Origin of the sequence: Variovorax sp. OV700 (assembly GCF_900099805.1) — a bacterium.
GTDB lineage: Bacteria > Pseudomonadota > Gammaproteobacteria > Burkholderiales > Burkholderiaceae_C > Variovorax.
The window spans coordinates 1-57213 of the sequence record NZ_FNDR01000016.1 but is presented as its reverse complement, the minus strand read 5'-3'; the positions used below and the strand labels follow the sequence as shown (position 1 = coordinate 57213).

Here is a 57213-nt window from a genome sequence, read left to right as displayed (position 1 = left end):
GGGGGAGACGGTGACAGTCTTCCGAGTTCAAGGAGGAACGCCGCCCCTCGCAAGCCGTCAGTTGATTACCATTGACGAGAACGGTAACCCGCTGATTAACCGGACGACGCTGACTATCAGCATCGGTGACCCAGCCCATGCAGAGTACTTCCTGAGCAAGCGGCCGGGAGCGAACGTCACGTCGTTCGAGATTCCAAAATGGATGGGCGACTTCATCGGCGAAGAGGCCATTCCGCAGGCTGGATATAGAACCAATCCAGCCAACCAGGGCGGCTTGGCTCCAAAGGTGGTTGACCCCACGACGCCGGGTCGCTCCTATGAGTTGCCAGACATTTGGGGACAATGGCTCCAAGAAGTGGCCATACCTGGGTCAGGCAGAGTTACGAAAGGTGGCGGATGAGCAGCATGGATGTTGAAGTTGTTGTGGTCGCCGTTCGCTACGAGGGCCGCATTCGCTGGTTCCGGTGCGACCGGGACTGGTGGGTCATGGACGTGAACAAATGGCGTAACGAGTTCATCCAGAACGGATATGACGTGCCGGAATTCAACGATGCATATCGCTTCGGATTTAAGGTCGTAAACGAAAAGAATGCGGCTGAATTCTTGGCGTGCTTGAAAGATTACGAAGTCGCGCCGGACACGCTGGCAATGGAGCTTGCCAAGCGATACCAAACGGCCCGTTCTTGGTGGGATGTGGGTGACCTGTTCCCGATAATGTTTGTCGATTTCGACGGGCGGGAGGTCGGCGCCTTCTACTCGCAGGGCGCTGCGATGGAGCGGTATGTGCCGGATGGGTGGACTGGTCGGTTTATCGACTTCGTGACCGAATATCCCGAAGAAGCGTTCCCCACGTCGAGCAAGTTCTGGGTGAAAGGCGGCGTTGATTTGCTCGCGCTGCTGAACAAGCGCGGCGCCGAGGGCGGCTGAGGATGGCGTTAGCAGTTAAAAGGTAAAAAGCCCTCACCATCCTAGTCGTTGGCTGAGGTTTGTTAGGGCTTCATCTTCTCAAGAGTTGAAGCCTCCACAAAACCCGGAGCGATTCAAGGCCGGCCGCTGAGCGCGAATGGTGAGATGTCCCTTGCGCCTACAAGCGCAATCCTGTTGATGCGGCGTAGGGCAACTCGATCGGTAGTGCTGCGCGTGCCATGTTCAGTTCTTTGCTCAGAACGAGGGAATGAATGTGGTGGGCTGTCGCCGTCACCTCGGTAATCTTGCGAATCCATTGCCGCACATAAAGCTCAACAGCCTCCTTGCTCAGGCCAATCTGAATGGCCCGATGCTCCAATGGCTGCAAATGCAAATCGCGCTCCGGATCCCATTGCACCCGCACCGGGCAGCGCTGCTTGAGCTCGGCGTAGGCATCCATCGACATGCCTGCTGGCGAGTGGCTCGGACAGCTATGGGCCAAAGCCCACTCGAAGCCCTCGCGCGTGATGTCGATCGCCAGAATGCGCTTCTGGCCTTCGTCCTTCAACCCCCAGCCGGCGCGGTACATCATCCAGAGGAAAGAAGGCTTGATCCACGTCATGCGCTCCAGCTTGAACGGTGGCGAGATGAAGCGGCCATGCGCCAGAGCAGAGTCGGCAATCGCATCGCTGTACGCCTGATAGACCCGAATGGTGTCGGCGTCGTACATGGCACGGATTTGTTGCTGGGGAATCACGTCGGTCTTCATGCGTGCATGCCTGTTCAGTAGCAGCTAAAAAAATATATGCCTCGCCCAACCCCTTGGCCGCCGAGTGCCGGGGTTCTGTGGTCGCAAGCTGCGACCACCCTGGGCGCGTCATCGGTGTGTCGTCTGTCAGCCCGTGCGCGCCTTGCCCTTGGTCGCCTTCTTCTCCTCGGGCGTCACGAACCCGATCGGCCGCTTCGGTGGATCGGGTGGCATCGTCAGTTCCCTGACCGCCTCGAAGAGCTGCCTCAGCTGATTGCGCGTGTTGCGGCTGAACGTGTCGTGGCTCAATTCCAGCCGCTCCGTCTTCTCCTCGATCTCGGCCAGCCGCTTGGCCAGGTCCTCATGCAGACTCGCCGCCTGGCGCAGCCGCACGAACGCGCGCACCACGTAGATGCCCATCTCGACGGCCTGGCTTGAGGCCAGGATATTGGCCAGCGCCACCGCCCCGAACTCCGTGAAAGCAAACGGCAGCGATCTGGAAAACTTCAGCTTCGAGAGGTGGTCACAGTTTGTGACCACCTCGGCCTTCTCGGCCGCGTCCAGCTGGAACATGAAGTCCGACGGAAAGCGCCCCGCGTTGCGCTTGACGGCCTGGTTCAGCGCCTTGGTCGGCACGCCATAGAGCTCTGCCAGATCGGCGTCGATCATCACCTTCAGGCCGCGCAGCAGCTGGATGCGCCCCTCGATGCGCGGCAGCAGCGCGCCGGCTGTTCTTGTCGTTGTTGTCGCCATGCGTTCCCTGGTCTTGTCTTCCGGTCTTTGTTCTTCAGTGGCTGGCCTGCGCCAGAACCGTCTCCAGCATCTGCGAGACGAACTGCTGCTTGGTCTTTGGCAGTTGCTCCACCGCATCGATTTGCTGGTGCAGCCGCGACACCGGCCCGCGCCTGGTGGTACCGCGCCGCGTGGTGCCGGCAGCGGCCGGCTGCGTGTTCTGGCCCATCAGTTTAGCCCGGCCCTAAGCATTTCACGCGAAGTGCGGATGCATTGACGGCGACCCTGAGCACCCAGCTGGTGGCCGCGCCGGAGCAAGACAGCCAGCGCTACTTCCAGATTGGCGGAGTCGCGCTTATGTCCAGACTCGACTGTCAAGAAATAAATTCCTTGATGCTTCACAGCTAGACACCCGTCATCTCGCCCGAGCAAGTTACTCGAAAAGCCGCCCTTGTACTTGCCCCTTGGCATACTCTGGCGAACACTCCGTCTCTCATTCATCCAAGGTAGGCACGATGCCGAACGCAAGAAAAATCGTCAATCTGGGCATCGCCACTCCGGCATACAACAACACGGTGCTAATGAGCTATGCGAACACGCTGTTCGGCATTCAGGCGGCGGCAATGAACGCGGGGATCGGGTGCCGGCTGCTGTGGTCGTCGAGTTCGAGTGTGATCGCGGTCGCGCGGAATTTGCTTGTCGACGAATTCTTGCGTGATGATCGCCTGTCTCATCTGTTGTTCATCGACGCGGATATGGCCTTTCCGCCGGAGGATTTGATGCGCATGTTGGCAGCCAGTGAGTCGCTGGAGCCTCACGACGTTGTTGCGGCCATCTGTCCCCGCAAGCGCTTGAACTGGGAGCGTGTGATGGCGGCAGCACGCATGCAGCCTCAACTGGCAAGTGAGGGTCTGGCCACGCTGGCCGGGTCGTTCGACGGCATGTTCAAGCCGCTATCGGGACGGATGGAGGATGTGTTCGAAGATCGTCCTGTGGAAGTCGAGGCGATCGGGACGGGCGCCATGCTGATAAGTCGCTCCGCTCTAGAACACCTGATGGCGCACGGGGTTCAGCGCGTCAGGATGGGATCGCAGCAAATCGAACTGAATGTGTTTTTTGAAGAGACCGTGGTCAACGGCTTCCATACCTCGGAAGACATCTCTTTTTGCCACAAGGTGCGCCGCGCGGGTGGGCGAGTGTGGGGCGTTCCATGGTTCCGCGTGACGCACGGCGGCAATTACGACCACATCGGGGATATCGGTGCCATCTCGCGAGCCCATATGGCGCTGTAACGGCGATGTCTTGCGGGCGGGAGGGCAGCACTCACGGCGAGCCGTGCAACTGCCGCGCGATCATGCAGGGACGACGAGCGGGATCGGTGGCTCACGTCGCATGTGGCGCTCCATCATCATCCGATACGCGGCTTCGATACCAGATCGGTACCGCTCCATATCGAACAATGGTGCATTCGTCCTTGCCTGGTGTAGATGCTCCCCTTGGCGCTGGAGCTCAATGGGATCTGCGGCCAACTCGATGGCCCTCGTCGCATACGCTTCGAGAGTGGGCATCACCATCTCCGGCAACCCGACGGCATGGAGCAGGCTGGCGGCAACTCGGCTGGCAAACGTTGTTCCGAGGCATGTGAGCAAGGGGAGGCCCGCCCAGAGCGCGTCGCTCCCCGTGGTGTGCGCATTGCAAGGAAACGTGTCCAGGAACAAATCCGCCAGCGCATGCCGGCTGAGGTGATCAGGCAGGGGTTGCCGTGGCGCAAAAACAAGGCGCTCAGGCGAAATGCCGAGATTCAACGCTTCCTGCCGCAGGCGAGGTTCTGTCCGGCTGTCCGGCCTGTACAGCCATAGAACGCTGTCGGGGACCGCATGGAGAACTCGCATCCAGACCGCAAAGACGGCTGGGGTGATCTTGTAGGTGTTGTTGAAGCAACAGAAGACGAATCCGTTTGCAGGAAGGCCGGCTGCATTTCTGGCACTTGCCTTGTCACCCTGCATGGGCGCGATCGAACGCAAGGCCGGGGCGTTCGGTTGATAGCAATGGGGCAGGGATACGAACTTCTCGGCATAGAAAGGCGCATGCTCCGGCGGCGTAACGATGGCATCGCCCACGATGTAGTCGATGGATGTGGTCCCCATGCTTGCGGGATAGCCCAAGTAGTTGACCTGCACGGGTGCGGCGCGCTCGGCGAATATGCGTGGGCGGCAGTTTTGTGTGTAGCCTTTCAAGTCGATCGCTATGTCGATTTCCAGCTTGCGGGACAACGCGCAAACAGCGCTATCCGACTCCTGGGAGACGTCGAGAAAATGATCTATCGACTGCGTCAGACGCTTGGTCATGTCATCTGGAGCGGACGGTCCGAAGGAAAAAAGAAACACCTCGAACTTCGAGTTGTCATGCTTTTCAAGAAGCTCGGCGATCAGCAACGTGGTCGCGTGCGCATGAAAGTCCGCAGAAAAATACCCCAGACGAATCCTTTCGTGGCGGCTGCGTTCGGGCAGCGGCGAAGGCTCGGCATCTGGGAAAAAATGCGCCATGAACGTCGCTCCCGCCCGTCGGATCACTTCAAGGTCATCGCATCCAACCGCCATGACAAACGGGGATGCGGCTGGTTCTCCCCGCATGACCGCTTCGCAAAGACGAGCCTTGGCGCTGTCGAAGTCGTGCCAGCGCACCAATTGCGCCATCGCAAGGAAACGGTCTCCCGCGGCGTAGGCTGGCACCGGATCGCAGTCAAGGGCCTTTTCAAGATGAAGGAGCGCTTCATCATGCCGATTCCCTACGATGAGCGAGCGCGCGGCAAGAAAGTGGTCTTCCCCGCAACTTCGCGGCGATTGCGCGCCGAGGGCGATCACGCGTTCAAACGCTTGCGCGGCCTCTAACGAGTTCCCCATCCCAAGAAGCACGTGGCCGTGCGCTCTCCAGGCGTCCACCGATGATGCGTGACGAGCGATTGCCTTGTTGCTTTCGGCCAAGGCATCCTGATGCAAATGCAAGCCGCATAGCGCGTAAATGCGCCTGCACTGGGCATCGGGATCATCGCTCGACCTTGCCAGCACGGCATCAAAATCGATCAGCGCTTCGGCATGCTTTCCTTTCTCGAACAGCGCCACACCTCGGTTGTAATGCGTGTCGATGGAAGTCGGGCAAATTGCCAATGCGCGGTCATAGCACTGCATTGCCCGCTCGAAGTGGCCCTGCCGATTGAGAGCATTCGCGAGATTTGTAAGAACGTCATGCGCGCCAGGGTCCAGCCGCAGCGCCACTTGATAAGCCTCTATCGCTTCTTCATGGCGCTTCAGTCCGTGCAAGGCATTGCCGCGGGTTGCATGCGTGTTTGAAATTCGCGGTTCGATGGCAATCGCGAGATCGGCGTATCGCAACGCGTCGTCGAGATGACTTCGCTGAATGCCCAAGATGCCGAGCATCCCAAGGCTCTGGTGATGGCGCGGTGCGCGGCGCAGGATTTCCTGATAGCCGGCTTCCGCTTGATCCAGCATGCCCTCCTGGTGAATGCGCAACATCGCGTCGAATTCACGATCGATTTCTTTGGTCGCACTCTCCATCGAATCTCCCTGAATGGTTGCACGCGCCTAGAGCGGCGCTCACCCGATTCTCCCTCCCCTTTTGCGCCACTGAGACGGTGCACTTTTCCACAGATCGGGCCCATCAATTGTCAAATATCGTCGCGCCCGCTCTGAGGCAGAACGCCTCGCTCTATATTGCCGACGCAAACGTTCGATCGGTTCAATTGCATACATTGATGACGCCCTTATCGAGGGCCCGTCCCTGCACGCAAATTGTTCAGATCAAAGTCTGTGACGCATTCTGGGCTCCTTCGCACGGAGGTCCTTGGATATCCTACAAAAAACATCAACGGGGCTCCGATACAGGTTCCCCAAGGGAGAAAGTTTTGAATTTATCGCTTACCAAAATCGCGGCCGTGATCGCCTTTACGTGCGCGCTGCCGGGTGCTTGGGCCCAAGGTGCAGGCGCCGTCGTGGTCGACGGCGCTGGAACGGCGGTCTATGGTTCGACCGGTACGACATTGGACCCTTCGACCGGTAGCCCGGTGTTCGGCGCCATCGCCAGTTCTGCCACGGGGCTCTCGGCGCTCACGCTTACGCCCACGGCGGCGCAGACCGTCGTGACCGACGGCACGAACGCCTCGGCCGTGACGCAAACGCCGACGAGTTTCGACGCGACGGCGGCGGGTTCCGGCGTTTTTCTGGGGCCAGTCGGCGCCAGCCTGTTGCGCACCAATGCCACTTCGACCGTGAATTCCGGCTACGTCGCAGTCGACAACGCCGCTGCGGGTGGCACATTCGAAACCGGCACTGGCCGTCAATACAACGGAACCCGCACATTGTTTGGCCCGGGCCTGGACACGACGCAGACGGGTTCTTTCGATGCGAGCAGCAATCTGGCTACGGGGTTGCTGACCGATGGGATCGCCGGCACCAACACGCTACTGGGAAGCACCTCGACAAATGGCATCGTCAATGCAGGGAATATCGCGACGACGACACTGAACGTCAGCGGGGCCACTACCACCAACGGAATCGCGAACACGGGCCATATCGCAACGACGTCGTTGTCCGCAACTGGCGATGTGGCCGTGGGCGGTACGCTCACCGTGTCCGGCGCCAGTACCACCAACGGAATCGTGAACACGGGCCACATCGCAACGACGTCGTTGTCCACAAGTGGCAATGCCACCGTGGGCGGCACACTCGCGGTATCTGGCGCCGCGACGACCAACGGCATTGACAACAGCAACCAGAAAATCACTGGCGTTGCGCCTGGCACCGTCAGCAGTTCGAGCACGGACGCGGTCAATGGTAGCCAGCTTTACCAGGTGAGTTCCGCCCAGGCGACGGCGAACGCCAATCAGGCCGCGATCAACAACAATCAGGCGTCGATCAACGCCAATCAAGCCAACATCAACGCTGTGCAGTCACTGACGAACCAGCAGATGCAGACCCAGATGGCCAGCAACCGCAAGATTTCGAGCGGCGGCATCGCCTCGGCGACTGCTACAGCATCAATGCCCGCTCTTCAGCGCGAGCAAAAGTTCGGAATGGGAATGGGCGTGGGCAATTACGACGGCCAATCGGCCCTCGCCATCGGTGTGGCTGCGCGTGTCTCCGAACAGCTGCAGTTGAAATTCACTGTGGGCACGAGCGGCGGCGGCAAGACGACCGTAGGCGCGGGCGGTATGTACGCCTGGTAGGCGGTCAAGGGATTTCCTGCTCGCCCGAGGCGCGGAACCAAGGCATTCTTACGAGCGCATGGTTTCATGCAGTGGCGAACGCCCATTCGACAAATGGATCGTGCACTCTACATGCACTACTTCTGATCGGGCCATGATCGGCTTGCTCGCGATTCTCGGTCACCCCTCGCTCGCTCTCAGCCGCAGCGCATTGGTGATGACGGACGCCGAACTCAGGCTCATCGCCAGGGCCGCGATCATCGGCGACAGCAGCCATCCCGTGAATGGGTACAGCACGCCGGCGGCAAGGGGGACGCCGAGTGCGTTGTAGATGAACGCGAAGCCCAGGTTCTGCTTCATGTTGGCAATGGTCTGCTCGGAGACGATACGTGCCTGCGCGATGCCGCGCAGGTCGCCCTTGACCAGCGTGACCTGCGCGCTGGTCATGGCCACGTCGGTGCCGGTGCCCATTGCCACGCCCACGTCGGCCTTGGCGAGCGCGGGTGCGTCGTTGATGCCGTCTCCGGCCATGGCGACGATGCGTCCTTCGCGCTGCAGCTTGTCCACCAACGCCAGCTTGTCGGCTGGCTTGACTTCGCCGTGCACCTCGTCGATGCCCAGCCGGGCGGCAACAGCGCGGGCTGTGGTCAGTCCGTCGCCGGTGGCCATGATCACGCGCATGCCCGAAGCTTTCAGCGCCTGCAGTGCTTCCATGGTGGTGGACTTGACCGGATCGGACACGGCGAGCAGGCCCGCCAGCCGGCCATCCGCAGCGAGGAACATCACGCTGGCCCCTTCGGCGCGCAGGGCTTCGGCCTGCGGCTTGAGATCGCCGACCGCGATGCCCAGCTGATCCATGAGCGCGGTGTTGCCCAGTGCCAGCTTCCTGCCGCCGACGCTGCCGCTCACGCCGATGCCGCTGGCTGATTCGAACTCCTCCGCGGCAGCCAGCGCAAGGTTGCGCTCGCGCGCCGCCTGGACGATGGCATGGGCCAGCGGATGCTCGCTTCCCTGGTCCAGGCTTGCCGCGAGGCGCAGCACTTCGTCCTCGGTGAAGCCGGGCAGGGCCGCCGCGCGTTCGAAGCGCGGCTTGCCCTCGGTCAGCGTACCGGTCTTGTCGACGATGAGCGCGTCGACCTTGCGGAAGTTCTCGATGGCGGCCGCATCACGAAACAGAACGCCCTGCGTGGCCGCCTTGCCGGTGGCGACCATGATGGACATCGGCGTGGCCAGGCCCAGGGCACAGGGGCAGGCGATGATGAGCACCGCCACGGCATTGATGAGCCCGTGGGTCCAGCTCGGAGCCGGCCCGAAGAAGCCCCATGCAAAGAAGGTCAGGAGCGCGATGCCGATAACGGTCATGACGAAGTAGCCGGCCACCCGGTCGGCCATGCGCTGCATCGGCGCCCTGGAGCGCTGAGCCTGCACCACCATCTGCACGATGCTTGCGAGCACCGTTTGCGAGCCGACCTTCTCCGACTGCATCACCAGCGACCCGCTGGCGTTCAGCGTCGCACCGATGAGCTTGTCGCCGACCCGCTTGGTGACCGGCAGCGGTTCGCCCGTGAGCATGGATTCGTCGACGGAGCTGGCGCCCTCGACCACCACGCCGTCCACCGGCACCTTCTCGCCGGGCCTGACGCGCAGTCTGTCGCCGACATGCACATGCGCGATGGGAACGTCTTCTTCGGCGCCGTCGGCACCGATGCGCCGTGCCGTCTTTGGGGCCAGCCCCAGCAGCGACTTGATGGCCGCCGAGGTTTGCGAACGCGCCTTGAGTTCGAGAATCTGGCCGAGCAGAGTGAGCGAGATGATCACCGCGGCGGCCTCGAAGTACACCGCCACGCGGCCCATCGACATGAACGACTCGGGAAACACGCGCGGCGCCGCGGTGGCCGCCACGCTGTAGAGGAAGGCGGCGGCGGTGCCCAGGCCGATAAGCGTCCACATGTTCGGACTGCGGTTCACCGCGGATTGCACCGCGCGCTCGAAGAAGGGCCACCCGGCCCACAGCACCACGGGAACGGCCAGAACCAGTTCGATCCAGCTCTGCGTCGCCATCTCGAACCATTGCAGGCGGTGTCCCGCCATGGCGAGCACGGTGACCGCGATGGTGAGCGGCAGGGTCCAGATGAAGCGCCGCTTGAAGTCGCGCAGTTCGGGGTCCTCGCCCTCCTCGAGCGTCGGCATCACGGGTTCCAGCGTCATGCCGCACTTGGGGCAGTTGCCGGGGTGGTCCTGCCGGATTTCCGGATGCATCGGGCAGGTGTAGATGGTGCCAGGCGATCCAGCTGTCTCGGCCGGCGCTCCACTCGTCGCGGCATGCCGGTGCAAGGCGTGATGGCCTTGATGATTCATGGAGACTCCTTCCTTCGATGAAGTGAGTTCCAGTGTCGGGCTTGACACGGTGGCAAGGTCAAGCGGCGCGCGGCTGTTGCCGTCGCCTCGGTGTGTCTTCTCAGACGGCGGAAGTGGCCGCGGCGCTCGAAGCGCTGCCCAGCAAGCCCGGCGGCGCGGTGACGATGGATGTGAGCGCGGGCTCGGCCACGCGCAAGGCCGCCAGGTCGGGCCGCGGGCGACGCAGCTCCGCGCTGGTGGCAAAGGCGCCTTCCATCGCATGCGCCGCGCCCAGCACCTGGTGGTCGGTCCGGAAGCCGCCGACGATCTGCAGCCCGAAGGGCATGCCCGCATGGTCGACGCCGCAGGGCAGCGCCAGCGCCGGATGCGTGGTCAGGGTGACGACATACGTCAGCGCGAGCCAGCGGTAGTAGTTGGCCTGCTTCTCGCCGTTGATGGTGTCCGCGTAGAGCTGCGTCCACGGGAACGGCGACACCGGCGTGGTTGGCGAAAGAATCAGGTCGTAGTCGGCAAAGGTGGCTTGAAAGCGCTTGATGAGCCGGGTCTGTTCGGCTTGCGCCCAGGCGCTGTCGAGCAGGCTCATCTGCGCGCCCATCTCGTAGTTGGCGCGCGAGTTGGGCCCCAGGCTGGCGGGGTCTTTCTCGTAGGCCGCATGCATACCGGCCACGAAGGCTTCGGCACGCAACACATCGAAGCAGCGGTGCGCTTCACCCAGGTCCAGCTCGATCTTGTCGCAGCGCTTGAAGAGGTGCCGCATGGTGTCGATCTTGCGGCGCATCGTGGCGCGGATGCCGTCGTCCACGGCGCAGACGCCGAAGTCTTCGGTCCACGCCACCCTAAGCCTGCTCAGGTCGACGTCGGCCGGTTTCAGGAAAGACAGCGGGTCCAGCGGATAGCTCAGCGGATCGCCGGCGTGCATGCCCGCGGAGGCCGCCATCTGCAGGCAGGCGTCTTCCACGGTGCGCCCCATGGGGCCGACGACGGAGATGGGTGTCCAGCCGAGAAGCTTTCGCACGCTGGGTACGATGCCCGGCGAAGGCCGAAAGCCCACCACACCGCATTTGGCGGCCGGAATCCGCAGCGAACCGCCGGTGTCGGAGCCGGTGCACACGGGCAGCATGTCGCACGCCAGCGCCGCCGCGGAGCCGCCGGAGGAGCCGCCGGCATTCAGGTTCGGGTTGAACGGGTTGCCGGTGGCGCCCCACACGTCGTTGCGCGAGTTGGCGCCGGCGCCCATTTCGGGAACGTTGGTCTTGCCCGCCACGATGGCGCCGGCCCTGCGAAGACGGGCCACCAGTTCGATGTCTTCCTGCGGCACGTGGTCGCGGAAGATCGCGGAGCCCCAGGTGGTGAGCAGGCCTTCTGTGGGCTCCAGGTCTTTCACGCCGAGCGGGAGACCGTGCAGCAGGCCCAGCCTATCGCCGCGCATAACGGCCGCTTCGGCCGCCTTGGCTTCGGTCCTGGCGCGGTCGAAGCAGGTCGCGGTCACCGCATTGACGAAGGGGTTCACCCGCTCGATTTGCGCGATGCAGGCCTGCAGCAGATCGACCGGCGACACTGCCTTGCTGCCGATGAGGCGCCGCAGTTCGACCGCGGATTTTTCGACCAATTCGTTGTGAGTGCTCATGTCGGTTGTTGTTTCATCAGGCCCAGTCCAGTGCCCCCGCGGAACGGGCTTTGCCCGGCCGCCGGGTGCGCCCCCCAGTGGGGGGGAGGCGCCGAAGGCGCTTCGGAGGGCGTCCACATCTAGTCGGAGGTGATGTTGGCGCGTGCGGCAATGGCGCGCATCAAGGGCAGTTCCTTGCTGATCAGTTCACTCACGGCCGCTCCATTGCTGTAGGCCGGCTCCAGGCCCTGCGCGGTCAGCTTGGCCCGGGTGTCGGCGTCGGCGATGGTTGCGGCCAGCGCCTTCTCGAGCTTGGCCTTCACATCGGCAGGCAGGCCTTTTGGCGCAGACACCACCAGCCAGCTGTCCATGTTGATGTCGGGGTAGCCGCTTTCGGCCAAGGTGGGCACGTCGGGCAACAGGGTGGAGCGCTTGGCCGTGGTCACCGCAATGGCCTTGATCTTGCCGCTCTTGAGCTGGGGAATGGCGGCGCTCACCGTGTCGATGCTGAACGGAACCTGGCCGCCCATCAGGTCCGTCATGGCCGGGGCGCTGCCCTTGTAGGGAACGTGCGTCATCTTGAGGCCGGCGGTGTGGAGGATGGTTTCTCCCGCGAACTGGGACGTGGTGCCGGTGCCGTACGAGGCGTACGAATATTTGCCGGGCGATGCCTTCACGTAGTCGACGAACTCCTTGACCGTCTTCACCGGCACCTCGCTGTTCGCGAGCAGGATCAGGCCGACGCGTCCGACCAGGCCGATCTGGTCGAAGCCCTTCACCGGATCGTAGGGAAGATTCGATCGGATGGCCGGGTTAACGGTGAACGTGGTGCCCGAGCTGACCAGCAGCGTGTAGCCGTCCGGCGCGGCCTTGGAAACGTAGCTCGCCCCGATCACCGTGCCGGCGCCGGCGCGGTTCTCGATGATCACGGGCTGCCCCAGTTCCTTGCCCAGGCGCTGTGCGATCACGCGCCCGTTCACGTCCGTGGCGCCGCCGGGCGGAAAGGGAATCACCAGGGTGACCGGACGCGAGGGAAATGCGGTTTCCGCGGCGACCGCTGCCAGGGACGACAGTGCCAGGCAGGACATCAGCACCATGCGGGCAAAAGCGGGAAAGCGTTTCATGAAGAGTTCTCCTGAGGGGGCGGGACGCTGCAATAAAAGGCGGGACTGCGAAAGCGCGAAGCGGGGAGCAGTCTCATCCTAGGAGGCGCAAGGCGCTGCCACAAGCGCAATGTTTAGAATTGTGGATTGCTGTTTCGGCAATCGACGCGCTGCGGTTTTCAGCAACGATCGCGAAGGAGCTTCCATGTCGCTTCACGCCCTTCAGGAGACTGCGGTCCGGTACTTTCTGGAAGTCGTGCGAACCGGCTCGGTGAAAGAGGCTGCGACCAAGCTCAACGTGGCTCCGTCCGCGGTGAGCCGGCAGGTGGCGCGCCTGGAGCGCGAGCTCGACACTTTGCTGTTCGACCGGCACGCTCGGGGCATGGTGCCCAACGCGGCCGGCGAGCTGCTGGCCGCGCATGCCAAGCGGGTGCAGCAGGACATCGAGCGGGTCGCGAGCGACATCGAGGGCTTGCGCGGCCTGCGCAGCGGGCGTGTGCGGGTGGCCAGCACCGAGGGCTTCGCGTTCGACTTCCTGCCCACGCTGATCTCGCGCTTTCGCAGCAAGCACGAGGGCATCCGTTTCCATCTGGAAGTCTGCTCGCCGAGCGAGATTCCAGGCCGCATTCGCGACGGCGACGCGGACGTCGGCATCACTTTGAGCGCGCTGCCCGAGCCGGGCATCAAGATCGAGCTGCGCCACCCGAGCCCGATCCTCGCGGTGATGGCCAACGACCACCCACTTGCGGCGCAGCGCCAGCTCTCCCTGCGCCAAGTGGTGGGCTACCCGCTAGGCCTGCCGCCGCAGGACAGCTCCATCCGCCAACTGCTCGACATCAGCTGCAGCCGGCAAGGGTTGCGCTACATGCAGGCCATGTCCAGCAACCATGCGAATGCACTGGTGAGTTTTGCCGCGGCGGGGCGCGGCATCATCGCGTTCTACGGTGAGCTGTCGATCCGAACGCAGCTGAAGTCCAAGGCGCTGGTCGCCATTCCGCTGAAAGACCGCGAGATGAACGAGCGTCACCTCGAAGTCGAGACACTGGCGGGCCGTTCGCTGCCCGATGCGGGAAAAGCCTTCGTGCGATACCTGACGGATGCCATCAAGGAAGCGGCCTGAAAACACCCGGGAAAGCGGTCTTTGCGGGACCGCAAAAGCGCTTGCGATCTTTGGAGGCACGCCGCGTGCGCTACACTCCGCGCCGCTTGCAGACGGCCTCAGCCGCTGCGCCGTCATTGGCAACATGACGAGAACAATCCAAAGGAAATTTTCAAGTGAACCGTATCGAACTGGTCGAAAAGATCGCCACCGCCCACACCGTCAGCAAGGCTGAAGCCGCACGCATCCTGGAAACCGTCACCGGCTCCATCATTGCCGCAGTGAAGAAGGGCGACCCCGTGCAGCTCATCGGCTTTGGCACCTTCAAGCAAGTGGCCCGTGCCGCGCGCACCGGCTTCAACCCCCAAGCCGGCGCGAAGATCAAGATCGCCGCGCAGAAGGTGCCCAAGTTCGTGCCGGGCGCAGCGTTCAAGGCCGCCATCGACCCCAAGGCTGCAAAGCGCAAGGCCGACAAGGCAGCAGCCAAGCCTGCCGCCAAGAAGGCAGCGCCGGCAAAGAAGGCCGCCGCTCCCGCCAAGAAGGCCAAGAAGTAAATCGCGCAACGCGCAAATTCGCGGCGGCTGCAAGGCGGCTGCGGAGATGACGGCCCTTCGGGGCCGTTTTCTTTTTCAGGACTTCAACTGAGAGTGCCCAGCCGCGCAAGGATCAGGTCGTGCAGCGTCTGGGCCGCCACCGACAGGCTCCCTTCCCGCCGCTGCACCAGGTAGATGGACCGCGTCAGGCCGGGCAGCGGCAGCGGCCGCGTCACCAAGGTGTCGCGCCGGAAGTGAAAAAGCGTGAGCTCCGGCACCACGCTGATGCCGATGCCCGCCTCCACCAGGCCCATCACCGTGGCCAGGTGCTCGACCTCGAACACCGCGTTCAGCCTGAGCGGGTGCAGGGCCGCATCGAGCGACTGGCGCACGCTGCTGTTGCGTGCCATCTGGACGAAGGGCCAGGGCGCGAGCTGCTTTGCCGTGAGCCTGCGTGCGCTGGCCAGCGGATGGTCTTTGCGGCACACAAGGTGAAAGCGGTCGTCGCAGAGCTTGCGCCCGCGCAGGTCGCTGGCCGCGGCCGCGCCGGCGCCCGTGGCCGCCAGCGCGAAGTCCGCCTGGTGGCTGCGAAGCTGGGCAATGCAGGCGTCCGACAGCGCGTCGTGCAGCTCGACCGTGATGCCGGGCCACCGGTGCATGAATTCCGCGAGGATGGCCGGCAGCCAACCGGCCGCGAGCGAGGGCAGCGCCGCCACGCTCACGCGGCCCTTGCGCCGCTGGGCGTGGTCGGCAAGGTCGCCGATCGCGCCTTGCATGTCGTCCAGCAAGCGCCGCGCCGAAGGCTCGAACAGCCGCCCTTCGGGCGTGAGCTGCACGCTGCGGGTGTCGCGGTCGAACAGGCGGGCGCCAAGCGTCTCTTCCAGCGTGCGGATCAGGGCGCTGAACGCGGGTTGCGACAGATGGCAGGTCTGTGCCGCGCGCGTGAAATTGCGCTGCTCGGCCAAGGCGGTGAACGCGCGCAACTGGCGGCTGGAAAGGTCGGGCGCTGGCATCGGTCTGAAATCTGTATGAAATGGTCCGCAGTTCCGGAATTTCGGCTCCCGGGCCCCGCGGATGGTAGTCCTGTGCCCTGCACGCAACGCGCTCTCGCGAACATCGACGGGCGGGATGCTGGAATCGTGGTCTTTTGTAAAAAAATTGTGACTTAAGGCGCAATTCGGCATCATGATCCGGGCCATGAAGTCCGGCGAAGCATCTTCTGCTGCTTGGCAACGCGTCGTGTGGATGACGCAGGTTGCCGCTCTTTTTCTGGCTTTCGCAGCGACAAACAGCGAGGCCCAGCAGGCCGCGTCCGCCCAAAGGCTGCGGATCGTGGGCGGCTTGGCGAGTGTGAGCCAGTACACGCTTCAGGAAGAGCCCTTCTGGAGCAAGGATCTGGCGCGATTGAGCGGCGGTAAATACAGCGCGAGCATTGTTCCGTTCAACCAGGCCGGCGTCCCCGGCCCGGAAATGCTCAATCTCATGCGGCTGGGTGTCATTCCTTTCGGGACGGCGCTGCTGACCCAGATCAGCAATGAGTACCCCGAACTGGGTACCCCGGACATCGCGGGCCTGAACCCCGACATGCCGACGTTGCGCCGGGTGATCGCCGCTTTCAGGCCTTATCTGGAAAAAACGCTGCGCGAGCGCCATGGCGTCGAGGTTCTTGCGGTGTACGTCTATCCGGCCCAGGTGATCTTCTGCAAGCAGCCCGTGAAGCAGCTCTCGGACATGGCGGGGCGGCGCATTCGCGTATCAGGCAGCACGCAGGCCGACTTCGTCCGGGCGTTGAAGGGGGTCCCGGTGTTCACCGAATTTTCCGAACTCATGGCCAACATGAGCTCGGAAAACACCGAATGCGCAATCACCGGAGCCATGTCCGGCAACACGCTGGGCCTGCACAAGATCACCAGTTCTCTCTACACAATGCCCATCAGCTGGGGCATCGCCGTGTTCGGCGCCAACACCGATGCATGGAACGCGCTTCCACCGGACTTGAAGCTCCTGTTGAAAAGCGAACTTCCGAAGCTCGAGTCCGCGGTTTGGGCCGAATCGGAGCGCGACACCGGCAACGGCATTGCATGCAATACAGGTGCTTCGACATGCGTAAAAGGCACCAAGGGCGCCATGGTGGAGGCACGCCCTTCGGCGGATGACGAGCGCCGCAGGCGCGACATCTTCGCCACGAGCGTATTGACGCGATGGGTGCAGCGGTGCGGGGCGGTGTGCGCGGAGGTCTGGAACCAGACCGCGGGCCCCGTGGTGGGCATCAAGGCACCCGTCGGACAGTGAACAAGCCGCTGCCCCGCCGCATCACCGCCTTCGTCTATGGGGTTGCGGCGCTGTTTCTCGGCGCCGTTCTGTCGATTGCCGCCCTGACGATGTGGCAGACCTACCAGAAGGCGATTGCCGAAAGCGAAATCGAGGCCAAGCGGTTCGTCGGCGCGTCGGAAGCCGCGCTCAACCGAAGCCTTCTGGCCGTGGACATGCTGCTCGCGGGCATGGGGCAGTTTCTGCGCAAATCCACTGAAGCCAACGTTGCGGCGGATATTGCGCAACCCGAGACCGCGCAATTGGTCGAGACCGTCGTACGCCAGAGCCTGCTGGTGCGGTACCTTGCATTCCTGAAGCCGGACGGTGCGGTCGTCGGGTCTTCCGATCGCCGGGGAGCCGGGCTGGCCGTACAGCTGCCCGACGGATTCCTGAAAGAGCTACTGAACAGGCCGGGTTCCCTGTTGGCGATCAGCGCGCCTTCGGTCAGCCTGGCGACATCGCAGCAGGTGCTGTACTTTGGGCGCGTGCTCCGGCTTGCCGATGGCAGCCGGCTGGTGGCTGTGGCCGAAGTGCAGGTGTCGATGCTCACCACCATTCTTGCGCAGGGCGCGAGTATCAAGGGGCTCGAGGTCACGCTGGAGCGCGAAGCGGGGCCGCTGCTGGCCAGCATGCCGCCGCGCGACGACCTTGCCGGCCGGTCCATCAGCCCCGCGGTGACGGACCAGATCAGCGACGGGAGTCCGCGGCGGATGCTTGCGCGGCTCAGCGGCACTCCCGCCATCGTCGTGGCTCGCCCCACGCTGCAACGGAACCTGCTGATCGTCGCGGGCATCCCGCTCACTTTTGCGCTGGAGGATTGGCGCAGGGAGCGCGATCTGATCCTGGGTACGGCGCTGGCCTTCACGCTGATGATTCTTGCCGTCAGCTACTTCGCCCATCTGCAGCTGCGCCGGCAATGGCGTGCCCGGGCCGACCTGCTTCGCTCCAAGGCCACGCTGGACCAGGCCCTCGAATCCATGGCGGACGGCTTCGTGCTGCTTGACCCCGATGGCCGCATCCTCACGTGGAACCGCCGCTTCGTGGACTATTTTCCCTGGACCGAGACATTGCTTTTGCCGCGGGCGACGTTCCAGGAGATCGACGACCAGAATGTGCGCCACTTGCAGGCACAAAACGAGCAGGAACTCGTCTTGCCGAATGGCCAGGTGATTCTTGCTGTGAAAAGTCCCACGCCGGACGGCGGACTGGTGTGCGTCTACCGCGACATCACCGAGAAGAGGCGCCATCTCGCGGACATCCTCGAAGGCAAGGCGCAGTTGCAGGCCACGCTCGACGCGTTGCCCGACGTGCTGCTCGAAGCCGGCATCGATGGCCGGTGCTACCACTTCCATTCGCCGCGCCGCCCGAGGTCCTCCATCAAGGTGCGAGAGCCGGTCGGCAAGCTGATGTCCGAACTGTTGCCGGCCAATGCCGCCGCCGAAGTGATGGTGGCGTTGCGCGACGCTTTCGAGTTCGGATTCTCGTCCGGCAGGCAATTCGAAAGCAGGGGCCCCAAAGGCGCGCTCTGGTTCGAGATTTCCGTTTCGCGCAAGCTGATCGGCGAAGGCATCGATGCGCGGTTCATCGTCATCCTGCGCAACATCACCGACAGCAAGCTGGCGGCGCGCGAGATCGAGCATCTCGCCTTCTACGACATCCTCACGGGCCTGCCCAATCGCCGGCTGCTGCTCCATCGGCTGCAAGCCAGCATCGACTCCAACACCCGGCGGTCGCGGCACGGGGCATTGCTGTTTCTCGACCTGGACGACTTCAAGACGCTCAACGATGCACTCGGGCACACCATCGGCGATGAGCTGCTGAAGCAGGTCGCCGTCCGGCTTCAGGGCTGCCTGGGCGAAGGCAGCACCGTTGCGCGGCTCGGCGGCGACGAATTCGTGGTGCTGCTCGAGAACCTCAGCGAAGACCCGGCCGTTGCCGCGATGCAGACCAATGCCAGCGGCGAGGCCATTCTCACGGGGCTGAACCAGTCGTTCCAGCTCGAGAACCACCAGTATCACAGCACGTGCAGCATCGGTGCCGTGGTCTTCAACGCCACGCATCAATCGCTGGAAGACCTGCTGAAGCAGGCGGACATCGCCATGTACTACGCCAAGTCGGCGGGCGGCGACGCGCTGCGGTTCTTCGAGGCCGCCATGCAGACGGCCATCACGGCCCGCGCGACGCTGGAGAGCGAACTGCATGCGGCGCTGGAAGGCAAGCAGTTCTTGCTGCACTACCAAAGCCAGGTCACGTCGGAAGGCCACATCGTGGCCGCCGAGGTGCTCATCCGCTGGCAGCATCCAGTGAAGGGATTGGTGAATCCCGGAGGCTTCATCGAGCTGGCCGAGGAAACCGGCCTGATCGTGCCGATCGGCATGTGGGTGCTCGAAACAGCGTGTGTGCAGCTCGAGCGCTGGAGCCATGACCCCAGGCGGCGGGACCTGCAGCTTGCCGTCAACGTCAGCGCGCGCCAGTTCCGAAGCGACGATTTCGTGGATCGAGTCTGCGAGGTGATCCGAAGAACCGGCGCCGACCCAACGAGGCTGAAGCTGGAGCTCACCGAAAGCCTGCTGCAGGACAAGGTGACCGAAACCATCGGCAAGATGCAGTCCCTCGCGGCCATGGGCATCCACTTTTCGATGGACGACTTCGGCACTGGGTATTCGTCGCTTTCCTACATGACGCAACTGCCGTTGAACCAGATCAAGGTCGACAAGTTCTTCGTGCAGAGCATCGGGGTCGATCCGAAGGTCGAACTGATCATCCAGGCCATCATCGGGATGGCACGCAACCTGGACCTCCAGATCGTGGCGGAGGGCGTCGAAACGCATCAGCAGTTCGAGTTTCTTCAGGCGCACGGGGCCATGCTGTGCCAGGGCTACCTGTTCAGCAGGCCGGTGCCGATCGAACAATTCGAAGCACAGCTGGACCTCGCGATGGCCGACTGAACGCATGCCGCGCTGAGCGAGTTCACACGATGCGCCTTCCTCTCAGCCTCCCACGCTCCAGCCAGTCGCATTTCAGCCTGCGCGCCCGTCTGTCCGCGGGCGTGGTTGCGATTGTTTTCCTGACGACCTTCGGGGTGACCACGGCTGCGCTTTACTTCATCAAGCGCAACATGCAGGCCGCCATTGCCGACGAGCAGCTCGAACGCATTTCGGCCATTGCCGACGCGGTGGACCAGAAGTTCCTGAGCCGCCGTACCTTGCTCAAGACCTTCGGCGACAGCGTCGAGAGCCACGACTTCACCAGCGCCGAGGGACTGCAGGACCTCGTCATGCAGCACAAGTCGCTGAAAGAGGCCTTCGACAACGTCGCCTTCGTGGACACCGACGGCAAGCTGGTCGCCAACCTGAACGGCGCGCACCAGATCGGCCGGGTCAACATCAAGGACCGCGAGTACTTCCAGCGCACGATGGCAGCCAAGGCAGGCGTGATCTCCGCGCCCTACCGCAATCGGCTCAACGGCCTGGCGCAGATCGCCATGACCGAACCGGTGCTGGACCGGCAGGGCGACGTGGCCTATGTCATCGCTGCCTCGATCAACCTGAAGGAGCAGAACTTCCTCGGTGAACTTGCCGACGTGAAATTCGGCAAGACGGGGTACATGTTCATCACCAACACGGATGGCATCGTCGTCGACCATCCTGACAAGTCCAGGCTGCTCCAGCACGTGAACGCGGATGGCAGGAGCAATGCCGTCGCGGAGCGCGCCATTGCCGGCTACGAGGGCACGATAGATGCCGTGAACCGCAAGGGCGTGCGCGGGCTCTACGCCTTCAAACCGATCCGCCAGACCAACTGGGTGCTGGGGGCGATGTATCCGCGCGATGAAGCCTTTGCCCGGATCGAGCAGATCGAGCGCTTCGCATGGGCCGGCGTATTGCTGCTGACGCTCGTGGCCGGCGCCATCGCCTTCGTGACCGCGCGGTCGCAGCTCGCGCCCTTGTCCCGGCTGCGCGAGCACATGCAGGTCTCGCGCGCGGCCGCGGCCTATGCGCCCATGAAGGACGCCCCTCCCGGGGACGAGGTCGGCGACCTGTCGAACACCTTCGATTCGCTGATGCAGGAGCGCCAGGCGTCCCAGGAACGGGTGCAAGCCAGCGAAAGATTCCTGCGCGACGTGACCGACAACCTGCCGGCGGTGGTCGCCTACTTCGACAGCGAGCAGCGCTGCCTGTTCGCCAACAAGGCGGGGCTCGGCATGCGCGGCAGGACGCGGGCCGACATCGGGCGCATGACCATTCAGGAGTCGCTGCCCGATCCGGTCTACCAGCAGCTCGTTCCGCACATTGCCAAGGTGCTCGCGGGAACGCCCACGCGCGCGGAAGGCACCTACGACCGCAACGGCAAGGAAGGGTTCTTCGAGTGCCATCTTGCGCCGGACATTCGCGACGATGGCGTGCTGGCCGGCTTCTACGTGATGACCTTCGACATCACGCGCCAGAAGGTGGCCGAGCGCGAGCGGGCAGCCGGCGAGGCCCGGGTGCGCACCATCACCGACAACCTTCCGGCGCTGGTGTCTCACGTGGATGCGTCGCTGCGCTTCACTTTCGTGAACGCGCATCTGCGAACCTTGTTCGACGGCATCGAACTGGTGGGAAAGCTGCTGCCCGACGTGCGCGGCGTCGAGGATTTCGAGGTGGTCGAGCCCTACGTCCGCCGGGTGCTCGCGGGAGAAGCGGTCACCTTCGAGAAGAAGGGCGACCCCGCGCGCGGCATCGGCCAAAAATGGTACCAGTCGCACTACGTACCCGACCGCAACATCGACGGCACCGTTCGCGGCTTCTATGGCATGACCTTCGACATCACCGAGCGCAAGCAGGCCGAAATGCGAAGCGCCGAGAGCGAGCGCCGCCTGCGTGGCCTGACCGACAACGTGCCGGCGCTCCTGACCGAACTGGACCGCGAGGAGCGGGTGGTCTTTAGCAACGGCCGATACCAGACCTGGCTCGGCATATCGCCGGATGCGATGATGAACCGGCCCATCCGGGAGGTCATCGGCGATGCGCACTATGAAATGCGCAAGCCCCTGCTGGCGCGCGCCTTTGCGGGCGAGGTGGTGTCCTTCGAGCAGACCGCCCGGCTGCTGATCGGCGAGCGGACCCTGCAGACAACCTATCTGCCCCAGAAGAATGCCGAGGGCGAGGTCGTCGGCCTGTACGTGCTGGCGAACGATGTCAGCGACCTGAAGCAAAAGCAGCTGCAGCTGGACGTTCTTGCGCGCGAAGACGCGCTCACGGGCTTGCCCAACCGCCGTTCGTTCGAGGAGCATGTGCGCGACGCCATGGCCAGGTCGCGGCGAAACGGGCTGTCGGTGTGCCTGCTGTTCCTGGACATCGACTATTTCAAGACCATCAACGATTCGCTGGGGCATGCGGCGGGCGATGCGGTGCTGAAGGAATTCGGCCGCCGGCTCCGGCAGAGCGTGCGCGACACCGACATGGCTGCGCGCTACGCCGGCGACGAATTCGTGATCCTCCTCGAAGGGGTGTCAGGTGCCGCCGAAGCGCAGGTGGTCGCGGGCAAGGTGCTGGCCGCCATGCGGCCGACCTTCATCCTGCCCGGCCGCACCCTGCACGCGACGACCAGCATCGGCGTCGCGCTGTCGGAAGAAGACGAGGACTTTGCTTCCTTGTTCGTGCGTGCCGACACGGCGCTGTACGCTGCCAAGAAAGAGGGCAAGAACCGCTTCATGATGGCCGCGCCCAGGGCCGACGCCGAGGTCGGCGCCTCGTGGCCGCGGCCGGAGCCTTACAGCGCTTAGGCTGCGGCGCCCGTCGGGCGGGCACCGCCCGCGATCTCGGCCTTGTCCTACGCGGAAGGTATCTGCTGCTGCCCAGAATTGGCGGCGGTACTTTCACGGGCAGTACTTTCACGGGCAAAAAGCAATGGCAGAACACGGCGGTGGGGGTGCACCACTCAACCAACGCACTCTGACCGACGCCGACTACCGGCTGATGGTCGAGACAGTCACCGACTACGCCATCACCGTTCTGGATCCCGGCGGCATCCTCATCAGCTGGAACGACGGAGCGAGAAAGCTCAACGGGTACGAGCCGCCGGAAGTGCTGGGGCGCCACTTCTCGCTGCTCTATCCGAGCGAACTGCTCGACCAGAACCTGCCGGAGACGGAGCTGGCAATAGCGCGTGACACAGGCCATCTGGAGGCAGAGGGCTGGCGCATGCGCAAGGACGGCACGCGGTTCTGGGCCAGCGTCGTCATCACCCCGATGACCGGTCAGGATGGCGAAATCCGCGGCTACTCCGTGATCACCCGGGATCTCAGCGAGCGGCGCCGACAGGACGAGATGCTGCGCCTGAGCGAGGAGCGGTTCCGGCTCCTGGTCGAAGGGGTGAAGGACTACGCGATCTTCATGCTCGACCCCGGCGGCCACATCGTGAGCTGGAATCTCGGCGCGCAGAAGAACAAGGGCTACGAGGCGTCGGAGATCATCGGGCAGCACTTTTCCAAGTTCTACCCGGCCGAACTGGCCGCCAGCGGCTGGCCGGAACAGGAGTTGCGCTACGCGCTTCGGGACGGGCGGTTCGAGGACGAAGGCTGGCGCATCCGCAAGGACGGCAGCCGGTTCTGGGCCAGCGTGGTGATCACCGCGCTGCACGACGCCAGCGGCAAGCACCGCGGGTTCGCCAAGGTCACGCGCGACCTGACGGAGCGGCGCCGCGTCACGGCGCTCGAGGACGAAGGGCGCCGCGTGACGAACTTTCTTGCCATGCTGGGGCATGAACTGCGCAATCCGCTGGCGCCGATCTCGAATGCGCTCGAGCTCCTCAAGCGCGAAAAGACGGATTCAGCGGTGGTTGCGCACACCCGCGACATCATCGGCCGGCAGCTCAGGCAGATGACGAGGCTGGTCGACGATCTCCTCGACGTGGGCCGCATCACGAGTGGCAAGGTCCACCTCGAAAACAAGCCGGTGCGGTTGCGCGACGCCATTGCCCAGGCCATCGAGGCAGCGCGCCCGCTGATCGAAGGCAAGTCGCAGGCCCTGCATCTGGAGATGCGGGACGCGGATCCGTGGATTGCCGGAGACAGCGCGCGGGTCATCCAGATCGTGAGCAACCTGATCCACAACGCTGCCAAATTCACGCAGGACGGCGGCAACATCCATGTGTCGCTCTCGCAGAGCGGCACCGATGCCGACATCAGCGTGCGCGACGACGGACCCGGCATCCAGCCCAAGGACCTGCACCGGATCTTCGACCTGTTCGTGCAGGGCGAGCAGAACATGGCAAGGTCCCAGGGCGGGCTGGGTCTGGGGCTCAGTCTCGTGCAGCAGCTGACGACGCTGCATGGAGGCCGGGTGAGCGCCTTCAGCACCGGGAGAACGGGCGAGGGCAGCGAGTTCGTGGTGCAGTTCCCCGCCGCCCAGGCGCCGATTGCCACGCTCGAGGCGCAGCCCCGGCCCTTGGGAGAGCAGCGCGTGCTGGTGGTGGACGACAACGCGGACGCGGCCGAGACCATGGCGCTGCTGCTGGAGGCACTCGGCTACAAGTCCAGCATTGCGCATGGAGGGCTCGCCGCCATCGAAGCCGTCAAGGCGCACGATCCGGACATCGTGCTGCTGGACATCGGGCTGCCCGACCTGAGCGGCCATGAGGTCGCCAGGCGCTTGCGCGCGGAGTTGATCAACCCGCCGCCGCTGATCGCCGTGACTGGCTACGGCCAGGCCAGCGACCGGGAAACCAGCCTCGAAGCCGGCTTTCGCGCCCATCTGACGAAACCGGTCGACGTCGACAAGCTCGCGGCATTGCTCGAACGCCTGCTGGAACCGCCGCTTCGGTCGAAGGCGGCGTAGCAAGTTCTTGGGGACTAGAAATCCACCAGGCTCAGGCCGATGCTGAGCACCGTGCGCTTGCGGTTGTAGTCGACCAGCGTGTCGCCGTAGCCATGGAAAAGCTGCGTGTGGAAGCGCAGGTTGCTCATGGTCGAGTCGCCGATGGACTTGAGCCATTCGAGTCGGACCGAGCCGCGGCCGCTGTCGCGCAGGTTGTTGCGCACCGTGATGCCCAGGGTGTTGTCGCGGTTGAAGTTCCAGCGGCCCGTGACTTCGGCGCGCCCGATGTAGTTGGAGATGTCAGGGTTGTCGTCCTTTGCCGCTTCTTCCGACAGCCGCTGCCAGACGCGTCCGGTGATGCTGAAGCGGTCGTCGAGTTCGGCGCCGCCCATCAGGTACACGCGGTTCCAGCTGCGCGACAGCGGCAGGCTCTGGCCGTTCGACTGGTGCACCAGGCCCACGCCCGCATAGCGCCAGCGCCAGCCGCCGGGCAGGTTGAAGTCGAGCGGATAGACATACATCAGCTCGGGCTCGTGGTCGGTGGTGCGGAACGGCCGCGAGATCGAGCCGTTGAACAGCTGCCAGGTCGATTGCTGCGAGTACGCGAACCACAGCGAGTCCTTCTTGGCCGGCTCGTTCTGCGTCAGCAGGCCCTGCGCGATCTTGGTCCGCACCGAGAGGCCGATGCGCATTTCGTTGGCCTGATAGGCCACGGGGTTTGCCGTGTGCCCTTCGGCCGGGGACGTGGGCGTCTCGGGCTTGCTGGTGGCGGCCGAAGCCGACACGTTCAGCGGCCGATAGCCGCGGAACACGAAAGCGCCGCAGTCGGTGCCGTTCTCAAGCTCCCAGAAGCGCGACAGGATCGAGTACTGCCGGTCGCGGCAGCCTTCGCTGGTGGCGACCGAGATCACGCGAGTGGCCGGTATCGAGGCGTCCACCGGCGGTGCCGGCTGGGTGCTGGCCAGCACCGGCGGCGCCACCGGCACCGAGACCGAAGGCAGCGTCTGCTGCTGGGTCCAGCGGTCGAAGCAGGCCAGGCGGGCTTCGTTGTTGTTGCCGAGCGCGGCGCATTGCTGCCAGGTCAGCTGGGCATCGGCCAGCGGGCTGCGCGGCCTGTCGACCGCCTGTGCCTGCGCCGGCGTTGCAAAAAGGCCCGGAGCCAGCAGCAGGCCTGCAGCCAGCGTGGTGCGTAGATGGATGGCGTTCATTTCTCTCGGGTCCGTTCCGTCTTTTTCAGAGTGAAGGGATGTGTGCTGTCGTCGGCGGCATTACGCCATGTGCCCTTGAACTCGCGGCCGCACGAGTCCGGCTGCAGCGAGCCCGACCACACGCCGCTGATGCTCCGGCCGTCGAGCGATTCGTCGATGGCGAGTTCGCCTTCGTCGTCGACGTCGCCCGCGAGCTGGGCCACGGAGGTGCGCGCCGAAGGGGCTGCTGTCGTGCGCGTGATGGTGCCGCGCACACCCGCGTACTCGGGGTGCTTGCCGAGCCGCACCAGGGCCGCATCGGGCAGGCCGTCGAAACGCGCCTGCCAGTCGCCGTAGAGCGCCTCGATGGGCAGGTCTTGCGCCGTGGCTGGGCATCCGGCCTGTGCCGTGTGCGGGCCCGCGGGGCCGGCGCATGCCGTGCAGAGCGCCGCCAGAAGAACAAGAGCGAGCGGTGCCTTCATGGTGCGGCGGCGGCTGCTGCTGCGGCGGCCGCGCTGTCCTGGGCCTTGCGCGCGAATTCGGCGCGCAGTGCCTTGAGTTTTTCGCGTGGGTCTTCCCGCGTGGTGGTCTTGTCCAGCCCCATCTCGGCAATGAATCGGCTCGGCACGCAAGGCACCATCTCGCGGCCCTGCTTGCGCTTCTTGGTCCAGCTCACCGCCAGGCTGCGCTGCGCGCGCGTGATGCCCACGTACATGAGGCGGCGTTCTTCCTGCAGCCGCTGCAGCGTCTCGTCGCTCACCTTGAGTTGTCGGCCGTTGTCGTCCTCGAGCTTGAAGGGCAGCAGGCCCTCGGTGACGCCGATCAGCATCACGTGCGGCCATTCCAGGCCCTTGGAGGCATGCAGCGTGGAGAGCGTGACCACGTTCTGGTCCTGCTCGCGCTCGCTGATGGTGGAGAGCAGCGAGATGGTCTGAGCCACCTCGAGAAGGCTCTTGCGCTCGCCTTCGATGTTGTCGTTGGCGCCCGAGGCGTCGTCGAGGCCGCCGCCTGCGCGCTGCGACATCCAGTCGACGAACTCCAGCACGTTGGTCCAGCGCGCAGCCGCGGCCTGCTCGCTGTCCTCGCCGTCGTACAGATGTTTCTCGTAGTCGATCTCCTTCAGCCAGTCGAGCATGAAAGTGCGCGAGTCTTCGGCGCCCATGGTGCGGCGCGCGCGGTATTCCAGATCGTTGATGTAGCGGCCGAACTCATGGATGCCCTCCAGCGTGCGCTTGGGCATGACGCTCGGCAGCGACGGGCTGAACAGCGCCTCGAACAGGCTCAGCTTGTACTGGCTGGCAAAGGTGCCGAGGCTCGCGAGCGTGGTGTGGCCGATGCCGCGCTTGGGCGTGGTGATGGCGCGCAGGAACGCGGGGTCGTCGTCGTTGTTGACCCACAGGCGGAACCAGCCGCACAGGTCCTTGATTTCGGCGCGGTCGAAGAAGCTCTGGCCGCCCGACACCTTGTAGGGGATCTGCGCCTTGCGCAACGCCTGCTCGAACACGCGCGCCTGGTGGTTGGCGCGGTAAAGAATGGCGAAGTCGCGGAATTCCTTGTACTGCTTGCCTTGCGTGATGGCATCGCCCGCGCGCAGGCTGACGATGCGCGCCACCGCGCGCTCGGCCTCGTGCGCTTCCGAGTCGGCATCGACGATGCGCACCGGTTCGCCTTCGCCGAGCTCGGAGAACAGCGTCTTCGGAAACAGCTTGGGGTTGGGTCCGATCACGTTGTTGGCCGCACGAAGAATTGCGCTGGTCGAGCGGTAGTTCTGTTCGAGCTTGATGACCTTCAGGGTCGGGAAGTCGACCGGCAGCTTGCGCAAATTGTCCAGCGTGGCACCGCGCCAGCCGTAGATCGACTGGTCGTCGTCACCCACCGCGGTGAAGCGGCCGCGCTCGCCGGTCAGCGCCTTCAGCACTTCATATTGGGTGGCGTTGGTGTCCTGGTATTCGTCCACCAGGATGTGGCCCAGCGCGGCCTGCCACTTGGCGCGCACCTCGTCGAAGTCGCGCAACAGCTTGAGGGGCATGCCGATGAGGTCGTCGAAGTCGACGCTCTGGTAGGCGGTGAGCCGCTCTTCGTAGCGCGCCATGATGCGCGCGGTGATGCGCTCGTTGTCGTCCGCCGCGGCCGCTTCGGCGTCTGCGGCATTGAGGCCCATGTTCTTCCACTTGCTGATGGTCCACTGCCAGATGCGCGCGGTGGCCGTATCGGTCGTGCCGCCGGCATCCTTCAGGATCTTGGTGACGTCGTCGCTGTCGAGAATGCTGAAGGCGGGCTTCAGGCCCAGCACGGCGCCGTCTTCTCGCATCATGCGCACGCCCAGCGCATGAAAGGTGCAGATCACCACGTGCTTCGCGTCGCGCCCGATCAGCCCCTTGGCGCGTTCGCGCATTTCGCTGGCGGCCTTGTTGGTGAAGGTGATGGCCGCAATGCGTTTGGGCTCGAGCCCGGCCTGGATGAGCCGGCCGATCTTGTGCGTGATGACGCGCGTCTTGCCCGAACCCGCTCCCGCCAGCACGAGGCAGGGCCCGTGCAGGTAATTGACCGCTTCTTGTTGCGCGAGGTTGAGACCGGAAGACATGGGGAGTGGGGACGGAAGGCCCGCGGGAGAACGGCGGGCGCAAAGCGCGCAATGATACGGGGCCCATGTATCTGGAAAGGCCGCCCGAGTTCACGATGCGAGACGCAACGACAATGAGGCCGTGCTCGCTGTATTTCTCGTAACTTTTCCTTTCTTCGCGTTGATCGCGGCCGGCTATGGCGCCGCGCGCGCCCGCGTCCTGCCGCTCGATGCAATTCCGGGTCTCAACACCTTCGTTCTGTACTTCGCGCTGCCTTGCATGTTGTTGCGATTTGGCGCCGGCACGCCGATCGGACAGCTGCTCGACGGCAGCGTCGCGCTGATCTGGGGCCTGAGCGCGCTGGCCGTGGTGGCGGGCGTGGTGGTCTTCACCCGCAATGCACGCATCGGCTGGAACGACGGCGCCTTCGGCGCGCTGGTGGCGGCCTTCCCGAACACCGGCTTCATGGGCGTGCCGCTCCTGGTGGCGCTGCTGGGCGCGCAGGCCGCGGGGCCGATCATCATCACCATCGCCTTCGACCTGGTCGTGACCTCGTCGCTGTGCATTGCGCTGTCGCGCCTCGACGGAGTCGGCGGCGGCGGCGCGGCGCAGCACGGCCCGCGGCAGGCGGCGCGCCAGGCCCTGCGCGGCGTGCTGGTCAATCCGATGCCGTGGTCGATTCTGCTGGGCGTGCTGTTGTCGGCCGCACGCTGGCGCCTGCCGGGGCCGGTGGAGCGCACCATCGCCATGCTGGCCGATGCGGCTTCGCCGGTGGCGCTCTTCACCATCGGCGCGGTGCTGGCGCGGTCGGCCTTGCTTGCGCGGGGGCACGGGGCCAGCGCGGCGGTGGCGGCGGCCATGGGCACCCGGTCGGACGTTCCGCCCAAGGCGCCGCTGGCCGACGTGCTGCCGGTGGTGCTGGTCAAGCTACTCGCGCATCCCTTGCTGGTCTGGGCGCTGGGGCAGGGCGCCATCGGGCTCGGCCTGCCGCTCTCGTCGTCGGCGCTGGTGGTGATCGTGCTGGTGGCGGCGCTGCCGAGCGCCAGCAACGTGTCGATGCTGGCCGAGCGCTTCGGGGCCGACAACGGCCGCATCGCGCGCACCATCCTGTGGACGACGGTGGCGACCTTCTTCAGTTTTCCGCTGGCGGTGGGGCTGCTGCGCTGAACGGGCGCCACGGCGCCGAGCCTCAGGGAGTCAGCACGCCGAGCTTGTACGGGTCGGCGTCCGGCAGGCGCTCGCACTTGGAGAAATCGCGGCCCTGGCTGCCGTCGCAATAGAACGCGTTGTAGATGCGCCCGAAGAGCGTGGGGCTGGCCGTGAAGAGCACGCCATGGTCGGGCTGCCAGTTGTCCCTGGCCGACCCGGATCCGGTGCTGGCCTCCGCCTCCTTGGCGGGGGCGGCCGCCGCAATGGGCGTGAATTCCGCTAGGGTCTTGTGGGCTTCGTCGCCGCGCCAGCGCGACGCCAGTTCGGCCGCTGAGGGCCTCGTTGCGACCGGCAGCAGCACGCCGTTTACCTGGAACCCGTAGCCGAAGCGGTGCGTCTTGCCGGCCAGAAAGGCGTAGGCGCATGCGGCCATGCACTGGCCGCGGACCTCGGTGTCCACGCCGCTCGAACGGATTGCGTCGGCGTAGGCGCCGGCGGCGTCGGCGGTGCCGCCGAACGAATCCTCGAACACCACGGTGCGCACGTTGCCCTTGGCGAGGTACTGGGTAAAGGTTTTGATGGCGCTGCCGTCGAGCATGCCCGACACCACCAGCCGGCTGCCCTGCAGTTCGAGTTCGGCCGCGGGGCATGCGAGGCATGCGAACAAAAGAGCCGAACCGAGAAATAAAGGCAGTTTCACGACAACCCCTGCAAACCAGCGTGCTTGCTTGATGCGCGGAGCCGGAACGGGCTTCGCACCAGCGACAGCTTGCGCAGCGGGCGGGGGGCCAGTCAACTTCTTTTTCAGAATATTTCCCGCTTTGCGACCGGCCGTAAGACATACCTACTGGTATTACCGTTATTACTTCAGATGAATACTTGTGTTTTCATTGAGCCTGCTAGAGTGTCTGCAAATCAAAGTATGAATGGGTAGCACGATGACAATACTTGTTCGTGTCCTGTTGTGGCTGGCATGGATTGCTGGCGTGAGCTGGTTCTGGCACGCCGGGGAGCTCGGCACCGGGACTTCGCTGGCGCTCGGCGCCCTGAGCCTCATGGTGTTCGCATGGCCCGGCAGCATTGCGCGGCGCCGAAGCACCGAACTGCGCTATATCGACGTCGGCAAGGAACCCGCGGGCCTCCACCACTGACGCGCGGCGCGTACGGCTCAGATGCTGTGCGGATCGACGTCGACCAGCCAGCGGATCACGCCCTTGCCTTCGGGCGTACGCCGCAACGCATGCAAGAGCGGCTGCCACCCGGCCAGCAGGCGTTGCAGCGCCGCGCGCGAAGGGCTTTCGATCAGCATCTGCGCTCTTTCCACATTGGCCACGCGCTGGATGGCGAGCGGCACCGCCGGGTAGCGCACCACGCGGTCGGCGCCTTCGAGCGCGTCGGCGGCCGCGCTCGCGGCATTCAAAAAAGCCTGCGCGGCCTCCTGCGTGCGCGCATCGGCCCGCAGCAGGGCCTGGAATGCGAACGGCGGCATGCCGGCCGCGGCGCGCTCTTCCAGTTGCTGCCGGGCGAAGGCTGTGTAGTCGTGCCTGCGGAGCGCTCCAAAGAGCGGGTGCTGCGCATGGTGTGTCTGGATCCACATCTCGGCCGTGGCGCCTTGCGCCGCCAGGTAGGCCGCATCACGGCCGGCGCGGCCGGCCGATTGCATCAGCAGGCTAAACAGCCGCTCGGGCGCGCGAAAGTCGCTGGAGAACAGCGCGCCGTCGGGGTTCACCGCCGCCACCAGGGTGATGCGGCGGAAGTCATGCCCCTTGGCGATCATCTGCGTGCCCACCAGCACGTCGACCTCGCCCGCATGCACCGCTGCAAGCTGCGATTCGAGCGCGCCCTGCTTCTTGGTGCTGTCGGCGTCGATGCGCGCGATGCGCACCGCACTGCCGTCCGGCCGCTTCACCGCCGCGAACAGCTCGGCCAGGTGTTCTTCGAGCCGCTCGGTGCCGCGGCCGACGGGCGCGATGTCGGGGTTGCCGCAGGACGGACAGGCGCGCGGCACGCGCTCGGTAAAGCCGCAGTGGTGGCACCGCAGCGTGCGGTCGATCTTGTGGAACACGCGGTAGGCGCTGCAATGCGGGCATTCGCTCTTCCAGCCGCAATCGGCGCACGCCAGCACTGGCGCATAGCCGCGGCGGTTCAGGAACACCATGCTCTGCTCGCCGCGCGCAATGCGCTGGCCGATGGCGTCGAGCAGCGCGCCCGAGAGCACGGTCTTGGGCGGCTGCAGGTTCATGTCCACGAGCCGCACCGCGGGCAGCTCGCCAGCGCCAATACGCGATGGCATGGCCAGCCGCACATAGCGCCCGCCCGGGTCTTCGCCCTCGGCGGGGCGGCTCTGGTGCCAGCTTTCGAGCGAGGGCGTGGCCGAGCCCAGGATGACTTTTGCGCCCTCGCGCTGGCCGCGCCACACGGCAAGGTCGCGCGCCGAATAGCGTGCACCTTCCTGCTGCTTGTAGCTCGGGTCGTGCTCCTCGTCGACCACGATGAGCTTCAGCCCCGGTATCGACGCGAACACCGCCATGCGCGTCCCCAGCACGATGCGCGCGGCGCCGCTGTGCGCCGCGAGCCAGCTCGCGAGCCGCTGCGGGTTGGTCATGCCGCTGTGCAGCGAAACCACCGCCTCGTCGCCGAAACGCGCCTTGAAGCGTGCTTCGAGCTGCGGCGTCAGATTGATCTCGGGCACCATCACCAGCGCCTGCGCGCCGGCATCGCGGGCGAGCAGGTCGGCCACGCAGCGCAGGTAGACCTCGGTCTTGCCGCTGCCGGTGCTGCCGACCAGCAGGAAGGTGCCGCTCTCGGCCTCGATGCGGGCCAGGGCCGCCGTCTGCTCCGGGCTCAGCGTGATCAGGTTGGCGGATTCGTCAGTGGCGGCCACCGGGCCGGTCGTCGCCTTGCGTTTGAGGCGGCGCGCCAATTGGGTCGTCGTCAGGTCGCGCAGTTGCGGCGGCAGGGCGGCCAGTGCGATTTCGCCGATCGAGCGCTGGTAGTAGCGCGCGGCAAAGGCAACCAGGTCGCGCCAGGCTTCGCCGAGGGGGGGCAGCGCATCGAGAGCCGCGCCGACGGGCTTGAGCGCCATGTTGGGCGCGGCGCCGTCCAGCGAGCTTGCCTCGTTCCAGACCACGCCGAGCACCTCGCGCCGACCCAGCGGCACCCGCACCAGCGTGCCAGGCGCGAGCGGCATCGCGCCGGCGTAGCTCAACAGATCGCCGAGGGCGGCATGCGCGGGCGTCTGCACCGCGACGTCGAGCCGCCAAGCCATCGCCGCGGTCGCGCTGGCCGGCGTTGCTGTATCTGTTTCGGGGGCTTCGAGGGGGAAAGAAATGAGCGTCCTTGTTGGCCAGGTTTGTTAATGCGACTTTGAGCAATACCACTTAAGTTGTTGATTTTTCAGCAGTTTGACGGTCGTCCAGAGTTTCTGTGGATAACTTTGTTGACAACAGGGCTCGACACGCGCGCGAGCCTTGCAGATCAAGCCTCTGACTGGGTTGCCCTCAAAAAAAGCAAAATCCAAATCCTATATGAATCAACAACTTAGCGCTGCTATTGCTTTGGAAGCAAAGAGCAGGGCCCTTCAGATGTTCTTGCGCAGTGCAGCACATGTTTTGTGCATAAGTCGGGCCTCCTACGCCGTTTTTACGCTTGACAAACGGCTCGGAATTGATTTTCAACGCCGCAAGCGTCCTGGCGCAGCCCGCCCGCGTGGTTACACGTCTCAGCCGCGCAGGGCGCGCGATTGGGCGTGCACTGCCTGCACCAGCGCTGCCACGTGGTCCGGCGGCGTGAACTGGCTGATGCCATGGCCCAGGTTGAAGATATGGGTCGGCCCGGCCACGCTGGCATTGGCGTGCGGCTTGCCGAAAGCGTTCAGCACCTTGGCCACCTCGGCTTCGATCTGCGCGGGCGGCGCGAACAGCACGTTGGGATCGATGTTGCCTTGCAGGGCCTTGGCCTTGCCGTCTTCGCCGTCGCCCACCAGCCGGCGCGCCGCCGCGAGGTTCACGGTCCAGTCGACGCCGAGCACTTCGCAGTCGAGCGCGCGCATGGCCTCGAGCCACAGGCCGCCGCCCTTGGTGAACACGATGCGCGGCACGGGTTGCCCGTCGGCGCCGTTGCGCTTCAGGCCGGCCAGCACGCGCGCCGTGTAGGCGAGGCTGAATTCCTGGAACGCGCCGTCAGCCAGCACGCCGCCCCAGCTGTCGAACACCATCACGGCCTGCGCGCCGGCGTCGATCTGCGCATTGAGATAAGCGGCCACCGAATCGGCATTGACTGCGAGCAGGCGGTGCATCAGGTCGGGACGGCTGTAGAGCATGCTCTTTACGAGCCGGTAGTCGCTCGAGCCCGCACCTTCCACCATGTAGCAGGCGAGCGTCCACGGGCTGCCCGAGAAGCCGATGAGCGGCACCCGGCCATCGAGCGCTTTGCGGATCGATGCCACGGCGTCGAACACATAGCGCAGCTTGGCCATGTCGGGCACCTCGAGTGCCGCAACGGCCGCTTCGCCCTGCACCGGGCGCGCGAAGCGCGGGCCTTCGCCGGCCTCGAACGACAGGCCCAGGCCCATCGCGTCGGGCACGGTGAGGATGTCGGAAAACAGGATCGCCGCATCGAGCGGATAGCGCTCGAGCGGCTGCAGCGTGACCTCCGTCGCGTAGTCGACGTTGGTCGCGAGCCCCATGAAGCTGCCGGCCTTGGCACGGGTGGCCACGTATTCGGGCAGGTAGCGCCCGGCCTGGCGCATGAGCCAGACGGGCGTGTGGTCTGTGGCCTGGCGCCAGCAGGCCCGCAGGAAAGTGTCGTTTTGCAATGGGGCGAAAGGCATGTCCCGATTGTCGCAGGGGCCCGCGCCTGGCTCCTGCGACGACCCTGCGGCAGGCCTGAAAAAACTCAGACCACCGGCACGCGCCGCGAATCGGCCGGGCTCACGTTGCGCCGGTAGAGCATCAGCGTCGCGAAAAGCCCGCAGACGGCGGCCGCGGTCATCCACAGGCCCGGCGCGCCCTTGTCGCCCGTCATCTCGATGAGGCCGGTGGCAATGGCCGGCGTGAAGCCGCCGAACAGCGCCGTCGCGAGGCTGTAGGCCAGCGAGAAGCCGGCGGTGCGCACGTTGACCGGCATCACCTCGGTGAGCGCCACCACCATCGCGCCGTTGTAGCTGGCATAGAGGAACGACAGCCAGAGCTCGACCTCGAGCATGCGCCCGAAGCTCGGCGCGCCCACCAGCCATTTGAGCGACGGGTACGCGGTGAAGATGGTCAGGACCGTGAACAGGATCAACAGCGGCTTGCGGCCGACGCGGTCGGACAGCGAGCCCATCACCGGCAGCCAGATGAAGTTGGAGACGGCCACGCACAGCGTGACGATGAGCGCATCGGTCGTGCTCAGGTGCAGCACCGACTTGCCGAAGGTGGGCGTGTAGACCGTGATCAGGTAGAACGACACCGTGGTCATCGACACCAGCATCATTCCCGCCACCACGAGGCCCCAGTTGGCCACCATCGACTGGAATATCTCGCGTGCATCGGGCCGGTGTTTGCGCGCCATGAACTCCTCGGTCTCCTGCAGCGAACGCCGGATGATGAAGAGCACCGGCACGATCAGGCAGCCGACGAAGAACGGAATGCGCCAGTAGAAGTCGCCGATCTCCTGCGAGGTGAAGGTCACGTTGAGCCAATAGCCCAGTGCCGCCGCCACGATGATCGCCACCTGCTGGCTGGCCGACTGCCAGCTCACGTAGAAGCCCTTGCGCCCCGGCGTGGCCATCTCCGACAAGTAGACCGAGACGCCGCCCAGTTCCACGCCGGCCGAAAAACCCTGCAGCAGCCGACCGATGAGCACCAGGAGCGGCGCCGCGAAGCCGATGGTGGCGTAGGCCGGTACGCAGGCAATGAGCAGCGTGCCGAGCGCCATCAGTGCGAGCGTGACGATCAGGCCCTTGCGTCGCCCCACGCGGTCGACATACGCGCCGAGAAAGATCGCGCCCAGCGGCCGCATCAGGAAGCCCGCGCCAAAGGTCATGAAGGTCAGCATCAGCGAAGCGAACTCGTCGCCCGCCGGGAAGAAGGCCTTCGAGATCTGCGTGGCGTAGAAGCCGAACAGGAAGAAGTCGAACATCTCCATGAAATTGCCGCCCGTCACGCGCAGGACGGTGGCCAATTTCGAGGAGGAGCCGGTGCTGGAAGAAAGGGCGCGGGCGGCCGTGCCCGGTTGCGCGTCGGAGTGCGCAGGATTCATCTCGTTGTCCCCTTGGGCGATGTAATGCGCCAAGGGTAGGCCGGGGTTCCCGACCGCTGCCTGACCGCGCGAGTCAGCTAGCTGTCACTCGCGGGCTGTCCTGCTTCAGCTCTTGTATTTCACCGAGCAGCCGTAGGGCCGCGTCGAGGCCGCCGAGATCGGTTTGCCGCCGAAGGCTTCGCCCAGCGCCTGGTTCACATAGTTGGTCGCGGCCTTGATGTCGTCGGGCCGGGCCGACGCGATGCTGTCGATGCCGCCCGCATACACCAGCATGCCCTTGGGATCGATGATGAAGATGTGCGGCGTGGTGCGCGCGCCGTAGGCCTGGCCGATCACGCCGTCTTCGTCCATCAGCATCGCGGTGGGCGACGCCTTTTGCGACTTCATCCATGCGTCGAGCGCGGCGGGTTGCAGGTAGTCGCTGGCCGCGCGCTCGGTGGAGTTGACCGACAGCCAGACCACGCCCTGGGCCGTAGCGGCCTTTTGAGTGGCGGGCATGTTCCCGCTGTTGTAGTGCTTGCGCACGAAGGGGCAGCCCGGGTTGGTCCACTCGAGCACCACGAACTTGCCGGCGAAGTCGGAGAGCTTGTGCTTGGCGCCGCTGGTGTCCACGGCAACGAAGTCGGGCGCCTGCTGGCCCACGGCGGGCGCGGCGAAGGCGTGGTTGCCCATCAGGAAGGTGGCACCCAGGGCCACGGCGGCGGCCACGACAGCGCGGCGCGAGGCGCGGCTGAGAGCGGCGCGGGCATGGCGCGCGGCACGGAGAGAACGCGAGTCGGAAGATGGCGAAACTGACATGGCCAGCTAGAACTCCAAAATAAAAACGAACAACGGCGACAGCTTAGAGCGCTTTGCTCATGTGCATGTGACAACCCATGTCACACCGGGGTCAAAGCGAAGCCAGCGCCGCGCGCACCTCGTCCTTGCCCAGAATCTCGGTCAGCACGACCGGCGGCTTGCCGGGCGCCTGCAGCACGTACAGCGGCACGCCGCTGCGCCCGAGCGAGGTCAGCGCGGCCGTGATGGCGGGATCGCGGCGCGTCCAGTCGGCCCGCAGCATCGCAACCTTCTTGCTGTCGAAGTCGGCCAGTACGTCGGCGTCCGCCAGCGTGGCCTTCTTGTTGTACTGGCAGGTCACGCACCAGGCGGCCGTGAAGTCAATGAACACCGGCTGCCCCGCGCCCGTGAGCTCGGAGACGCGATCGGCCGACCAGGGCTGCCAGCGCTGGCTGGTGTTGGACGCGAGCTTGGCCGGCTCCACCGCCTGCAGCACGTTGCGGCCGATGGCGGCGGTGAGCACCGCCGTAAAGGCGACCAGCACCGAGGCAATGACCAGCCGCGTGCGGCCGCGCAGCGTCAGCGCCCACACGATGGCCGCCATGCACACCAGCAATGCGAGCAGCGTGCCGGCACCGTCGATGCCGCTTTGCTGGCCCAGCACCCAGACCAGCCATGCCACCGTGGCGAACATCGGGAAAGCCAGCAGCCGGCGCAGCGTGCCCATCCACGGTCCAGGCTTCGGCAGCAGCCGCGCAATGGCAGGAACGAAGCCCGCCACCAGGTAGGGCAGCGCCAGCCCCAGGCCCAACGCGGCGAACAGCAGCAGGGCTTGCGTGGCCGGGAGCCCGATCGCAAAGCCGAGCGAAGCGCCCATGAACGGGGCGGTGCAGGGCGATGCGATCACCACCGCGAGAACGCCCGAGAGAAAGTCGTTGGCGATCGGGTGCTTGGCCTGCGCCGAGCACAGCGACACCGGCGCCGCGCGGCCGAATTCGAAGACGCCCACAAGATTGAGGCCCATCAGCGTGAACAGCGCCGCCAGCGCCGCCACCACGGCTGGCGATTGCAGCTGGAAGCCCCAGCCGAGTTGGGCGCCGGCTGCGCGCAGCGCCAGCATGGCGCCGCCCAAGGCGAGGAACGAAAGCATGACGCCCGCGGTGTAAGCCAGGCCCGCCGTGCGGTGCGCGCTGCGGTTGCCGGCCTGCCGCGCGAAGCCCAGCACCTTGATGGCCAGGATCGGGAACACGCAGGGCATGAGGTTGAGCAGCAGGCCGCCGAGCAATGCGCCCAGCAAGGCGACAACGAAGGTGCCGGCGGGTTGGGGAGGCAGGTCTGTGGGCGACGACGACGCGGCGGCACTCGCCGCGCTCGCTGCGTTCGCGGCAAGCGCAGCCTGCAGCGCGGGCGACACTTCGGCGCGCGGCGCAGCGGCCGCCGGCCAGGTGCCGCTGACCGGCGCCTCGGTGCGCCAGGCCAACGGCTGGCCCGGTTGCCGGTCGGTTTCGGCCAGCGCCACCACCAGTGGCAAGGTCGTGGGGCTGGCGCTGCGCTGGTCGGCCAGCGGCAGCGTGGCCGTCCAGGTGCTGCCCTCCCAACTCTGCGTCCAGTCCTTGCCCGACTCCGCGGCGGTGCGGATCAGCTCGGGCGTCTCGGGGAAGAAGCCCAGCGTCTTGCCCTGTGCGGCGGCCGGCAGGCCTTCGAGGCGCACTTGCAGCTTGTTGCCATTGACCTCGACGGCGCCCGGCGTGGCGAGCGGCTGCGGCTGGGCCGCCTGGGCGGCATCGAAATCGGCCTTGTGCAGCGCCGTGGAGCCCTGCAGCGGCAGCGCGAGGGTGAACTCGCCTTCCTCGGGAATGCATTCCTTGCGGCACACCAGCCACGTGGCCTTGAGCCGGATGTCCATCGACGAAGCCCCCGCGCCCAGGGCCAGCGGCGGCTTGAAATTACTCGACACCTCGAGCGGCACCGGCAGCAGCACCGTGCCCTCGTAGCCGTAGTTGGCCAGCGTGCCTACGGGAATCTTCTTCGGCACCGGCCACGCGATGTCGCCGGCCGCCACGCCCGGCGGCAGCGTCCAGTTCAGTTCGGTGGGCAGGCCGGAATCGCCGGCGTTCTTCCAATAGGTGTGCCACTCGGGCTGATGGGTGATCTGCAGCCCGACCCAGACCGGTGCGCCCGGCGTCACGCCCTCCGGCGCGTGCGCAACCAGTTCGGCGCGCACATGCGGGGTGGTGACGACAGCACCCGGCTTGGATACCAATTGAGCCGCAGCCGGCATGCAGGCTGCGGCGGTTGCTACCAGAAACGTAGCGAGTTGAAAGAAGCGGGAAAAGATCATGCCGATGAGTCGGAGCGGGCGGGCGGTGCGAAGTTCCGGGTGTTTATTGGAGCCTCAAGCGGCCCAGCCCAGCACCACGCGGCGGCTGTTGGCGCTCTTTTTCTCGATTTTGGTGACCACCACCGCGCCAATCTCCAAGGTGTTTGCAACATGCGTGCCGCCGCAGGGCTGGAAATCGATCTGCGCACCGCCCTCGCCGCCGATGCGGATGGTGCGCACGGTGCCCGTGCCGCGCGGCGGCTGCACGCTCATGCTCTTCACCAGCGCCGGATTCGCGTCGAGCTCCTCGTCGGTGATGGCGCCCACGGTCAGCGGATGCGCCGCTTCCACCAGCCGCGCGAGGCCGGCGGTCAGCGCTTCCTTGTCGAGCGGATCGGTCATGTGAAAGTCGATGCGGGCGTAGTCGGGCGTGATCGAGCAGCCGTTCACCGGCACCGGCACGAGGTGGCACAGCAGGTGGCTGGCGGTGTGAAAGCGCATCAGCCGGTGGCGGCGCTCCCAGTCGAGGCGCGCCGTCACCGTGTCGCCGGGCTTCAGCGCGGCGAGCAGTTCAGCTTGCCCGGGGGCCGGCACGTGAACGAATTCGGCGGTGGGCTGGCCTTCGTCGTTTTTGGCCTTGCGGGTGTCGGCAATGGCGATTTCGCGGCCATCGGCCAGCGCCAGCACGCCGGTATCGCCGGCCTGCCCGCCGCCCAGCGGATAGAACACGGTGCGGTCCAGCACGACGCCAGTCTCGTCGATGCGCAGAATGCGGGCTTCGCAGGAGCGCAGGTAGGCGTCGGCACGGAACAAGTCGTCGGTCATGCGGCCGATGGTAGCGGCGATGCGCCGATGGGGTGCGCCCACGCCAAAAAGCGCCCATGACCGACAGCCCATGCCGACGCTGTCCGCATGATTTGCTACAAAGCGGCCGGCATGCCGCGACAACCGAGGAGAGCGAATGAAGGTACCGAACATCGCCGTTTCTTCCCTGATCTCCATGGCCGCCGTGGCCGTAGTGCTGGCGCTGGCGGGCTGCGGCGAAGCCGCCAAGATGCCCCCCGAAGCCACCATCGGACCGCGGCCGCAACTGGCCGAGCCCAACAAGACGCTGATTCCCACCGTCAACGTGGCCACTGCGGTCGGGTGGTCGGACACCGCCGGGCCCAAGGCCGCCGACGGCCTGCGCGTGAATGCGCTGGCGCGCGGGCTGGACCATCCGCGCTGGGTCTACACCCTCCCCAATGGCGACGTGCTGGTGGCCGAAAGCAACAAGCCGCCCAAGCCCGAGGGCACCGCCGACGGCGGCGGCGGCCCCATGGCCAAGATCCGCGACTGGGTCATGGGCAAGGTCATGAGCCGCGCTGGCGCGGGCGTGCCCAGCCCCAACCGAATCACGCTGCTGCGCGATGCTGACGGAGACGGCGCGGCCGAGGTGCGGCACGTTTTCCTCTCGAACCTGAGTTCGCCCTTCGGCATGGCGCTGGTCGGCAATGAGCTTTTCATTGCCAACGCCGACGCGCTCGTCAAGGTGCCCTACACCGAAGGCCAGACCTCGGCGAGCGCCACGCCCACGGTGGTCACGCCGCTGCCGGCGGGCATCAACCACCACTGGACCAAGAACGTGATCGCCAATCCCGACGGCACCAAGCTCTACGTCACGGTCGGCTCCAACAGCAACATCGGCGAGAACGGGTTCGCCGCCGAAGAAGGCCGCGCCGCCATCTGGGAGGTCGACGTGAAGAGCGGCGAGAAGCGCCTGTTCGCGAGCGGCCTGCGCAACCCGAACGGCCTGGCCTGGCACCCCGAGACCAAGGCGCTGTGGACCGTGGTCAACGAGCGCGACGAAATCGGCAGCGATCTCGTGCCCGACTACCTGACCTCCGTGAAGGATGGCGCCTTCTACGGCTGGCCCTGGAGCTACTACGGCGGCCACGTGGATGCGCGTGTCACGCCGCAGAAGCCCGACCTGGTGGCCAAGGCCGTCGTGCCCGACTACGCCCTCGGCTCGCACGTTGCACCGCTGGGGCTGGTGTTTTCCGACGGGCGCGGCATGCCCGCCGAATTCGCGGGCGGTGCCTTCATCGGCGAGCACGGTTCGTGGAACCGCAAGCCCAAGTCGGGCTACAAGGTGGTGTTCGTGCCCTTCATCGGCGGCAACCCGAGCGGGCCGCCGGTCGACGTGCTGACCGGTTTCCTCACGGCGGACGAAAAGGCGCAGGGCCGGCCGGTGGGCGTGGCGCTCGACAAGAACGGCGCGCTGCTGGTGGCGGACGACGTGGGCAACGTGGTCTGGCGCGTCACACGGGCCAAGCCGCAGTAGGCGTCTGGCTTCTAGCGCCGCGGGCGGCCGATTCGGAACAGCCGGTGGCGGCGCAACGCGTGTCCCTCGGGCACGCTCGGGTGATCGAAGGCGCCGGGCAGGTCTTCATGCATGCCGATACGTTCCATCACGGCCGCCGAGCGCAGATTGCCGAGCGCCGTGAACGCCACGATCTCGTCGAGCCCGAGCCGCTCGAAGCCGACCTGCAGGGCGCCGCGCGCCGCCTCGGTCGCGAGTCCCTGTCCCCACCACTGGCGCGCGAAGCGCCAGCCGATCTCGACGCACGGCGAAAAGGGCAGTGCGGCCAGCGGGGCGTTCAGGCCCGTGAACCCCGCGAACTCGCCCGAATCCTTGTGCTCGACGGCCCATAGGCCCCAGCCGTTGGCGGCGATGCGTGCCTTGAGACTTGATGCCAGCGCATCGCTGTCGGCGCGAGTGGGAAGCGGCAACAGGAATGCCATGACTTCCGGGTCGGCGGCGAGCGCGGCAAAGGGCGCGAGATCGCTCTCGCGCCACTGGCGCAACCGAAGGCGCGGGGTCTCGAATTCGATCGGCGGTTGGATGATGGTTTCGGCCATGCGGCCGATTGTGCGCAGAAGCGCTCAGAACCCTGCGAGCACCACCTTGCCCTGCGCAGTGCCGCTTTCGATCAGCGCATGCGCCTTCCGGAGGTTGGCCGCGTTGATGGTGCCGAAGCTCGCATTTGCCGTGGTGCGGATGCGGCCCGCATCGACCAGCGCCGCCACTTCGGCCAGCAGCGCGCCCTGCTCGGCGATGTCAGGCGTTTCGAATCGCGAGCGCGCGAACATCATTTCCCAGTGCAGCGAGATGCACTTGGTCTTGAGCGGCATCGAGTCGAGCGAGGGCAGGTCGTCGATCACCGCGAGCTGGCCCTGGGGCTTGAGGCTTTCGATGATCTGCGCGTAGTGCTGGCCGGTCTGCGTGAGGCTCGCAACCATGTCGACCTCGCCGATGCCGGTGGCCTTGAGTTCGGCCGCGAGCGGCTTCGAATGGTCGATGACCGCGTGTGCGCCGAGCGCCAGGCACCAGGCCCGCGTCTCGGCCCGCGAGGCCGTGGCCACCACGCGCAACTGCGTGAGCTGGCGCGCAAGCTGGATCAGGATCGAACCCACGCCGCCGGCCCCGCCGGTCACGAGCAGCGTCTGTCCTGCGCCGCCGTTCTTCGGAACCTTGAGGCGGTCGAACAGCAGCTCGTACGCGGTGATGGTCGTGAGCGGCAGCGCGGCAGCCTGTGCGTCGTCGAGGCTCTTGGGTGCCAAGGCCGCGATGCGCTCGTCGACCGCATGCAGTTCCGAATTGGCGCCGGGCCGCACGATCGAGCCGGCGTAGTAGACGCGGTCGCCGACCTTGAAGTTCTTCACCGCGGTGCCGACCGCCTCGACGGTGCCGGCGGCATCCCAGCCCAGCACCTTGGCCTGGCCAGCTTCGGGCGCCATGTTCTTGCGCACCTTGGCGTCGACCGGATTGACCGAGATGGCTTTCACGCGCACCAGCAGGTCGCGCGGGCCGGCCACGGGTGCGGGCAGTTCGATGTCCTGCAGCGATTCCGGGTTGTCGATGGGAAGGGCTTGGTAGTAGCCAATGGCTTTCATGTCGAAGAACCTTTCTTGAATGGATGGCGCCACTGTAGGATGGCAATCAGAAATTGATAAGACCAGCTAGATCAGCAACACTTTCAAATGAAGATTGAAAATCTGTCGGACCTGCAGGTGCTGGTGCAGACCGCGCGCGGCGGCACGCTCACGGCCGCCGCCCATGCGTTGGGCATGACACCGGCAGCAGCCAGCGCCACGCTCAAGCGGCTGGAAACGCAGCTCGGCGCGCGCCTGTTCGAGCGCTCGACCCGCGCCATGCGCCTGACTTCGCAGGGCCAGACCTTGCTGGACTACGCGGTGCGCGCCTTCGAACTGCTCGACGAAGGCGAATCTCTGGTCACGGCCGACCGCGGCGAACTGGTCGGCACCTTGCGCGTGGCCGCTCCGTCGGACCTCACGCGCAGCACGCTGCTGCCCTGGTTTGACGAATTCCTCGAACGGCACCCGGGCGTGCAGCTGTCGCTTTCCGTCGGCGACCGGCTGCTCGACGTGACCCGCGACGAGGTCGACGTGGCGCTGCGCTACGGTGCGTTGGCCGATTCACGCCTGGTGGCGCGGCCCTTTGCCCTGACCAATCCGCTGCTTACCGCATCGCCCGGCTACCTGCGCCGCCATGCCGCTCCGAAGACGCCGCAAGACCTGGTGCATCACAACTGCCTCACCTTCGACCGCGGAGGGCGCCGGCATCGCGCGTGGCGCTTTGCACAGAACGGGCAGTGGACCGAAGTGCGGGTGAAGGGCGACCGCAGCGTGGACGACGCCTCGCTGGCGCGCGAGTGGGCCGTGGCGGGGCGCGGCATCACCCTGAAGTCCGCGCTCGACGTGCGCAGCGACATCCAGAGCGGCCGGCTGGTGCACCTGCTGCCCGAGTGGGACACCGAGCCCTATCCGCTGCATGCATTGCTGCCGAGCGGACGCTTCGTGCCGGCGCGCGTGCGGGCCCTGGTGGACTTTCTCGCCCTGAAGTTCGAGGCGCTGACCGCCGCCGTCTAGATCATGGGCGTGACCGCGCCATCCATCGCGACGATCGCGCCGGTGATGTAGCTCGCCTTTGGCGATGCCAGGAACACGACGGCATTGGCAATCTCTTCCGGCGCCGCGATGCGCCCCAGCGGGAGCCGCGCCTTGGCACGCTGCAGCGCCTCGTCGCTACCGATGCCCTGCAGCTTCGCATCCGCCTTCAGCCCTTCCTGCAGCCGCTCGGTGAGCGTGAGGCCGGGGTTCACGGCATTCACGCGCACGCCCTTGGCCGCATAGGCCGCGGCCATGCCGGCGCTCACCAGCATCAGCGCGGCGTTGGCCGCGCCGCCGGCCATGTGGACCGGGCTCGCCACCTTGCCGCCCTGTCCGATCACGTTGACGATGGCGCCGCGGCCGCGCTGGCCCATGCGTTTCACGACCGGATCGATCATGTGGATGTAGGTGAAGTACTTGGCGTCCATGGCGTCGTGCCAGGCGGCGGCGTTCAGCTCGTCGGGCGGCGTGCGGCGCGCGGCGCCGGCGGAATTGACCAGCACATCGACCGGACCGAACCCTTGCTCGGCCGCATCGAGCGCGGCCATGGCACTGGCGGGGTCCTTGAGGTCGGCGGCATGCACCGAGACCCGGCCCTCGGCCTCGGCAAACGCCTCGACCAGCGTCTTGCGGCCCTGCTCCAGGTTCTGCAGATCGCGCGAGACCAGGCTTACGCGCGCGCCCTCGCGCAGGAAGCCCAGCGCGCAGGCCAGGCCGATGCCCTTGCTGCCGCCGGTAATGAGAACGTGCCGGTCCTGGAGTTGGAGGTCCATGAGTGTCCTTGTGTCGTCGAAGAGCGCGCCTGGGCGCGGGATCGCGTGGATTGAATCACCGCTCTAAGATCGGCGGATGAACGCATCCCCGGTATCCCTGCCCCGCTACTGGTCTCAACTGACGACGCGCGACTTCGCTGCGCTCGATGTGGCAGCCACGGTCGCGGTGCTGCCGCTCGGCGCCACCGAGCAGCACGGGCCCCATCTGCCGCTGGGCGTGGACACGGTGCTGGCCGACGGCATCGTGGCGGCGGCGCTGCCGCTGCTGCCGGCGGAATTGCCGGTGCTGTTCCTGCCGACGCAGCAGATCGGCCTGAGCCCCGAGCACGCGCGCTTCGCCGGCACGCTCACGCTGTCGGCCGAGACCCTGATCCGCATGTGGAACGAGATTGGCGCCGGCGTGGCGCGTGCCGGCGTGAAGAAGCTGGTGCTGTTCAATGCGCACGGCGGTCATGTCGGTGCGATGGACATCGTGGCACGCGAGTTGCGCGCGGCGCACGGTCTCATCGTCTATAGCGTGAGCTGGTTCAACCTGCCGCTGGGCGATGCGGGCGCGCAGTTCGGCGCCGACGAACACCGCTTCGGCGTGCATGCTGGCGACATCGAGACCTCGATGATGCTGGCGCTCGCGCCGCAGCAGGTGCGCATGGGCGAGGCGAAGAATTTCCGCTCCACCTCGCAGCAGCGCGCTGCCGACTACGCGATTCTTGGCAACGGCAAGAGTGCCAAGCTGGGATGGGCCATGGAGGATTACAACCCGCAGGGTGCGGCAGGCAACGCGGCCGCCGCGACGGCGCCACGTGGCCAGGCGGTGATCGATGTGGCCGCGGAGCAACTCGCGCTGCTGCTGGCCGAGGTGTCGCGCCTGCCCCTGGACACGGCCAATACGCAGCCGCTGCCCTGACTTTCTGGCTAGGAAGCGCTGCGGGCCAGCACGCCGGCAAACATGCCGGAATCGACGTTGCCGCCGCTCACGCAGATGCCCACCGTCTTGCCGAGCCAGCGCTCCCGCTGCTGGAGCGCACCCGCCAGCGCCGCGGCGCCGGCGCCTTCGGCCACGTTGTGGGTGTCGCTGAAGAGAATGCGCATGGCCTCGGCAATCTCCTCGTCGGTGACGGTGATCACGTCGTCGGCTTCGCGCAGGATCACCTCGACCGATTCGGGCACCGGCGTGCGGCAGGCCATGCCGTCGGCCAGCCGCGTGCTGACCGGCGACTCGACGGGCCGGCCCGCGCGGAAGGAATCGCGATACGCGGTGGCATGCGCGGACACCACGCCCACGAGCCTGGTCGACACGCCGCAATGCGCTCGCGCGGCGGCCGCGGCGGCAAAGCCGGAGCCCAGCCCGATGGGTACGAACAGCACGTCGGGCGGGGCGTCTTTCAGTGCGCTGAAGAATTCGACATACGCGGTCGACACGCCGCGCACCAGCTCGCGATGGAACGACGGCACGCGATGCATGCCGTCGCGCTCGGCGAGCATGGCCGCATGCTCAGAAGCCGCCTGGAAGTCGTCGCCATGCTCGACCAGCTGCACGCCCAGGGCGCGCATGGCGGCATTCTTCTCGATCGAGTTGCCATGCGGCACCACGATGGTGGCCGCGAGCCCGTGCCGCCGAGCCGCGAAGCCGACCGACTGGCCGTGGTTCCCGCGCGTGGCGCTGATGGCATGGCGCACGCCCGGCTGCTCGCGCGCCAGCGTCTCGAAGTAGGTCAGCCCGCCGCGGATCTTGAAGGCGCCCGCGGGGGTGTGGTTCTCGTGCTTGGCCCACACCGCGCTGCCGAGGCGCTGCGCGAGCAGCGGCCATGCGTACTGGGGCGTGGGCGGCATGGCGGCGCCGACGGTGCGCTGTGCGGATTCGATTTCGTCGCGGGTGAACCTCACGGGCGGCCTTTTTATTTGCGTTCTGTCAGTGCGACTCGCACCGCCAGCGCGGCCAGCACGCTGCCCATCACGTACCGCTGCGCGCGCAGCCAGCCGGCGCTTTGCGACAGCACGGCCGTGATGCTTGCGGCGCCGAAGATCACGACGGTATTGACCGCGGCGCTGCTCGCCATCTGTGCCATGCCCAGCTGAATGCTCTGCAGCAGCACCGAACCTCGCTCGGGATGGATGAACTGCGGAAAGAACGAGAGGTAGAACATCGCGACCTTCGGGTTCAACAGGTTGGTGAGAAAACCCATGCGAAACAGCTTGCCCGGCGGATCGGCCGGCAACGCGCGCGCCTCGAAGGGCGCATTGCCGCCGGGCTTGACTGCCTGCCATGCCAGCCACAGCAGATAGGCGGCGCCGGCAAGCCGGATGGCGTCGAACGCGACCGGCACGGCCAGCAGCAGCGCGGTAAGCCCGAGCGCAGCCGCGAACAGGTGGGCCAGGAAAGCCATCATCACGCCGCCGAGCGAGACCAGCCCGGCGCGGCGGCCCTGGATCAGCGTGCGCGACACGCAATAGATCATGTTCGGCCCCGGCGTGAGCGCGAGCAGCATGGAGGCAAGCGCGAACCAGGCGATTTCGGTCAAGGTCAGCATGTCGGTCAGAGCCCTTCGGATTGAAGCGTGACGGGGCCGCGGGGCGTGTCGAGCACGGCCACGAGATTGGGTGCGCCGGACTGCACGGCCATGTCGGACATGCCGATGGCCGACAGTGCGGCATCCAGGGCGGCCGCGCGCGGATGCGTGGCGTGCAGCGATCGCATCACCAGGCCCGAGGCGGGCATGGCGTCGGTGGGGTGCACCGGCCCCCATTGAATCAGCGTGGGCAGCGCGCCATAGAACAGCCGCTGGCCGTCGTCGCGCACCGTGATCTGCCACTCGAGCCGGCCGGCGGGCGTGTCGCGCGAGGCCTCGAGCAAATGGCCGCGGTCGATGTGCGCGTGTTCGTCGTGGGCCAGCGCCCGCAGCGCGGCGTGCGCGTCGGCCACGCGCGCAACGAAGTGCACCAGCCGTGGCCCGTGCTGCAAGAGGCCCGCCTGCAGCGCGGCGTCGTCCAGGTCGAACCAGCGGCGCGTGCCTGGGCGCGACGGCTGCTTGCCAGGCTCGATGGCGATGATTTCGAGGTAGGCCTGGGGAAAGGCCGCGCTCGCGATGTTCAGGAGCCGGTTGTGCGTGCCCATCAGCGGATGCGTACCGCCGGGGCCCGGCGTCACGCCCAGGGTGGCCTCGCACCAGGCCACGCCCTCGGACAGCGAGGCGGCGGCGATCACCAGGTGGTCCAGTTGCGCGTGCATGGTGATTTGCCTTAAAGCGTTACCTGGCCGTCGACGCAGGTCACGGCATCGCCGCCGACCCACACCTTGCCGTCGCCGTCGCGCTCGATGGACACGCGCCCGGCGCGTCCGAGGCACTGGCCCTGCGCGGCCACGTAGCGCTCCGGCATGTGGCCGTCGGCGATCAGCCATTCGGCGAGGCTGGCGTTGAGGCTGCCGGTGACCGGGTCTTCTTCGACGCCGATGGGCGCGGCGAAAGCGCGCACCTCCAGGTCGATCTTCGGGCCGTCGTCGGCTTCGGCCGAGGCCTTGCCGCCAAAAGCGCGTGCCTCGCGGTTCGACCGGCCGATCAGCATCGACGAGCCCTCTGCCACGGGGACGCCCGCCACGCCGGCCTTGACGCCCAGTTCCTTGAGCATGCGGTGGTCGGGCACCAGGCGGAGCACGGTGTCGGCATCGCCGAGCAGCAGGCCGAACCAGACGGGGCCGTTGTCGAGCACCTGGGCCGCGACGATCTGCTGTGCCTTCAGGCCCAGCGCACCCGCCACCTTGGCCAGCAGCGTGGGGCTGGGCGCGCTGCGCTTGAGCGGCGGGGCCGAGAACGCCAGGCGCTCGCCCTCGCGGCGCAGCGGCACCAGGCCCGCCGCGCATTGCTGCACGATGCGGCCCGCCGCCTTGGGCTTGCCGCCGGCCTGCAGCCAGGCATGGCAGCTGCCGATGGTGGGGTGGCCCGCGAAAGGCAGCTCGCCGCCGGGCGTGAAGATGCGCACGCGGTAGTCGGCCGTAGGGTCGGTCGGAGGCAGCAAAAAGGTGGTTTCGGACAGGTTCGTCCACTGCGCAAAGCGCTGCATCTCGGCGTCATCGAGACCTGCGCCGTCGAGCACCACGGCAAGCGGATTGCCGAGGTAGGGCGTTGCGGTGAAGACGTCGACTTGTTTGAACGGGCGGGGTTTCATGGGTGTCATTCGAGCGGAAGGTCGAGCACGCCGCGCGTGCCGGGACGGGAGATCAGTTCGCCGTACCAGCGTTCGAGGTTCGGCCAGCTGGGGCGCTGGTATTCGGCCGGCGGCAGGCCGAACCAGCGGTGGGCTTCGCAGCCGATGGGAATGTCGGCCATCGTGAAGCGGTCGCCCGCCATGAAAGGTCGGCGTGCAAGGTGCGCGTCGAGCATCGCGAACAGCGCCTCGCTCGCACGGACGGAGGCGGCGATGAGCGCCGGTTCGCGTTCGGCCGGGGCCGTGCGCACCCATTGCACGAAGGCGTCGCGGCTCGCGCGGTTGAGCGTGGTCTGCTGCCAGTCCATCCAGCGCTCGGCGTCGAAGCGCGCGGGCAGTTCGCTCGGGTAGAACTTGCCGTGCGAGTGCTTGGCGCACAGGTAGCGCACGATCACGTTCGATTCCCAGAGCGTGACGCGCTCGCTGCCTTCGCCGTCGTCGATGGTGGGCACCATCGCGTTCGGGTTGAGCGCAAGGTATTCGGGCGTCTGCACCACGCCGAACCGGCCGCCGGCTTCGGTGCGTTGAAAGTCGAGCCCGAGCTCCTGCGCGCACCAGACGACTTTGCGCACATTGATCGAACTGATGCGGCCCCAGATGTTGAGCATGTGTTCAGCTTCCTTGGACAGGTGTGGCAGACAGGGCGGACGGCATGGAAGGACGGTCGAGCAGCAGCAGGCGAATCGCCAGGCCGACCATCACCACAGCCAGCAGGCCGCGCTGAAATCTTTCAGCCCCCGGTCGGCGCTGCAGCCAGTGGCCGACCTGCCCGCTGCATGCGCCGAGCAGCGTGTTGAACGCGAGCGCGGCTGCCGACAGCATGACGCCGAGCTGCACCAGTTGCAAGGGCACGCTGCCGCGCGCCGGGTCGACGAACTGCGGCAGAAACACCATGAAGAACAGCAGCGCCTTCGGATTGACGAGGTTGTTGAGGAACGCCATGCGCACGATGCGTGCGAAGGCGGACGGCTGCACCCGCGCACCCGCCGGGAGGCCGCCGCTGCTACGAAGGGCCTGCACCGCCAGCCACAGCAGGTACAGCGCGCCGGCATACCGCAGCAGGTCGAAGGAGGGCGGCCATGCCGCCACCAGCGCGGTGACCCCGGTGGCGGCGAAGAGCATGTGCACCAGATCGGCCGACGAGATGCCGAGCGCCGCCGCGAAACCGCCGCGCGGTCCATGGGCCACGCCATGCGAGAGCACGAAGGCCATGTTCGGCCCCGGCGACAGGAACAGCGCCAGAACGGCCAGGAGGAAGAGCGCGAGCGTGGCGAGGCTGATCATGGTGTCGACCGGTTTTCTCTTTCTTTCAGGCCGTGGCGGCCGCGGCTGCTGGAACCGAGGGGAGATAAGGCTCGATGTTGCGCAGGGCGCGTGCCACGTAGTCTTCTTTTTCGCCGACCGGCGCGACATAGTGCAGCGCGTTCTTTGCGGCCTCGATGCCTTCGCTGCGCGCGATGAGCCAGGCCGCGAGGTAGGGCGCCGACAGGCAGCCGCCGGCGGTGGCTACGTTGCCGTTGGCGAAGAAAGGCTGGTTCAGCACCTCGACGCCGGCCTCTTGCACCCAGGGCTTGGTCGTGAGGTCGGTGCAGGCGGGCACCGCACCCAGCAGGCCCAGCTTGGCGAGCAGCAGGGTGCCGGAGCATTGCGCGCCGATCAGCTGCCGCTTGGCGTCGAGCCGGCGCAGCACGCCCATGATGGCCGGATCGGCTGCTACTTCGCGCGTGCGGATGCCGCTGCCCACGAGCACAGCCTCGGCTTCGGCGGCCGCTTCGAGCGTGGAGCTCGCATGCACGGTGACGCCGTTCATCGAGGTCACCGTGGCGCTGGGCGCGGCCAGCGTCACGCGCCAGCCCGGCTTCCTGATGCGGTTGAGCACCCCGAGCGCGATCAGCGAGTCGAGTTCGTTGAAGCCGTCGAAAGTGAGGATGGCGATGTGCATCGGGCGTGCCTCGTAGGCTGGCTCAGACGGGTTCGGGCGCGAGCCTGCGCTCGCCCAGCAGCGCCAGTTCTTCGCGCAGCGTCAGGGCCAGCGCGGCGATGGCGATGTCGATCTCCTCGACGCTGGCCGTGACGAACGACAGGCGCAGCGTGCGCGGATCGCCCTCGCCTGCATAGAACGGCGCACCTGGAACGAAGGCAACGTTGCGCTCCACCGCCTTGGGCAGCAGCGCCACAGTGTCGATTCCCTCGGGCAGCCGCGCCCACAGGAACATGCCGCCTTTGGGCACGTTGAACTTCACGTCGAGGCCGGCCATCTCGCGCGTGAGCGCGGCGATCATCGCGTCGCGCTGGCGCTTGTAGAGCGCGCGAATGGTCGGCACATGGCGCTCGAGGAAGTTGTCTTTCATCACTGCGGAAACCATGCGCTGCGTGAAGATGGGCGTGTGCAGGTCGACCGCCTGCTTGGCCTGCAGCAGCTTCGGGTAGATGGCCTTCGGCGCGACGAGAAAGCCCAGGCGCAGGCCGGGGGCCAGCACCTTCGAGAACGAGCCCAGGTAGATGCAGCCTTCGGGGTTGCGCGCGGTCAGCGGCAGCGGCGGTCCTTCGTCGAACCACAGCTCGCCGTAGGGGTTGTCCTCGACGATCGGCAGGCCGGCCGCGGCCGCAGCGGCCGACACGGCGGCGCGGCGCTCTTCGGTCATGGTGCGGCCGGTGGGATTCTGGAAGTTGGGCAGCAGGTAGACAAAACGGGCGTCCTTCGACTTTGCGACCAGGTCGTCCACGATGACACCGTCGTCGTCGCTGGCCACGCTCACGGGCTGCGGCTCCATCGGGCCGAAGGCCTGCAGCGCGCCGAGGTAGGTGGGCGTTTCGACCAGCACCTTGCTGCCGGGGTCGAGCAGCACCTTGGCCACGAGGTCGAGGCCCTGCTGCGAGCCGGTGGTGATGAGCACCTGCGCGGGATCGACGTTCCACGGCAGCATGTCGGCCACCGCTTGGCGCAACGGCGCATAGCCTTCGCTCGCGGCATATTGCAGGGCCGCCTGGCCGTCGTTGTGCAGCACCTCGGCGCAGGCGTCGGCAAAGGCCTGGATCGGAAAGGTCTTGGGCGAGGGCAGACCGCCGGCCAGGCTGATGATGCCGGGGCGCTCGGTGACCTTGAGGATTTCACGCAGCACCGACGGATTCATCTTGGCGGCGCGGGCGGCGAGTTTCCAGTTCATGGGTTCTTCTTTCAGGCGGGTGAGGTGAGATGCGAATTTGTTCAGGATTGTTCGGCATGCGCGGCGCGCGGCGAAACGGCCTTCACGGGCTGCGGCTGCGAAAGGCGCTTGCCGAGCATCACCGTGCAGACCACGGCAATGGCAAAACCCAGCGTGACCACGTCGAGCGGTTCGCCCAGCAGCGGAATGGAGGCAAGTATCGAGAGAAAAGGCTGCAACAGCTGGGTCTGGCTCACGCGCAGTGCGCCGCCCATTGCGAGGCCGCGGTACCAGGCGAAGAAGCCAATCCACATCGAGAACACGCCGACGTAGACGAAGCCCAGCCAGGCCGACGTGGCGATGGGTTCCTCCGGCCACAGGGCCAGCGTGGCCGGCAAGGTGACGGGCAGCGCCATCACGCAGACCCAGCAGATCACGCGCTCAGCGCCGAGCGACGGCGTGACCTGCGCGCCGTAGATGTAGCCGAACGAAGCGGCGATGACCGCGCCGACCAGCAGCAGATCAGCCCATTCGAAACCGAAGCCATGGCCGTTCTGGCTGGCACGCAGCAGCGAAAACAGCACGACGAGCACGCTACCCGCCACGGCGCAAAGCCAGAAGCCGAGCCGCGCGCGCTGGTGCAGCACCAGCGCGGCGACCGCCGCGGTGACGAGCGGCAGCAGCGCCGTCACCACCGCCGCATGGCTGGCCGTGACCACGCGCAATGCGTAGGCCAGCAGCAGCGGATAGCCGATCACGTTGCCGAGCACCGCCATGCCCAGGGGCTTCCACTGTTGCGGTGCGGGCCGCGGCGAGCGCGTGGCGAGCAGGAAGACCGTCGAGAGAATGCCCGCCAAGGCGGCGCGCCCGAGCGTGACGAACCAGGGCGAAAGCTGCGGTGCGCCCTGCGTGCCGGTGGCCAGCCGCGTCATCGGCAAGGTGACGGCGAACAGCGCCACGCCGATCACGCCGAGCCACATGCCGAGGGTCTCGTCCTTGATGTGGAGGCTGCGGCTCATACGCTCAGCATCCACCACGCCGTGAGCACCAGCACCAGGCCCATCGCACGGTTGAACCACAGCAGGCGCTTGCCCTTGGACAGCCAGTCGCGCAGCAGCGCGCCGGCCAGGGCGTAGGCGAAATTGCTGGCGAAGGCATAGACCAGCATCACCGGCGCGACGATGGCGAAGCGGCCGAGAGCATCGGGCTGCCCCGCGATCCAGCCGGCCACCAGCGTGAGCGCGAGCAGCCAGGCCTTGATGTTGACGAACTGAAGCATCACGCCCTGGCCGAAGCCGATATTCAGGCTGGCGCTGTCCGCGCGGCCGAGCGTGCCGCTGCCGCTGAGCTTGTAGGCCAGCCACAGCAGGTAGCCCACGCCCAGCGCCTTGATGCCCAGGCGAAGCGGAGGCACCGCCACCACCAGCGCGCCGATGCCGGCCGCGCAAAGAACCAGCAGCAGTGTCCAGCCGACCGGCACCGCCACCACGAAGCGCATCGCCCGCGGCAGCCCCCCGTTGGCCGCCAGAGCAGTGGAAAGCGTGGTGTTGGGACCGGGCGAGAAACTCATCGCCGTGGCCAGCACCAGCAGCGCGGTGAATTCTTGCCAGTTCATTGCATACACTCTAAACTTTGCGACCATTACAGTTCCAATACAGTTGGTCGAACATAATCCAAAACTGTATTGGTCTGCCTTTCGACACAGAAGCCCAACCCGATGCTGACACGAACCTCCACCCAGTCGCTCACCGGGCAATTGGCCGACCGGCTGGCCGAGCGCATCCGCACCCGGCTCCTGCCGCCTGGCGCGCGCCTGCCCTCGGTGCGCGAATGCGCGCGCCAGCAGGGCGTGAGCCCGTACACGGTGGTGGCGGCCTACGACCAGTTGCTGGCCCAGGGCCTGGTGGAGGCACGCCGGCAGCGCGGGTTCTACGTGCGCGATTCGGCGCCAGCGCAGGAGGGGCGCCCGCCCAACGCAGCCCCCATGGTCGCGCAGATGATGGCCTCGCGCGTGCCGGCCGATGCAAGCTCGCTCATCCGCAGCATGTTTCACCGGCCGAGCGACAAGCCGCAGCCGGGAATGGGCGTGTTTCCGCCGGAGTGGATGTCATCGACCTTCATGCCGACGGCGGTGCGCCGCATGACCAGTACAGCCGCGCTGCAGGAGCTGTCGCTCCAGTACGGAGAGCCCGCCGGCGACGCCGCGCTGCGCCGCAGCCTGTCGAACAAGCTCATGGGCATCAACGTGCCCGCCGCGCCCGACCAGATCGTGACGACCGTGGGCGCCACGCATGCGCTGGACATCGTGAGCCGCACGCTGCTGCGCGCTGGCGATCCGGTGATGGTCGAGGAGCCCGGCTGGGCGCTGGAGTTCGCTCGGCTGGAGGCGCTGGGCATGCGCATCCTGCCGGTGCCGCGCCGCGCCGACGGGCCCGACCTGGAGGTAATGGCGCAGTACTGCGCGCTGCACCAGCCCAAGCTCTTCGTGAGCGTGAGTGTGCTGCACAACCCGACCGGCTACAGCCTCACGCCGGGCAGTGCGCACCGCGTGCTGAAACTGGCCAATGAATACGACTTTCACATCGTCGAGGACGACACCTACAGTCACCTGGCGCCCGAGCACGCCACGCGGCTCAGCGCACTCGACGGGCTGCAGCGCACCATCTACGTCAGCGGTTTTGCCAAGATCCTGGCGCCCAACTGGCGCATCGGTTTCCTGGCCGCCTCGCCCGAACTGAAGGAGCGGCTGCTCGAAACCAAGCTGCTTGCCACGCTCACCACGCCCGCGCTGTTCGAGCGCGCGCTTTCATGGTGTATCGACCAGGGTCAGCTGCGGCGGCATGCCGACCGCATACGCATCCGGCTCGACGGCGCGCGCGGCCGTGCCGTGAAGCTCGCCATGTCGCACGGCTGCACCTTCGCATCGGAGCCGGCTGGCCTCTTCGGCTGGGTCGATACCGGCGTGGACACGGATGCGCTCACGCAGCGCATGCTCGACCAGGGCTACCTGCTGGCACCGGGCTCGCTGTTCCATGCGCGGCGGCCGCCGAGCACGATGATGCGGATCAATTTCGCGACCTCGCAGGACGCGGCATTCTGGAAAGTCTTCAGCAAGGTCCGCGCCGAGCTTTGACGGGTTTTGCCTCGCATGACGTGAGCGTTCGCAGGTCCAAAAGAGGGGTGCCTTGGAGTAAGCTGGCATCAGAAGAAAACCCAACCCCGGAGACCGCCGCATGAGCAACGCCAGCCAACCCTTCGACTTCAGCCAATTTGTCCCTGGATTCGATTTTCTGAAGAACCTTGCCGGCGGCGCCGCCGGTGGTTCGGGTGGCGGCGCAGCGCCGGGGTTGCCCGGGCTTGCAAGCTGGGTGGCGCCCACGCTGAGCGTCGAAGAAGTCGACAAGCGCATCCAGGAACTCAAGACGGTGCAGTACTGGCTCGAACAGAACGGCCATGCGCTCAAGGCCACCATCCAGGCGCTCGAAGTGCAAAAGATGACACTTTCGACCTTGCGCGGCATGAACGTGCGGATGGAAGATATCGCCAATGCGTTCACCAAGCAGGCGGCCGCCGCGGCGCCTGCTGCTGCTTCTTCCGCGCCTGTGTCGGCACCGGCCGCTGCTGCGCCAGTGGAGGCCGAGCCCGAAGCCGAACCGGAGGAGGAAGCGCCGGAGACCACCAGGAAGTCGCGCAGCAAGCCGCCTTCGTCCGCGGCCGCTTCGGGCGGCAACGGCGGTGTGGTGGATCCGATGCAATGGTGGGGCTCGTTGACCGAGCAGTTTCAGCAGATTGCCAGCTCGGCGCTGCAGGATGCAGCCCAGCTCAAGGTGCCGGCCATGGCCCAGCCATTGGCCGATGCAGTAGACAAGGCCATGGGCAAGCCGGCGGCTCCCGCAGCTGCCAAGTCCGCGGCCAGGAAGGCGGCCGCAGCGCCCGCCGCAAAGAAGAAGGCACCGACCGCCGCGCGCAAGCGAACCACCGGCCGGCGCTGACGCCAGACAAGAAACTTTCGAAGAGAACGGGTTGGCACGCATCATGAAGTTGTTTCCTTCCGGCCACGCCACCCATCCGCAATGGCGCATGGCGGCCGGCCTTGTGCTGGCGCAGTTGCGGGCGCAGATGGCGCTGCCCGACTACGCGTCGTCGCCGACGCTGGGGCTGCTCTACATCACCGACCACTACGCGTCGGATGCGCAAGACATCCTCGATCACCTGAGCGCCGAGCTTCCCGAGGTCACCGATTGGTCGGGCACGGTCGGCATCGGTGTGTCGGCCAACAATGCCGAGTATTTCGACGAACCCGGCCTCTGCCTGATGCTCTGCGCGCTGCCAAGCGATCAGTACCGGGTGTTCTCCGGTGTGGCGCCACTGGGCAATTCGGAGATGAGCGGTTTCGAGGCGCACACGGCGCTGGTGCATGCGGACCCCGCGACACCCGACCTGACGGAACTCATCGGCGAAATGGCCGGCCGCACCGACACCGGCTATCTGTTCGGCGGGCTCTCGTCGGGCCGCGCGGGCGCGCTGCAGTTCGCGGTAGGCGGCAACGGCAACATTCGCGGGCACGGGGCGGCGGGCGGCGTGTTCTCGGGAGGCTTGTCGGGCGTGGTGTTCGGCGAAGGCGTGCGGCTGGTGTCGCGCGTCACGCAGGGCTGCCAGCCGCTGCGATCGGGCGCGGGACGCGAGCGCGAGATCACCGAGGCCGACGGCAATCTGCTGCTCAAGCTCGACGGCGAACCGGCACTCGACGTGCTGCTGGCCGACCTGCAGGTGTCGCTCGAGCGGCCGCAGGAAGCCATCGACGCCGTGCGCGCCACCCTGGTGGGCCTTGCCGATGCGGGCAGCGACGGCATTCGCCGCACCGGCGACCTGGGCGCCGACGTGCTGGTGCGCCACATCATCGGCCTGGACCCCACGCGACGCGGCATCGCCATTGCCGACGTGGCCGAGGCCGGCATGCGCCTGACCTTCTGCCGCCGCAATGCGCAAGCCGCGCGCGCCGACCTGATGCGCATCTGCGCGGAAATCCGCGAAGAGCTGGAGCCCGAGGAGCAGACGCTGGCCACCGCGCGCGCCGTGGCGGCCGGTGAGGCTGAGGCGGCGCCGCATCCGGCGCGCCGCATTGCAGGGGCCGTGTACGTGAGCTGCTCGGGGCGCGGCGGGCCGCACTTCGGCGCGCCGGGCGCCGAACTGCAGATCGTGCGGCATGCACTGGGTGACGTGCCGCTGGTCGGTTTCTTTGCGGCGGGCGAGATCGCCCGGCACCACCTGTATGGCTATACGGGGGTGCTGACGGTATTTACCGGCAAGGACTGAACCCCGGAACTGCCGCTTGGCGCTCGTTCAGGCTGGCTGCAGCACGCGCGCAGCGGGCGCGGGCATGCCCGAGAACGCGAAATCCACCTCCGGCGCGAGCCCGCTCACGATGCGCGCAATCGACTTGCCCGAGCCGCAGGCATGCGTCCAGCCCAGCGTGCCGTGGC

The 57213-nt window shown here is 66.3% G+C and carries 49 protein-coding genes and 1 pseudogene (1 of these 50 only partly in view); 18 read left to right on the top strand and 32 right to left on the bottom strand.

Annotated elements, in window-relative coordinates:
- Positions 1 to 400 carry the 3' portion of an Ig-like domain repeat protein gene (locus BLR24_RS27260; protein WP_175543366.1) on the top strand. The gene continues 18611 nt to the left of window position 1, outside the view, so only the last 400 of its 19011 coding nucleotides appear in the window; the start codon falls outside the window, past its left edge; it ends in the stop codon at positions 398 to 400.
- Entirely contained in the window at positions 397 to 927 is a 531-nt protein-coding gene (locus BLR24_RS27255; RefSeq protein ID WP_217636346.1) for a hypothetical protein, read from the top strand. Before BLR24_RS27260 ends, BLR24_RS27255 begins: the two co-directional genes overlap by 4 nt.
- A 157-nt stretch (positions 928 to 1084) precedes the next feature.
- Here BLR24_RS27255 and BLR24_RS27250 read toward each other — a convergent pair whose 3' ends face one another.
- From BLR24_RS27250 to BLR24_RS31145, 3 genes are all read right to left on the bottom strand, one after another.
- Complete coding sequence (locus BLR24_RS27250) at positions 1085 to 1675, bottom strand: DUF4291 domain-containing protein (protein ID WP_093023288.1); 591 nt, start codon at positions 1673 to 1675, stop codon at positions 1085 to 1087.
- A gap of 126 nt (positions 1676 to 1801) precedes the next feature.
- Positions 1802 to 2407 (bottom strand): ORF6N domain-containing protein, encoded by a 606-nt coding sequence (locus BLR24_RS27245; protein WP_093023287.1) that lies wholly within the window; start codon positions 2405 to 2407, stop codon positions 1802 to 1804.
- A gap of 34 nt (positions 2408 to 2441) precedes the next feature.
- Positions 2442 to 2615, bottom strand: coding sequence for a hypothetical protein (locus BLR24_RS31145; protein ID WP_254787612.1), 174 nt, complete (start codon positions 2613 to 2615; stop codon positions 2442 to 2444).
- A 286-nt stretch (positions 2616 to 2901) separates the two neighbouring features.
- Between BLR24_RS31145 and BLR24_RS27235 the strand changes: the two genes are divergently transcribed.
- Positions 2902 to 3678: a glycosyltransferase family 2 protein gene (locus BLR24_RS27235; protein WP_093023285.1), complete on the top strand. Its 777-nt coding sequence runs from the start codon at positions 2902 to 2904 to the stop codon at positions 3676 to 3678.
- A 60-nt stretch (positions 3679 to 3738) separates the two neighbouring features.
- Here BLR24_RS27235 and BLR24_RS27230 read toward each other — a convergent pair whose 3' ends face one another.
- A complete protein-coding gene (locus tag BLR24_RS27230; RefSeq protein ID WP_093023283.1) occupies positions 3739 to 5961 on the bottom strand; it encodes a tetratricopeptide repeat protein in 2223 nt (740 codons plus the stop codon).
- A gap of 347 nt (positions 5962 to 6308) precedes the next feature.
- Here BLR24_RS27230 and BLR24_RS27225 point away from each other — a divergent pair, with 347 nt between their 5' ends.
- Complete coding sequence (locus tag BLR24_RS27225; protein WP_175543365.1) at positions 6309 to 7628, top strand: YadA-like family protein; 1320 nt, start codon at positions 6309 to 6311, stop codon at positions 7626 to 7628.
- Between the two features lie 159 nt (positions 7629 to 7787).
- Here BLR24_RS27225 and BLR24_RS27220 read toward each other — a convergent pair whose 3' ends face one another.
- From BLR24_RS27220 to BLR24_RS27210, 3 genes are all read right to left on the bottom strand, one after another.
- Complete coding sequence (locus tag BLR24_RS27220) at positions 7788 to 9965, bottom strand: copper-transporting P-type ATPase (protein ID WP_093023280.1); 2178 nt, start codon at positions 9963 to 9965, stop codon at positions 7788 to 7790.
- 100 nt (positions 9966 to 10065) lie between these two features.
- Positions 10066 to 11592 carry an amidase gene (locus BLR24_RS27215; protein ID WP_093023279.1) on the bottom strand — a complete coding sequence of 509 codons (1527 nt, stop codon included), beginning with the start codon at positions 11590 to 11592 and terminating at the stop codon, positions 10066 to 10068.
- A gap of 119 nt (positions 11593 to 11711) precedes the next feature.
- The gene (locus tag BLR24_RS27210; protein ID WP_093023277.1) at positions 11712 to 12695 is read right to left on the bottom strand and encodes a Bug family tripartite tricarboxylate transporter substrate binding protein; all 984 of its coding nucleotides are present in this window, start codon (positions 12693 to 12695) and stop codon (positions 11712 to 11714) included.
- Positions 12696 to 12879: 184 nt separating this feature from the next.
- On the opposite strand from BLR24_RS27210, the gene BLR24_RS27205 reads away from it, so the two are divergent.
- A complete protein-coding gene (locus BLR24_RS27205) occupies positions 12880 to 13794 on the top strand; it encodes a LysR family transcriptional regulator (RefSeq protein WP_093023275.1) in 915 nt (304 codons plus the stop codon).
- Positions 13795 to 13949: 155 nt separating this feature from the next.
- The gene (locus tag BLR24_RS27200) at positions 13950 to 14327 is read left to right on the top strand and encodes an HU family DNA-binding protein (RefSeq protein ID WP_093023274.1); all 378 of its coding nucleotides are present in this window, start codon (positions 13950 to 13952) and stop codon (positions 14325 to 14327) included.
- 83 nt (positions 14328 to 14410) lie between these two features.
- On the opposite strand, the gene BLR24_RS27195 is transcribed toward BLR24_RS27200, so the two are convergent.
- Entirely contained in the window at positions 14411 to 15319 is a 909-nt protein-coding gene (locus tag BLR24_RS27195; protein ID WP_093023272.1) for a LysR family transcriptional regulator, read from the bottom strand.
- A 184-nt stretch (positions 15320 to 15503) separates the two neighbouring features.
- On the opposite strand from BLR24_RS27195, the gene BLR24_RS27190 reads away from it, so the two are divergent.
- From BLR24_RS27190 to BLR24_RS27175, 4 genes are all read left to right on the top strand, one after another.
- Positions 15504 to 16598, top strand: coding sequence for a TRAP transporter substrate-binding protein (locus BLR24_RS27190; RefSeq protein WP_254787610.1), 1095 nt, complete (start codon positions 15504 to 15506; stop codon positions 16596 to 16598).
- Entirely contained in the window at positions 16595 to 19567 is a 2973-nt protein-coding gene (locus BLR24_RS27185; protein WP_093023267.1) for a bifunctional diguanylate cyclase/phosphodiesterase, read from the top strand. Before BLR24_RS27190 ends, BLR24_RS27185 begins: the two co-directional genes overlap by 4 nt.
- A gap of 29 nt (positions 19568 to 19596) precedes the next feature.
- Positions 19597 to 22386 carry a sensor domain-containing diguanylate cyclase gene (locus BLR24_RS27180; RefSeq protein WP_093023265.1) on the top strand — a complete coding sequence of 930 codons (2790 nt, stop codon included), beginning with the start codon at positions 19597 to 19599 and terminating at the stop codon, positions 22384 to 22386.
- Positions 22387 to 22510: 124 nt separating this feature from the next.
- A complete protein-coding gene (locus BLR24_RS27175) occupies positions 22511 to 24439 on the top strand; it encodes a PAS domain-containing hybrid sensor histidine kinase/response regulator (protein ID WP_093023263.1) in 1929 nt (642 codons plus the stop codon).
- 14 nt (positions 24440 to 24453) lie between these two features.
- Here the strand turns inward: BLR24_RS27175 and BLR24_RS27170 are convergent, their stop codons facing one another.
- From BLR24_RS27170 to BLR24_RS27160, 3 genes are read right to left on the bottom strand one after another with little or no spacing between them, the layout of a single operon-like run.
- Positions 24454 to 25626: a phospholipase A gene (locus tag BLR24_RS27170; RefSeq protein WP_254787608.1), complete on the bottom strand. Its 1173-nt coding sequence runs from the start codon at positions 25624 to 25626 to the stop codon at positions 24454 to 24456.
- Positions 25623 to 26087 (bottom strand): hypothetical protein, encoded by a 465-nt coding sequence (locus BLR24_RS27165; RefSeq protein WP_093023261.1) that lies wholly within the window; start codon positions 26085 to 26087, stop codon positions 25623 to 25625. The genes BLR24_RS27170 and BLR24_RS27165 overlap by 4 nt, the downstream gene beginning before the upstream one ends.
- A complete protein-coding gene (locus BLR24_RS27160) occupies positions 26084 to 28189 on the bottom strand; it encodes an ATP-dependent helicase (protein ID WP_093023259.1) in 2106 nt (701 codons plus the stop codon). Before BLR24_RS27160 ends, BLR24_RS27165 begins: the two co-directional genes overlap by 4 nt.
- 121 nt (positions 28190 to 28310) lie before the next feature.
- Between BLR24_RS27160 and BLR24_RS27155 the strand changes: the two genes are divergently transcribed.
- Positions 28311 to 29336 (top strand): AEC family transporter, encoded by a 1026-nt coding sequence (locus tag BLR24_RS27155; RefSeq protein WP_093023257.1) that lies wholly within the window; start codon positions 28311 to 28313, stop codon positions 29334 to 29336.
- Between the two features lie 22 nt (positions 29337 to 29358).
- On the opposite strand, the gene BLR24_RS27150 is transcribed toward BLR24_RS27155, so the two are convergent.
- Entirely contained in the window at positions 29359 to 30018 is a 660-nt protein-coding gene (locus tag BLR24_RS27150) for a hypothetical protein (RefSeq protein ID WP_254787606.1), read from the bottom strand.
- A gap of 238 nt (positions 30019 to 30256) precedes the next feature.
- On the opposite strand from BLR24_RS27150, the gene BLR24_RS27145 reads away from it, so the two are divergent.
- Positions 30257 to 30469, top strand: coding sequence for a hypothetical protein (locus BLR24_RS27145; RefSeq protein WP_093023255.1), 213 nt, complete (start codon positions 30257 to 30259; stop codon positions 30467 to 30469).
- Between the two features lie 17 nt (positions 30470 to 30486).
- Here the strand turns inward: BLR24_RS27145 and BLR24_RS27140 are convergent, their stop codons facing one another.
- The 6 genes from BLR24_RS27140 to BLR24_RS27115 all read right to left on the bottom strand — a co-directional run bounded on the left by BLR24_RS27140 (position 30487) and on the right by BLR24_RS27115 (position 39483).
- On the bottom strand, positions 30487 to 32586 hold the full coding sequence (locus BLR24_RS27140; protein ID WP_175543364.1) for a primosomal protein N': 2100 nt from the start codon (positions 32584 to 32586) through the stop codon (positions 30487 to 30489).
- Positions 32587 to 33039: 453 nt separating this feature from the next.
- On the bottom strand, positions 33040 to 34149 hold the full coding sequence (gene hemE, locus BLR24_RS27135) for a uroporphyrinogen decarboxylase (protein WP_093023253.1): 1110 nt from the start codon (positions 34147 to 34149) through the stop codon (positions 33040 to 33042).
- Between the two features lie 65 nt (positions 34150 to 34214).
- Positions 34215 to 35561: an MFS transporter gene (locus BLR24_RS27130; protein ID WP_093023251.1), complete on the bottom strand. Its 1347-nt coding sequence runs from the start codon at positions 35559 to 35561 to the stop codon at positions 34215 to 34217.
- Between the two features lie 105 nt (positions 35562 to 35666).
- On the bottom strand, positions 35667 to 36359 hold the full coding sequence (locus BLR24_RS27125; RefSeq protein ID WP_175543363.1) for a thioredoxin family protein: 693 nt from the start codon (positions 36357 to 36359) through the stop codon (positions 35667 to 35669).
- Between the two features lie 91 nt (positions 36360 to 36450).
- Positions 36451 to 38619, bottom strand: a complete 2169-nt coding sequence (locus BLR24_RS27120) for a protein-disulfide reductase DsbD family protein (RefSeq protein WP_093023405.1) — start codon at positions 38617 to 38619, stop codon at positions 36451 to 36453.
- 114 nt (positions 38620 to 38733) lie between these two features.
- Complete coding sequence (locus BLR24_RS27115) at positions 38734 to 39483, bottom strand: alanyl-tRNA editing protein (protein WP_093023403.1); 750 nt, start codon at positions 39481 to 39483, stop codon at positions 38734 to 38736.
- 136 nt (positions 39484 to 39619) lie between these two features.
- On the opposite strand from BLR24_RS27115, the gene BLR24_RS27110 reads away from it, so the two are divergent.
- Complete coding sequence (locus BLR24_RS27110; protein ID WP_093023249.1) at positions 39620 to 40981, top strand: PQQ-dependent sugar dehydrogenase; 1362 nt, start codon at positions 39620 to 39622, stop codon at positions 40979 to 40981.
- An 11-nt stretch (positions 40982 to 40992) separates the two neighbouring features.
- Here BLR24_RS27110 and BLR24_RS27105 read toward each other — a convergent pair whose 3' ends face one another.
- Complete coding sequence (locus BLR24_RS27105; protein WP_175543362.1) at positions 40993 to 41559, bottom strand: GNAT family N-acetyltransferase; 567 nt, start codon at positions 41557 to 41559, stop codon at positions 40993 to 40995.
- 24 nt (positions 41560 to 41583) lie between these two features.
- Positions 41584 to 42594 carry a zinc-binding alcohol dehydrogenase family protein gene (locus tag BLR24_RS27100; RefSeq protein WP_093023247.1) on the bottom strand — a complete coding sequence of 337 codons (1011 nt, stop codon included), beginning with the start codon at positions 42592 to 42594 and terminating at the stop codon, positions 41584 to 41586.
- An 87-nt stretch (positions 42595 to 42681) separates the two neighbouring features.
- On the opposite strand from BLR24_RS27100, the gene BLR24_RS27095 reads away from it, so the two are divergent.
- A complete protein-coding gene (locus BLR24_RS27095; protein WP_093023245.1) occupies positions 42682 to 43590 on the top strand; it encodes a LysR family transcriptional regulator in 909 nt (302 codons plus the stop codon).
- Here the strand turns inward: BLR24_RS27095 and BLR24_RS27090 are convergent.
- On the bottom strand, positions 43587 to 44384 hold the full coding sequence (locus tag BLR24_RS27090; RefSeq protein WP_093023243.1) for an SDR family oxidoreductase: 798 nt from the start codon (positions 44382 to 44384) through the stop codon (positions 43587 to 43589). The genes BLR24_RS27095 and BLR24_RS27090 overlap by 4 nt on opposite strands.
- A 76-nt stretch (positions 44385 to 44460) precedes the next feature.
- Between BLR24_RS27090 and BLR24_RS27085 the strand changes: the two genes are divergently transcribed.
- Entirely contained in the window at positions 44461 to 45288 is an 828-nt protein-coding gene (locus BLR24_RS27085) for a creatininase family protein (protein WP_093023241.1), read from the top strand.
- Between the two features lie 8 nt (positions 45289 to 45296).
- Here the strand turns inward: BLR24_RS27085 and BLR24_RS27080 are convergent, their stop codons facing one another.
- Genes BLR24_RS27080 through BLR24_RS27035 form a run of 10 tightly spaced genes read right to left on the bottom strand, consistent with a single transcriptional unit; the run spans position 45297 to position 53345 of the window.
- On the bottom strand, positions 45297 to 46268 hold the full coding sequence (locus BLR24_RS27080) for a threonine dehydratase (protein ID WP_093023239.1): 972 nt from the start codon (positions 46266 to 46268) through the stop codon (positions 45297 to 45299).
- An 11-nt stretch (positions 46269 to 46279) separates the two neighbouring features.
- A complete protein-coding gene (locus tag BLR24_RS27075) occupies positions 46280 to 46912 on the bottom strand; it encodes a LysE family translocator (RefSeq protein ID WP_093023237.1) in 633 nt (210 codons plus the stop codon).
- A gap of 5 nt (positions 46913 to 46917) precedes the next feature.
- Complete coding sequence (locus BLR24_RS27070; protein ID WP_093023235.1) at positions 46918 to 47610, bottom strand: VOC family protein; 693 nt, start codon at positions 47608 to 47610, stop codon at positions 46918 to 46920.
- Between the two features lie 11 nt (positions 47611 to 47621).
- Positions 47622 to 48545, bottom strand: a complete 924-nt coding sequence (locus tag BLR24_RS27065) for a PhzF family phenazine biosynthesis protein (RefSeq protein ID WP_175543361.1) — start codon at positions 48543 to 48545, stop codon at positions 47622 to 47624.
- Between the two features lie 5 nt (positions 48546 to 48550).
- Entirely contained in the window at positions 48551 to 49192 is a 642-nt protein-coding gene (locus BLR24_RS27060) for a glutathione S-transferase family protein (protein ID WP_093023231.1), read from the bottom strand.
- 4 nt (positions 49193 to 49196) lie between these two features.
- On the bottom strand, positions 49197 to 49868 hold the full coding sequence (locus BLR24_RS27055) for a LysE family translocator (protein ID WP_093023229.1): 672 nt from the start codon (positions 49866 to 49868) through the stop codon (positions 49197 to 49199).
- A gap of 25 nt (positions 49869 to 49893) precedes the next feature.
- Positions 49894 to 50526 (bottom strand): DJ-1/PfpI family protein, encoded by a 633-nt coding sequence (locus BLR24_RS27050; RefSeq protein WP_093023227.1) that lies wholly within the window; start codon positions 50524 to 50526, stop codon positions 49894 to 49896.
- A gap of 22 nt (positions 50527 to 50548) precedes the next feature.
- Positions 50549 to 51751: an aminotransferase-like domain-containing protein gene (locus BLR24_RS27045; RefSeq protein WP_093023224.1), complete on the bottom strand. Its 1203-nt coding sequence runs from the start codon at positions 51749 to 51751 to the stop codon at positions 50549 to 50551.
- Positions 51752 to 51792: 41 nt separating this feature from the next.
- Entirely contained in the window at positions 51793 to 52749 is a 957-nt protein-coding gene (locus tag BLR24_RS27040; RefSeq protein WP_093023222.1) for a DMT family transporter, read from the bottom strand.
- Positions 52746 to 53345, bottom strand: coding sequence for a LysE family translocator (locus BLR24_RS27035; protein ID WP_093023220.1), 600 nt, complete (start codon positions 53343 to 53345; stop codon positions 52746 to 52748). Before BLR24_RS27035 ends, BLR24_RS27040 begins: the two co-directional genes overlap by 4 nt.
- Before the next feature lie 102 nt (positions 53346 to 53447).
- On the opposite strand from BLR24_RS27035, the gene BLR24_RS27030 reads away from it, so the two are divergent.
- From BLR24_RS27030 to BLR24_RS27020, 3 genes are all read left to right on the top strand, one after another.
- The gene (locus BLR24_RS27030; RefSeq protein ID WP_093023218.1) at positions 53448 to 54863 is read left to right on the top strand and encodes an aminotransferase-like domain-containing protein; all 1416 of its coding nucleotides are present in this window, start codon (positions 53448 to 53450) and stop codon (positions 54861 to 54863) included.
- A 100-nt stretch (positions 54864 to 54963) separates the two neighbouring features.
- Positions 54964 to 55722, top strand: a complete 759-nt coding sequence (locus BLR24_RS27025) for a PhaM family polyhydroxyalkanoate granule multifunctional regulatory protein (protein WP_093023216.1) — start codon at positions 54964 to 54966, stop codon at positions 55720 to 55722.
- A gap of 43 nt (positions 55723 to 55765) precedes the next feature.
- On the top strand, positions 55766 to 57046 hold the full coding sequence (locus BLR24_RS27020; RefSeq protein WP_093023214.1) for an FIST signal transduction protein: 1281 nt from the start codon (positions 55766 to 55768) through the stop codon (positions 57044 to 57046).
- A gap of 27 nt (positions 57047 to 57073) precedes the next feature.
- On the opposite strand, the pseudogene BLR24_RS31140 reads toward BLR24_RS27020, so the two are convergent.
- A pseudogene (locus BLR24_RS31140) lies at positions 57074 to 57213 on the bottom strand (amino acid dehydrogenase); the annotation flags it as partial.

Bases quoted from the DNA above. Each gene is read 5' to 3' on its own strand.
- BLR24_RS27255 (WP_217636346.1), top strand. From the start codon at position 397: ATGAGCAGCATGGATGTTGAAGTTGTTGTGGTCGCCGTTCGCTACGAG.
- BLR24_RS27250 (WP_093023288.1), bottom strand. From the start codon at position 1,675: ATGAAGACCGACGTGATTCCCCAGCAACAAATCCGTGCCATGTACGAC.
- BLR24_RS27245 (WP_093023287.1), bottom strand. From the start codon at position 2,407: ATGGCGACAACAACGACAAGAACAGCCGGCGCGCTGCTGCCGCGCATC.
- BLR24_RS31145 (WP_254787612.1), bottom strand. From the start codon at position 2,615: ATGGGCCAGAACACGCAGCCGGCCGCTGCCGGCACCACGCGGCGCGGT.
- BLR24_RS27235 (WP_093023285.1), top strand. From the start codon at position 2,902: ATGCCGAACGCAAGAAAAATCGTCAATCTGGGCATCGCCACTCCGGCA.
- BLR24_RS27230 (WP_093023283.1), bottom strand. From the start codon at position 5,961: ATGGAGAGTGCGACCAAAGAAATCGATCGTGAATTCGACGCGATGTTG.
- BLR24_RS27220 (WP_093023280.1), bottom strand. From the start codon at position 9,965: ATGAATCATCAAGGCCATCACGCCTTGCACCGGCATGCCGCGACGAGT.
- BLR24_RS27215 (WP_093023279.1), bottom strand. From the start codon at position 11,592: ATGAGCACTCACAACGAATTGGTCGAAAAATCCGCGGTCGAACTGCGG.
- BLR24_RS27210 (WP_093023277.1), bottom strand. From the start codon at position 12,695: ATGAAACGCTTTCCCGCTTTTGCCCGCATGGTGCTGATGTCCTGCCTG.
- BLR24_RS27205 (WP_093023275.1), top strand. From the start codon at position 12,880: ATGTCGCTTCACGCCCTTCAGGAGACTGCGGTCCGGTACTTTCTGGAA.
- BLR24_RS27195 (WP_093023272.1), bottom strand. From the start codon at position 15,319: ATGCCAGCGCCCGACCTTTCCAGCCGCCAGTTGCGCGCGTTCACCGCC.
- BLR24_RS27190 (WP_254787610.1), top strand. From the start codon at position 15,504: ATGAAGTCCGGCGAAGCATCTTCTGCTGCTTGGCAACGCGTCGTGTGG.
- BLR24_RS27180 (WP_093023265.1), top strand. From the start codon at position 19,597: ATGCGCCTTCCTCTCAGCCTCCCACGCTCCAGCCAGTCGCATTTCAGC.
- BLR24_RS27175 (WP_093023263.1), top strand. From the start codon at position 22,511: ATGGCAGAACACGGCGGTGGGGGTGCACCACTCAACCAACGCACTCTG.
- BLR24_RS27170 (WP_254787608.1), bottom strand. From the start codon at position 25,626: ATGAACGCCATCCATCTACGCACCACGCTGGCTGCAGGCCTGCTGCTG.
- BLR24_RS27165 (WP_093023261.1), bottom strand. From the start codon at position 26,087: ATGAAGGCACCGCTCGCTCTTGTTCTTCTGGCGGCGCTCTGCACGGCA.
- BLR24_RS27160 (WP_093023259.1), bottom strand. From the start codon at position 28,189: ATGTCTTCCGGTCTCAACCTCGCGCAACAAGAAGCGGTCAATTACCTG.
- BLR24_RS27145 (WP_093023255.1), top strand. From the start codon at position 30,257: ATGACAATACTTGTTCGTGTCCTGTTGTGGCTGGCATGGATTGCTGGC.
- BLR24_RS27140 (WP_175543364.1), bottom strand. From the start codon at position 32,586: ATGGCTTGGCGGCTCGACGTCGCGGTGCAGACGCCCGCGCATGCCGCC.
- hemE (WP_093023253.1), bottom strand. From the start codon at position 34,149: ATGCCTTTCGCCCCATTGCAAAACGACACTTTCCTGCGGGCCTGCTGG.
- BLR24_RS27130 (WP_093023251.1), bottom strand. From the start codon at position 35,561: ATGAATCCTGCGCACTCCGACGCGCAACCGGGCACGGCCGCCCGCGCC.
- BLR24_RS27125 (WP_175543363.1), bottom strand. From the start codon at position 36,359: ATGTCAGTTTCGCCATCTTCCGACTCGCGTTCTCTCCGTGCCGCGCGC.
- BLR24_RS27120 (WP_093023405.1), bottom strand. From the start codon at position 38,619: ATGCCGGCTGCGGCTCAATTGGTATCCAAGCCGGGTGCTGTCGTCACC.
- BLR24_RS27115 (WP_093023403.1), bottom strand. From the start codon at position 39,483: ATGACCGACGACTTGTTCCGTGCCGACGCCTACCTGCGCTCCTGCGAA.
- BLR24_RS27110 (WP_093023249.1), top strand. From the start codon at position 39,620: ATGAAGGTACCGAACATCGCCGTTTCTTCCCTGATCTCCATGGCCGCC.
- BLR24_RS27105 (WP_175543362.1), bottom strand. From the start codon at position 41,559: ATGGCCGAAACCATCATCCAACCGCCGATCGAATTCGAGACCCCGCGC.
- BLR24_RS27100 (WP_093023247.1), bottom strand. From the start codon at position 42,594: ATGAAAGCCATTGGCTACTACCAAGCCCTTCCCATCGACAACCCGGAA.
- BLR24_RS27095 (WP_093023245.1), top strand. From the start codon at position 42,682: ATGAAGATTGAAAATCTGTCGGACCTGCAGGTGCTGGTGCAGACCGCG.
- BLR24_RS27090 (WP_093023243.1), bottom strand. From the start codon at position 44,384: ATGGACCTCCAACTCCAGGACCGGCACGTTCTCATTACCGGCGGCAGC.
- BLR24_RS27085 (WP_093023241.1), top strand. From the start codon at position 44,461: ATGAACGCATCCCCGGTATCCCTGCCCCGCTACTGGTCTCAACTGACG.
- BLR24_RS27075 (WP_093023237.1), bottom strand. From the start codon at position 46,912: ATGCTGACCTTGACCGAAATCGCCTGGTTCGCGCTTGCCTCCATGCTG.
- BLR24_RS27070 (WP_093023235.1), bottom strand. From the start codon at position 47,610: ATGCACGCGCAACTGGACCACCTGGTGATCGCCGCCGCCTCGCTGTCC.
- BLR24_RS27065 (WP_175543361.1), bottom strand. From the start codon at position 48,545: ATGAAACCCCGCCCGTTCAAACAAGTCGACGTCTTCACCGCAACGCCC.
- BLR24_RS27060 (WP_093023231.1), bottom strand. From the start codon at position 49,192: ATGCTCAACATCTGGGGCCGCATCAGTTCGATCAATGTGCGCAAAGTC.
- BLR24_RS27055 (WP_093023229.1), bottom strand. From the start codon at position 49,868: ATGATCAGCCTCGCCACGCTCGCGCTCTTCCTCCTGGCCGTTCTGGCG.
- BLR24_RS27050 (WP_093023227.1), bottom strand. From the start codon at position 50,526: ATGCACATCGCCATCCTCACTTTCGACGGCTTCAACGAACTCGACTCG.
- BLR24_RS27045 (WP_093023224.1), bottom strand. From the start codon at position 51,751: ATGAACTGGAAACTCGCCGCCCGCGCCGCCAAGATGAATCCGTCGGTG.
- BLR24_RS27040 (WP_093023222.1), bottom strand. From the start codon at position 52,749: ATGAGCCGCAGCCTCCACATCAAGGACGAGACCCTCGGCATGTGGCTC.
- BLR24_RS27035 (WP_093023220.1), bottom strand. From the start codon at position 53,345: ATGAACTGGCAAGAATTCACCGCGCTGCTGGTGCTGGCCACGGCGATG.
- BLR24_RS27030 (WP_093023218.1), top strand. From the start codon at position 53,448: ATGCTGACACGAACCTCCACCCAGTCGCTCACCGGGCAATTGGCCGAC.
- BLR24_RS27025 (WP_093023216.1), top strand. From the start codon at position 54,964: ATGAGCAACGCCAGCCAACCCTTCGACTTCAGCCAATTTGTCCCTGGA.
- BLR24_RS27020 (WP_093023214.1), top strand. From the start codon at position 55,766: ATGAAGTTGTTTCCTTCCGGCCACGCCACCCATCCGCAATGGCGCATG.